The 54,341-nt window shown below is 64.9% G+C and carries 62 protein-coding genes (1 of these 62 running past the window's edge); 16 read left to right on the top strand and 46 right to left on the bottom strand.

Annotated features, from left to right (window positions below; genetic code table 11):
• The 25 genes from RCH11_RS16115 to RCH11_RS15995 form a co-directional block, all read right to left on the bottom strand.
• A protein-coding gene (locus tag RCH11_RS16115; RefSeq protein WP_327058041.1) for a flagellar biosynthetic protein FliR crosses the window boundary here: on the bottom strand, positions 1–147 show its beginning. The gene continues 612 nt to the left of window position 1, outside the view; 147 of the gene's 759 nt are visible here — the first part of the coding sequence; the start codon lies at positions 145–147; its stop codon lies beyond the left edge, outside the window.
• 1 nt (position 148) lies between these two features.
• Positions 149–424: a flagellar biosynthesis protein FliQ gene (fliQ, locus tag RCH11_RS16110; protein ID WP_327058040.1), complete on the bottom strand. Its 276-nt coding sequence runs from the start codon at positions 422–424 to the stop codon at positions 149–151.
• Positions 421–1,209: a flagellar type III secretion system pore protein FliP gene (gene fliP, locus RCH11_RS16105; protein WP_327058066.1), complete on the bottom strand. Its 789-nt coding sequence runs from the start codon at positions 1,207–1,209 to the stop codon at positions 421–423. The genes fliQ and fliP overlap by 4 nt, the downstream gene beginning before the upstream one ends.
• Before the next feature lie 77 nt (positions 1,210–1,286).
• Positions 1,287–1,745 carry a flagellar biosynthetic protein FliO gene (gene fliO / locus RCH11_RS16100; protein WP_327058039.1) on the bottom strand — a complete coding sequence of 153 codons (459 nt, stop codon included), beginning with the start codon at positions 1,743–1,745 and terminating at the stop codon, positions 1,287–1,289.
• A gap of 2 nt (positions 1,746–1,747) precedes the next feature.
• Entirely contained in the window at positions 1,748–2,449 is a 702-nt protein-coding gene (gene fliN, locus RCH11_RS16095) for a flagellar motor switch protein FliN (RefSeq protein WP_327058038.1), read from the bottom strand.
• Positions 2,446–3,378 carry a flagellar motor switch protein FliM gene (locus RCH11_RS16090; protein WP_327058037.1) on the bottom strand — a complete coding sequence of 311 codons (933 nt, stop codon included), beginning with the start codon at positions 3,376–3,378 and terminating at the stop codon, positions 2,446–2,448. The genes fliN and RCH11_RS16090 overlap by 4 nt, the downstream gene beginning before the upstream one ends.
• Positions 3,379–3,386: 8 nt before the next feature.
• Positions 3,387–4,355, bottom strand: coding sequence for an OmpA/MotB family protein (locus tag RCH11_RS16085; RefSeq protein ID WP_327058065.1), 969 nt, complete (start codon positions 4,353–4,355; stop codon positions 3,387–3,389).
• A gap of 5 nt (positions 4,356–4,360) precedes the next feature.
• A complete protein-coding gene (locus RCH11_RS16080) occupies positions 4,361–5,143 on the bottom strand; it encodes a motility protein A (protein WP_327058036.1) in 783 nt (260 codons plus the stop codon).
• Complete coding sequence (locus RCH11_RS16075; RefSeq protein ID WP_327058035.1) at positions 5,143–5,436, bottom strand: flagellar FlbD family protein; 294 nt, start codon at positions 5,434–5,436, stop codon at positions 5,143–5,145. The genes RCH11_RS16080 and RCH11_RS16075 overlap by 1 nt, the downstream gene beginning before the upstream one ends.
• 1,061 nt (positions 5,437–6,497) lie before the next feature.
• Positions 6,498–7,670 carry a flagellar hook protein FlgE gene (locus RCH11_RS16070; RefSeq protein WP_327058034.1) on the bottom strand — a complete coding sequence of 391 codons (1,173 nt, stop codon included), beginning with the start codon at positions 7,668–7,670 and terminating at the stop codon, positions 6,498–6,500.
• A 48-nt stretch (positions 7,671–7,718) separates the two neighbouring features.
• Positions 7,719–8,159 (bottom strand): flagellar hook assembly protein FlgD, encoded by a 441-nt coding sequence (locus tag RCH11_RS16065; protein WP_327058033.1) that lies wholly within the window; start codon positions 8,157–8,159, stop codon positions 7,719–7,721.
• 12 nt (positions 8,160–8,171) lie between these two features.
• The gene (locus tag RCH11_RS16060; RefSeq protein WP_327058032.1) at positions 8,172–9,566 is read right to left on the bottom strand and encodes a flagellar hook-length control protein FliK; all 1,395 of its coding nucleotides are present in this window, start codon (positions 9,564–9,566) and stop codon (positions 8,172–8,174) included.
• Positions 9,563–9,997, bottom strand: coding sequence for a hypothetical protein (locus RCH11_RS16055; protein WP_327058031.1), 435 nt, complete (start codon positions 9,995–9,997; stop codon positions 9,563–9,565). The genes RCH11_RS16060 and RCH11_RS16055 overlap by 4 nt, the downstream gene beginning before the upstream one ends.
• Entirely contained in the window at positions 9,997–11,340 is a 1,344-nt protein-coding gene (locus tag RCH11_RS16050) for a FliI/YscN family ATPase (RefSeq protein ID WP_327058030.1), read from the bottom strand. Before RCH11_RS16050 ends, RCH11_RS16055 begins: the two co-directional genes overlap by 1 nt.
• Complete coding sequence (locus tag RCH11_RS16045) at positions 11,337–11,942, bottom strand: FliH/SctL family protein (protein ID WP_327058029.1); 606 nt, start codon at positions 11,940–11,942, stop codon at positions 11,337–11,339. Before RCH11_RS16045 ends, RCH11_RS16050 begins: the two co-directional genes overlap by 4 nt.
• A complete protein-coding gene (gene fliG / locus RCH11_RS16040) occupies positions 11,932–12,951 on the bottom strand; it encodes a flagellar motor switch protein FliG (RefSeq protein WP_327058028.1) in 1,020 nt (339 codons plus the stop codon). The genes RCH11_RS16045 and fliG overlap by 11 nt, the downstream gene beginning before the upstream one ends.
• Positions 12,948–14,579 carry a flagellar basal-body MS-ring/collar protein FliF gene (gene fliF, locus RCH11_RS16035; protein WP_327058027.1) on the bottom strand — a complete coding sequence of 544 codons (1,632 nt, stop codon included), beginning with the start codon at positions 14,577–14,579 and terminating at the stop codon, positions 12,948–12,950. The genes fliG and fliF overlap by 4 nt, the downstream gene beginning before the upstream one ends.
• The gene (gene fliE, locus RCH11_RS16030) at positions 14,579–14,893 is read right to left on the bottom strand and encodes a flagellar hook-basal body complex protein FliE (protein WP_327058026.1); all 315 of its coding nucleotides are present in this window, start codon (positions 14,891–14,893) and stop codon (positions 14,579–14,581) included. The genes fliF and fliE overlap by 1 nt, the downstream gene beginning before the upstream one ends.
• Positions 14,893–15,285, bottom strand: coding sequence for a flagellar basal body rod protein FlgC (locus RCH11_RS16025; protein WP_327058025.1), 393 nt, complete (start codon positions 15,283–15,285; stop codon positions 14,893–14,895). Before RCH11_RS16025 ends, fliE begins: the two co-directional genes overlap by 1 nt.
• Positions 15,285–15,626: a flagellar basal body rod protein FlgB gene (locus RCH11_RS16020; protein ID WP_327058024.1), complete on the bottom strand. Its 342-nt coding sequence runs from the start codon at positions 15,624–15,626 to the stop codon at positions 15,285–15,287. Before RCH11_RS16020 ends, RCH11_RS16025 begins: the two co-directional genes overlap by 1 nt.
• A 142-nt stretch (positions 15,627–15,768) precedes the next feature.
• The gene (locus RCH11_RS16015; RefSeq protein ID WP_327058023.1) at positions 15,769–16,083 is read right to left on the bottom strand and encodes a hypothetical protein; all 315 of its coding nucleotides are present in this window, start codon (positions 16,081–16,083) and stop codon (positions 15,769–15,771) included.
• Between the two features lie 13 nt (positions 16,084–16,096).
• The gene (gene fliS, locus RCH11_RS16010; RefSeq protein WP_327058022.1) at positions 16,097–16,525 is read right to left on the bottom strand and encodes a flagellar export chaperone FliS; all 429 of its coding nucleotides are present in this window, start codon (positions 16,523–16,525) and stop codon (positions 16,097–16,099) included.
• A gap of 5 nt (positions 16,526–16,530) precedes the next feature.
• Entirely contained in the window at positions 16,531–17,922 is a 1,392-nt protein-coding gene (gene fliD, locus RCH11_RS16005) for a flagellar filament capping protein FliD (RefSeq protein WP_327058021.1), read from the bottom strand.
• Between the two features lie 140 nt (positions 17,923–18,062).
• Positions 18,063–18,962 carry a flagellin N-terminal helical domain-containing protein gene (locus RCH11_RS16000; protein ID WP_327058020.1) on the bottom strand — a complete coding sequence of 300 codons (900 nt, stop codon included), beginning with the start codon at positions 18,960–18,962 and terminating at the stop codon, positions 18,063–18,065.
• A 121-nt stretch (positions 18,963–19,083) separates the two neighbouring features.
• A complete protein-coding gene (locus RCH11_RS15995; protein WP_327058019.1) occupies positions 19,084–19,926 on the bottom strand; it encodes a sigma-70 family RNA polymerase sigma factor in 843 nt (280 codons plus the stop codon).
• Positions 19,927–20,409: 483 nt separating this feature from the next.
• Here RCH11_RS15995 and RCH11_RS15990 point away from each other — a divergent pair, with 483 nt between their 5' ends.
• The 5 genes from RCH11_RS15990 to RCH11_RS15970 all read left to right on the top strand — a co-directional run bounded on the left by RCH11_RS15990 (position 20,410) and on the right by RCH11_RS15970 (position 24,325).
• Complete coding sequence (locus RCH11_RS15990) at positions 20,410–20,895, top strand: flagellar protein FlgN (RefSeq protein WP_327058018.1); 486 nt, start codon at positions 20,410–20,412, stop codon at positions 20,893–20,895.
• Positions 20,896–20,899: 4 nt separating this feature from the next.
• On the top strand, positions 20,900–22,327 hold the full coding sequence (gene flgK, locus RCH11_RS15985; RefSeq protein ID WP_327058017.1) for a flagellar hook-associated protein FlgK: 1,428 nt from the start codon (positions 20,900–20,902) through the stop codon (positions 22,325–22,327).
• A gap of 3 nt (positions 22,328–22,330) precedes the next feature.
• Positions 22,331–23,212, top strand: a complete 882-nt coding sequence (flgL, locus tag RCH11_RS15980) for a flagellar hook-associated protein FlgL (protein ID WP_327058016.1) — start codon at positions 22,331–22,333, stop codon at positions 23,210–23,212.
• Positions 23,209–23,592 carry a flagellar assembly protein FliW gene (fliW, locus tag RCH11_RS15975; RefSeq protein WP_327058015.1) on the top strand — a complete coding sequence of 128 codons (384 nt, stop codon included), beginning with the start codon at positions 23,209–23,211 and terminating at the stop codon, positions 23,590–23,592. Before flgL ends, fliW begins: the two co-directional genes overlap by 4 nt.
• 85 nt (positions 23,593–23,677) lie before the next feature.
• Entirely contained in the window at positions 23,678–24,325 is a 648-nt protein-coding gene (locus RCH11_RS15970) for a dienelactone hydrolase family protein (RefSeq protein ID WP_327058014.1), read from the top strand.
• A 26-nt stretch (positions 24,326–24,351) separates the two neighbouring features.
• Here the strand turns inward: RCH11_RS15970 and RCH11_RS15965 are convergent, their stop codons facing one another.
• Together RCH11_RS15965 and RCH11_RS15960 are read right to left on the bottom strand one after the other, a co-directional pair.
• On the bottom strand, positions 24,352–25,341 hold the full coding sequence (locus RCH11_RS15965) for a Gfo/Idh/MocA family protein (protein ID WP_327058013.1): 990 nt from the start codon (positions 25,339–25,341) through the stop codon (positions 24,352–24,354).
• Entirely contained in the window at positions 25,338–26,384 is a 1,047-nt protein-coding gene (locus RCH11_RS15960; RefSeq protein ID WP_327058012.1) for an N-acetylglucosamine kinase, read from the bottom strand. The genes RCH11_RS15965 and RCH11_RS15960 overlap by 4 nt, the downstream gene beginning before the upstream one ends.
• Positions 26,385–26,449: 65 nt before the next feature.
• Between RCH11_RS15960 and RCH11_RS15955 the strand changes: the two genes are divergently transcribed.
• Genes RCH11_RS15955 through RCH11_RS15935 form a run of 5 tightly spaced genes read left to right on the top strand, consistent with a single transcriptional unit; the run spans position 26,450 to position 31,548 of the window.
• The gene (locus RCH11_RS15955; RefSeq protein WP_327058011.1) at positions 26,450–27,430 is read left to right on the top strand and encodes a MurR/RpiR family transcriptional regulator; all 981 of its coding nucleotides are present in this window, start codon (positions 26,450–26,452) and stop codon (positions 27,428–27,430) included.
• 13 nt (positions 27,431–27,443) lie between these two features.
• The gene (locus RCH11_RS15950; RefSeq protein WP_327058010.1) at positions 27,444–28,211 is read left to right on the top strand and encodes an SIS domain-containing protein; all 768 of its coding nucleotides are present in this window, start codon (positions 27,444–27,446) and stop codon (positions 28,209–28,211) included.
• Between the two features lie 51 nt (positions 28,212–28,262).
• Positions 28,263–29,669 carry an N-acetylglucosamine/diacetylchitobiose ABC transporter substrate-binding protein gene (gene ngcE, locus RCH11_RS15945; protein ID WP_327058009.1) on the top strand — a complete coding sequence of 469 codons (1,407 nt, stop codon included), beginning with the start codon at positions 28,263–28,265 and terminating at the stop codon, positions 29,667–29,669.
• Entirely contained in the window at positions 29,666–30,664 is a 999-nt protein-coding gene (locus RCH11_RS15940) for a carbohydrate ABC transporter permease (RefSeq protein ID WP_442789061.1), read from the top strand. The genes ngcE and RCH11_RS15940 overlap by 4 nt, the downstream gene beginning before the upstream one ends.
• Entirely contained in the window at positions 30,661–31,548 is an 888-nt protein-coding gene (locus tag RCH11_RS15935) for a carbohydrate ABC transporter permease (protein WP_327058007.1), read from the top strand. The genes RCH11_RS15940 and RCH11_RS15935 overlap by 4 nt, the downstream gene beginning before the upstream one ends.
• Positions 31,549–31,623: 75 nt before the next feature.
• On the opposite strand, the gene RCH11_RS15930 is transcribed toward RCH11_RS15935, so the two are convergent.
• The gene (locus tag RCH11_RS15930; RefSeq protein ID WP_327058006.1) at positions 31,624–32,148 is read right to left on the bottom strand and encodes a DinB family protein; all 525 of its coding nucleotides are present in this window, start codon (positions 32,146–32,148) and stop codon (positions 31,624–31,626) included.
• 179 nt (positions 32,149–32,327) lie between these two features.
• On the opposite strand from RCH11_RS15930, the gene RCH11_RS15925 reads away from it, so the two are divergent.
• Both RCH11_RS15925 and RCH11_RS15920 read left to right on the top strand, forming a co-directional pair.
• A complete protein-coding gene (locus RCH11_RS15925; RefSeq protein ID WP_327058005.1) occupies positions 32,328–32,738 on the top strand; it encodes a DUF4383 domain-containing protein in 411 nt (136 codons plus the stop codon).
• Between the two features lie 34 nt (positions 32,739–32,772).
• Positions 32,773–33,330, top strand: coding sequence for a hypothetical protein (locus RCH11_RS15920; protein WP_327058004.1), 558 nt, complete (start codon positions 32,773–32,775; stop codon positions 33,328–33,330).
• Positions 33,331–33,809: 479 nt separating this feature from the next.
• Here the strand turns inward: RCH11_RS15920 and RCH11_RS15915 are convergent, their stop codons facing one another.
• Complete coding sequence (locus RCH11_RS15915; RefSeq protein ID WP_442789060.1) at positions 33,810–35,129, bottom strand: ATP-dependent DNA helicase; 1,320 nt, start codon at positions 35,127–35,129, stop codon at positions 33,810–33,812.
• 101 nt (positions 35,130–35,230) lie between these two features.
• Here RCH11_RS15915 and RCH11_RS15910 point away from each other — a divergent pair, with 101 nt between their 5' ends.
• Complete coding sequence (locus RCH11_RS15910) at positions 35,231–36,196, top strand: hypothetical protein (RefSeq protein WP_327058002.1); 966 nt, start codon at positions 35,231–35,233, stop codon at positions 36,194–36,196.
• 180 nt (positions 36,197–36,376) lie between these two features.
• On the opposite strand, the gene RCH11_RS15905 is transcribed toward RCH11_RS15910, so the two are convergent.
• From RCH11_RS15905 to RCH11_RS15845, 13 genes are all read right to left on the bottom strand, one after another.
• A complete protein-coding gene (locus RCH11_RS15905) occupies positions 36,377–38,338 on the bottom strand; it encodes a cytochrome c oxidase assembly protein (protein ID WP_327058001.1) in 1,962 nt (653 codons plus the stop codon).
• 128 nt (positions 38,339–38,466) lie between these two features.
• The gene (locus tag RCH11_RS15900) at positions 38,467–38,754 is read right to left on the bottom strand and encodes an HU family DNA-binding protein (protein WP_327058000.1); all 288 of its coding nucleotides are present in this window, start codon (positions 38,752–38,754) and stop codon (positions 38,467–38,469) included.
• Positions 38,755–38,886: 132 nt separating this feature from the next.
• A complete protein-coding gene (gene rpsN / locus RCH11_RS15895; RefSeq protein WP_327057999.1) occupies positions 38,887–39,192 on the bottom strand; it encodes a 30S ribosomal protein S14 in 306 nt (101 codons plus the stop codon).
• A 2-nt stretch (positions 39,193–39,194) separates the two neighbouring features.
• Entirely contained in the window at positions 39,195–39,362 is a 168-nt protein-coding gene (gene rpmG / locus RCH11_RS15890) for a 50S ribosomal protein L33 (RefSeq protein WP_327057998.1), read from the bottom strand.
• Entirely contained in the window at positions 39,362–39,598 is a 237-nt protein-coding gene (rpmB, locus tag RCH11_RS15885) for a 50S ribosomal protein L28 (RefSeq protein WP_327058064.1), read from the bottom strand. The genes rpmG and rpmB overlap by 1 nt, the downstream gene beginning before the upstream one ends.
• A gap of 208 nt (positions 39,599–39,806) precedes the next feature.
• Positions 39,807–40,232 (bottom strand): Fur family transcriptional regulator, encoded by a 426-nt coding sequence (locus RCH11_RS15880; protein ID WP_327057997.1) that lies wholly within the window; start codon positions 40,230–40,232, stop codon positions 39,807–39,809.
• Positions 40,229–41,119 (bottom strand): metal ABC transporter permease, encoded by an 891-nt coding sequence (locus RCH11_RS15875; protein ID WP_327057996.1) that lies wholly within the window; start codon positions 41,117–41,119, stop codon positions 40,229–40,231. The genes RCH11_RS15880 and RCH11_RS15875 overlap by 4 nt, the downstream gene beginning before the upstream one ends.
• A complete protein-coding gene (locus RCH11_RS15870; RefSeq protein WP_327057995.1) occupies positions 41,116–41,976 on the bottom strand; it encodes a metal ABC transporter ATP-binding protein in 861 nt (286 codons plus the stop codon). Before RCH11_RS15870 ends, RCH11_RS15875 begins: the two co-directional genes overlap by 4 nt.
• Positions 41,931–42,830, bottom strand: a complete 900-nt coding sequence (locus RCH11_RS15865) for a metal ABC transporter solute-binding protein, Zn/Mn family (RefSeq protein ID WP_327057994.1) — start codon at positions 42,828–42,830, stop codon at positions 41,931–41,933. The genes RCH11_RS15870 and RCH11_RS15865 overlap by 46 nt, the downstream gene beginning before the upstream one ends.
• A gap of 310 nt (positions 42,831–43,140) precedes the next feature.
• Complete coding sequence (locus RCH11_RS15860) at positions 43,141–44,502, bottom strand: dihydrolipoamide acetyltransferase family protein (protein ID WP_327057993.1); 1,362 nt, start codon at positions 44,500–44,502, stop codon at positions 43,141–43,143.
• A gap of 33 nt (positions 44,503–44,535) precedes the next feature.
• Positions 44,536–45,513, bottom strand: coding sequence for an alpha-ketoacid dehydrogenase subunit beta (locus RCH11_RS15855; protein WP_327057992.1), 978 nt, complete (start codon positions 45,511–45,513; stop codon positions 44,536–44,538).
• Entirely contained in the window at positions 45,513–46,610 is a 1,098-nt protein-coding gene (locus RCH11_RS15850; protein ID WP_327057991.1) for a thiamine pyrophosphate-dependent dehydrogenase E1 component subunit alpha, read from the bottom strand. The genes RCH11_RS15855 and RCH11_RS15850 overlap by 1 nt, the downstream gene beginning before the upstream one ends.
• Before the next feature lie 133 nt (positions 46,611–46,743).
• Positions 46,744–47,850: a histidinol-phosphate transaminase gene (locus tag RCH11_RS15845; RefSeq protein ID WP_327057990.1), complete on the bottom strand. Its 1,107-nt coding sequence runs from the start codon at positions 47,848–47,850 to the stop codon at positions 46,744–46,746.
• An 86-nt stretch (positions 47,851–47,936) separates the two neighbouring features.
• On the opposite strand from RCH11_RS15845, the gene RCH11_RS15840 reads away from it, so the two are divergent.
• Positions 47,937–48,335 carry a phage holin family protein gene (locus tag RCH11_RS15840; protein ID WP_327057989.1) on the top strand — a complete coding sequence of 133 codons (399 nt, stop codon included), beginning with the start codon at positions 47,937–47,939 and terminating at the stop codon, positions 48,333–48,335.
• Here RCH11_RS15840 and RCH11_RS15835 read toward each other — a convergent pair.
• Together RCH11_RS15835 and RCH11_RS15830 are read right to left on the bottom strand one after the other, a co-directional pair.
• Positions 48,301–49,761, bottom strand: coding sequence for a hypothetical protein (locus RCH11_RS15835; protein WP_327057988.1), 1,461 nt, complete (start codon positions 49,759–49,761; stop codon positions 48,301–48,303). The genes RCH11_RS15840 and RCH11_RS15835 overlap by 35 nt on opposite strands.
• Positions 49,751–50,029: a hypothetical protein gene (locus RCH11_RS15830; RefSeq protein WP_327057987.1), complete on the bottom strand. Its 279-nt coding sequence runs from the start codon at positions 50,027–50,029 to the stop codon at positions 49,751–49,753. Before RCH11_RS15830 ends, RCH11_RS15835 begins: the two co-directional genes overlap by 11 nt.
• 164 nt (positions 50,030–50,193) lie before the next feature.
• Between RCH11_RS15830 and RCH11_RS15825 the strand changes: the two genes are divergently transcribed.
• Both RCH11_RS15825 and purB read left to right on the top strand, forming a co-directional pair.
• Positions 50,194–50,718, top strand: a complete 525-nt coding sequence (locus tag RCH11_RS15825) for a low molecular weight protein-tyrosine-phosphatase (protein ID WP_327057986.1) — start codon at positions 50,194–50,196, stop codon at positions 50,716–50,718.
• Entirely contained in the window at positions 50,715–52,103 is a 1,389-nt protein-coding gene (purB, locus tag RCH11_RS15820) for an adenylosuccinate lyase (protein ID WP_327057985.1), read from the top strand. The genes RCH11_RS15825 and purB overlap by 4 nt, the downstream gene beginning before the upstream one ends.
• Before the next feature lie 37 nt (positions 52,104–52,140).
• Here purB and RCH11_RS15815 read toward each other — a convergent pair whose 3' ends face one another.
• Complete coding sequence (locus RCH11_RS15815; protein WP_327057984.1) at positions 52,141–52,407, bottom strand: hypothetical protein; 267 nt, start codon at positions 52,405–52,407, stop codon at positions 52,141–52,143.
• Positions 52,404–53,108: a hypothetical protein gene (locus tag RCH11_RS15810; RefSeq protein ID WP_327057983.1), complete on the bottom strand. Its 705-nt coding sequence runs from the start codon at positions 53,106–53,108 to the stop codon at positions 52,404–52,406. Before RCH11_RS15810 ends, RCH11_RS15815 begins: the two co-directional genes overlap by 4 nt.
• Between the last annotated feature and the right edge of the window lie 1,233 nt (positions 53,109–54,341).

The following is a 54,341-nucleotide window of genomic DNA, read 5'->3' as shown; positions in this document are numbered from 1 at the left end:
GAGCGCGAGCCCGATGCCGAGCATTGCCTTGATGCGCAGCGGGAAAGCGTTGGTGGAGAACGGCGGGGCGATCACCAGAAAAGTGGTCATGCGCACGGACGCGAGCATCACCGCCTCGATCCACGGGAAGTTGAGGGTGAATGCCACGTCACCCCCCGCTCAGAAGGGTCGGGATCTTCTCGAACAGGCCGTGCGTGAAAGCGACCAGCTCGGAGATCATCCACTGGCCCGACACGATGAGGGCAAAACAGACGGCGATCGCCTTCGGCACGAAGGAGAGCGTCACCTCCTGGATCTGGGTGATCGACTGCAGCAGGGAGATGGCGAAACCGACGACGAGGGCGGTGACCAGGATGGGCGCGGAGAGCTTCGCGGCGATCAGCAGGCCCTGCAGCGCGATATCCATGACGGCGTTCTGGTTCATGAACTTCCCCGATAACTGCTGATCAGCGTTGTGATGATGAGCCCCCAACCGTCGACGAGCACGAACAGGAGGATCTTGAACGGCAGCGAGATCATGACCGGCGGCAGCATCATCATCCCCATCGACATGAGCGCGGCCGAGACGACGAGGTCGATCACGAGAAAAGGTACGAAGATGACAAATCCGATGATGAACGCGGCACGAAGCTCGGAGATCATGAAGGCCGGAATGAGGGTCGGCAGGGTGACCGACGACGGATTCTTCGGGTTGGGAAGGCCGGCTGCCCTGGTCATCAGGGCGAGGTCCTCTTCTCGGGTATGCGCGAGCATGAAGGTACGTAGCGGCTTGGTGGCGAGGTCGATCGCCTGCGTGAAGTCGATGTGGCCGTTCAGGTATGGCTGCAACGCGTGCGTGTTGATGTCGGTGATCACCGGCGCCATAATGAAGAGGCTGAGGAAGAGTGCGAGTCCCGCAAGCACCTGGTTCGGCGGGATGGACGGCAGCGCAAGGGCGTTACGGGCCATCGCGAGCACGACGAAGATCTTGGTGAATGACGTCATCATGAGCAGCAGCGCCGGGGCCACCGAGAGCAGCGTGATGCCGACCAGCGTGACGATGGCAGAGGACGGGGTGCCGTCGGGGCCGTTGATGTTGACGGAAAGACCGCCGGGGGTGGTTGGGGCGACGGGCGGCGTCGGGGCATCCACGGTCGGCACCGAAGCGTGGCTGGCGGTGCCGGTCATGAGGATGAGCGCTACAGCGACGACGAGCACGAGAAGCGCCATCACGACGATGCGGGCGGCCGGCCCGTTCCAGAACCGGACGCTGAGCGGTGCACGCACGCCCATCGCGACCTGCCCTCTCACCGGGAGGACCGCAGGGCGACGGCCGCACGCTTCCAGGTGGAGAGCGACAGGATCGAGCCGTCGAGCGCGCCGAGCTTGCGCGGTAGGCCGGTGCGAGGGTCGAACTGCTGCGGGAAGGGGATGGGGGTCGCGACCGACTTGCGCGGGGTCGGGGTGGCCTCCACCTCGGCGAGGGCAGATTCGAAGGCCGCCGCGGTATCGATCACCGGCAGTTCGGTGGCGTCCAAAACGGTCACCGAGTGCTCGGTTACGCCGAGCAAAAATCGCTTGCCCTCCATGTCGATCACGACGACGGATGCTTTCTGCGCCAGTGACTGGCGGGTCACGACGTTCACGAGCTTGGTCGCTCGCGTTGACTGGGTCCCCTTCGAAATGCGTCGCTGCAGAAACCACAGCAGCCCCACCACAGCAGCGAGGGAGAGCAGTACGCGCAACGCAACGAAGAGGGTGTCCATTGTTAGCTGAGGCCCTCGGCAACGTCGAGGATCTGGGTGATGCGCACCGCGTACTCCTGGTCGACGACCACGATCTCGCCGTGGGCGATCAGCCGCCCATTGAGCAGCACGTCGGCGGGAGCGCCGGCTGAGCGATCGAGCTCGATCACCGCGCCGGGCTCGAGACCGAGTACATCGCGCACCGCCATGCGGGTGCGACCGATCTCCACGGTGAGCGCCATCTCGACGTTATTGATGCGGCTGAGGTTGTTCACGAGCGACTCCTGGGAGATCGGGGTGGCGCCTGTCTGGCTCTCCCGCAAGCGGATGGCGAACCAGCCGGCCGCGCTGCCCCCGCTGGAGAGGGCGAAGACCTCGGTGGCCGCGTCGGAGAACAGCGCCGTGGCGTCGTCCACGCGGGCGTCCCCGAGCACACCAGATCCGAGCACGCCCGCGGCGGCATCGAGAGCGGGCCGCAGCAGGTCGACGATCGAAACCCGCTGGGAATCCGCGACTGCGGCATCCGCCGTCTCGATCGGATCGAGGAAGACGATCGCCAGGTCGGCCGAGATCTCCCCGACGAACGAGGCGACCACCGCGCTGTCGAAGGGGGCGGTCGGCACACCCTCGAATGCGACGGCCTCGAGGAGGGAGGTGCTCGGCAACAGCCGCGCGAGCGCCTCGGCTGCGGCAGAGCGTGGGTCGATGATGGTGGACTTCTTCACTGGTTCAGCCTTCTCTTCGGGTGGGTCTCGTTCTCTGGGGCGGCGGTCACGACGCAGGCAAGACGGGAGCCATTGGCGCCGACGGCAGCGCGCGCGAGGGTCTCTCCCTCGACGTTGAGGTTGAGCGGGCGGTGCTGCGGGTGCGGAATGATGAGCAGGTCACCCACCGCCAGGCTCAGCACACGGCTCGGGTTCACGAGCACCGGGCTGAGGCTCAGCGCAACTTCGACCGGGACCCAACCGAGCTGCAAAGCGACCTTCTCCCGGGCGTCCCCGGTCGCCACGGCAACGCTCGGCTGGCCAAGCTGCGGCAGAAGAGCCTCGGCCGGGATAGCGAGGGTCGCCGTGGTCGAGCTATCGCCGACCCGGATGCCGAAGCTCGCCACGATCATCAGATCGGAGGTTGCTGCGGCCTGGGCGAACTGCGAGTTGTAATGGATGGTGTCGATGGAAATCGCAGCCTCGAGCAAAGACCCGAGGGAGTAACGGAGATCCTCGAGCGCATCATCGAAGAGGCGGCGTATCAGCGCCTGCTCCACCTGGGTGAACTTGCGTTCATCGACCACCTGAGCGGTATTGCTTCCGAGCATGTACGACACCCAGGTGAGCGCTGCCGACGCCGGAAACTGGATGACCGCCCTGGCATCAATCCCGTGCAGGTTGCACAGGATCATCGCGGTGGTCGCGGGAAGCGCGGAGGCGTACTCGTCATAGGTCTCCATGATGATCTGTTCGCAAGTGACCTGCGAGATCACCCGTACCTTGGCGGTGAGCTGCGTTGCCCACTGGCGTGCGAAGGTCTCGAGCGCAAGCTCCAGCACCCGGGAGTGCTCACGGGCGAGAGTGGTCGGCCGACGGAAGTCATAGGGCTCCACCGCCGGGCCCGATCGTGCGGGCGCGCCGAGTGAAGAATGTTCCTGGACCGTCACACAGGGCACTATCGGCCGGGGTTGACCGCCGGTAAGAGGATCAGTGGAACGGAACTGGAGACGACAGGGATCCAGGTGGTTGCTGTCGCTGCGGTGACGGCGGCGGGTGCGGCGGGTGTTTCACTTCCGGGGATCTTCCCGGAGACCACATCCGGGATGAGTGCCCTCACCGACTCGGACGCGTTGGACAGGGCGATAATATCGACCCTTCGATTCTGAGCGAAGTCGGCGGCGGCGGTTCCGAGCGACAGCGGACGCGAGGAGCCGTAGCCGACCGCTCCGATCTTGGATTCGGTGACCCCACCGCTTTCCACCATCCGCCGGAGTACGGCAACTGCGCGGCCGGATGACAGCTCCCAGTTGGTGGGGAAGGGGGGAAGCGTCGCGCGACTGTCGGCGTGGCCCTCGACGGCGATATCCTCTCCGGTCGCCGAGAGGATCGGAGCAATAGTGTCGAGCACTCGCGGCGCGGTACCGGTGAGCACCGTACTGTTCGGTGCGAAGAACGCCTGCTGGTCGACGAGCCGGATGGTGAGGCCGCGCTGGTCGATCGTGTACTGCACCGTGCCCTGAAGGCCCTGAATCGCGAGGCTCGCGCTCACTTTGGCCTCGAGGTTCTTGATCGAGTCGACTTCCTTGACCGCGGCCGCGGCCGCGGCCTTTGCGGCGGCGGCAGCGGCGGTGGCCTGGGCCGTCTGCGGCCCAGCCCCGAAGCTCTCGCCACTCTTGGTGGCCTTCGTCGGATCCAGAACAGTGCCCTTCGCCGTGTCGAGCCTGCCGATGTCGGTCTGGCCGAACCCGGTCGCGAGGGAGTTGCGGAGCAGGTCGAACTTCTTTGCATCGACGGTCGACATCGCGAACAGGACGATGAACATGCACATCAACACCGTGACCATGTCCATATACGAGGCCATCCAGCGTTCATCTGGACCGTGTTCCTCGTGCTCTTCCGTGTGCTTCTTGCGGCCCCTGCTCACGCCGGTCACGCCGCTTTCGCTGCGGTGGCCGGCTTGCCCAGTTGCTCAGCGGGCACCATCGATCGCAGTCGCTCGGCGAGCAGTCGAGGCTGGCTGCCCTCCTGCACGGCGAGCGCGCCCTCCATGATCAGGGTCATCCGCTCACCCTCGAGATCGGCGAGACGACGCAGTCGCGTGCCGATCGGCAGCCAGAGGAAATTCGCCGACAGCAGCCCCCACAGGGTGGCGACGAAAGCGGCCGCGATGAGAGGACCGAGCTTTCCCGGCGTCGATAGGTTCTCGAGCACGTGGGTGAGCGAAACGACAGTGCCGATAATGCCGACAGTCGGCGCGTAGCCACCGAGGCTGAGGAAGAATTTGGATGCCGTGCGGTCGGAGCGGGTCTTCGTGGCGATCTCGTCTTCGAGCTGCACGCGCAGGTCCTCGCCATCCGCTCCGTCGGCGATGCTCTGCAGGGCACCGCGCAGGAAAGGATCGTTCACTGTTTCGGCCTCCTGCTCGAGCGACAGCAAGCCCTCTTTCCGCGCCTTCTCGGCGATCTCGACCAGGCGATCGATAACCACCTGCGGCTTCTCGGTCTTTCCGGCGAATGCCCGCGGCAGGGCCTTCACCGAGAGCAAGAGGTCCTTGATCGTGCCGCCGGCTATTCCGACCGCGATCGTTGCCCCGAATACCAGCACCATCGGGGCCGGCAGCAGGATAGAGCTCACGTTCGAGCCTTCGAGGGTGAGCATCGCGAAGAGGGCACCGAACGCCGTGAGGATTCCGATGATTGTTGCGAGGTCCATCAGATCTTCCTCGGACGAAGCGGCATGGGGTGCTCGGCGTCAGGATGAGTGACGTTCTCGACCAGCTCGAGCGCCCTCTGTTGGTGCCCGTTCGACGACAGCTCGTGGGTGAGCGCGATGACTGTCGCGCGATATCGCGAGATACGGTCGATCACCTCGCACATGGACTCGGTGACGATGTACTTGGCACCGTCGACCATGATCAGGGTCGTGTCGGGATTGGCGGTGATGCGCTCGATGAGATCGGGGTTTATCGCAAAATGGCTGTCGTTGAGCCGCGTAACTACGATCATGAGCGCATCCCTGCTGGTGGTGAAGCCGGTCCATCCTGGTCCGTTATTTCCCACTATCGGCACGATGGGGCATCCGGTTAGTGGATGCAGCGGTGTCGGCGAGTCGCGCGCCAGAGTCGTCCGCTGGAGTCGTCCCGGCGAAGGTGGGGTTGGCTTCGCCGGTCTCGGCCGGGCACCGCCGGGCTGGGTTCGTGGCACCGCCGGGCTGGGTTTGTGGCGCCGCCGCCGCCGGGCTGGATTCATGGCGCCGCCGCCGCGTCTCAGTGTTCGCCACAACTCCCGCACCGCAGAAAAGGAGGGGAAACTGCGGAACGGGCAAAAAAGTCCCTCCCTACGACGCTGATCGCGCGAAAATCCCTCCATCGCCGATCCGGCACCACCGGAAAAACGTCGATCCGGCCGCACCGGAGGACGCCCGGATGCGGCGGCGCAGGCGTTCAGCACGGCTCTCGAGCCACCGAATCCGCCGCCGCCGCGTCTCAGGGTTCGCCACAACTCCCGCACCGCAGAAAAGGAGGGGAAACTGCGGAACGGGCAAAAAAGTCCCTCCCTACGACGCAGATCGCGCGAAAATCCCTCCATCGCCGATCCGGCACCACCGGAAAAACGTCGATCCGGCAGCACCGGAGGACGCCCGGATGCGGCGGCGCAGGCGTTCAACACGGCGCTCGAGCCACCGAATCGGCCGCCGCCACGTCTCAGGGTTCGCCACAACTCCCGCACCGCAAAAAAGGAGGGGAAACTGCGGAACGGGCAAAAAAGTCCCTCCCTGCGACGCAGATCGCGCGAAAATCCCTCCTTCGCGGGGGGTGGCGGGGGCGTCCTCGATCGGGAGCGAGTACAACGCGGAACGCATGGCGGACGGCGCATGGCGCATGGCGGACGGCGCATGGCGCATGGCGCATGGCGGACGGCGCGGATGGCGCGGATGGCGGACGGCGCGGACGGCGCGGAACACACAGCGCACGACACACAGCGCGCAACCCGATGCTCACAACGCACAACCCACACCGCGGATGGCCCCCGACCGACCGGGCCGGGGACCTTCCGCGGAGGAGCGATTAGCGCTTGAGGTTGGTGAGCTCCTGCAGCACTTCGTCGGAGGTGGTGATGATGCGGGCGTTGGCCTGGAAACCACGCTGGGCGACGATCAGGTTGGTGAACTCCTGCGAGAGATCGACGTTCGACATCTCGAGAGCGCCGGACTGCAGTGAGCCGAGGCTGCCCGATCCGGGAGTGCCGATCGTGGCGTTGCCGGAGTTGAAGGTGCTCTTGTAGCCGGAAGATCCGGCCTTCTCCAGGCCACCGGGATTGGAGAAGGTCGCGAGTACGACACGGCCGATCGCCTGCGATGCTCCGTTGCTGAACGATCCGACAAGCGTGCCGTCTTTCGAGAGCGTGTAGGACTTGAGCGTGCCGGCGGCGCGGCCATTCTGGTTCGACACCGCAACCGTCGTGAGGCCGGCGAATCCGGTGAGCTTCGACATGTCGACGGTGATGCCGCCGATCGTCATAGTGCCCGCGGAGGTCTGCACACCGCCGGAAAAGGTGAGGGAGGCGGCGCCGGAGGATCCGTTGGGGTCAGTGCCTACGACATCCCAGCCCGCCGCCGTCTTGGTGTAGCTGAGCGAGATGGTGCGAGCGGCACCGGTGTTGTCATAAACCTGCACGTCGCGCACGAGAGGCGGGCCGGCTGCGGCGTCGGACGGGAGGTTGCCCGAGACGGTGGCCGACGTGGTCGTGGCGGCTGGCGCGACGACTCCGAGGGGAAGCGTGAGATCGCTGGTGGGACCGCCGTCGGAGACGACCCCGTTGACGGCGGTGTAGCCCTGAACGATGGCGCCGTCCGGACTCACCAGGCGACCGGCGCCGTCGAAGTCGAATGATCCGGCGCGGGTATAGAGCGTCTGGGTGCCGGTCTTGGTGACGAAGAATCCGTCACCCGAGATCATGATGTCGGTCGCGCGCCCGGTCGACTGGGCGGATCCCTGCGAAAAGTTGGTGGAGATGCCGGCGACTCGCACGCCGAGGCCGACCTGCGCGGGGTTGGTGCCACCGATCTGCTCCTGCGGTCCGCCCGCGCCCAGCGTGAGCTGGGAGAGGGTGTCCTGAAACTGGGTGGCCGACGATTTGAACGCCGTGGTGTTCACGTTAGCGATGTTGTTACCGGTGACATCGAGCATGGTCTGGTGCGAGCGGAGTCCGGAGATCCCGGAATACAGTGAACGAAGCATGAGGTGCTGCCTTTCGGTTGGATGTGGTGGATCAGGCGACTGCGTTGATCAAGACGTGCTGGTGATTCCGGAAATACTGTCGAGGACCACGTCGACGCCACCGACCTTGACCTGGGGAACGCTGCCGACAAAGGAGACACTGGCCGCCGTACCGGTGTGACTCACGCCCGCAGCATCCGAGTAGCTGACCTGCTTGCCGACGATCGCGGCAGCCGCGATACGCATCTGAAGCGAGAAGTCCTCCGTGCTGGTGGTGCTGAGCTCGGTCATCTTTTCCATCATCGACAGCTGGGTGGTCTGGGAGATCATCTGGTTGGTGTCCATGGGCGCGCTCGGATCCTGGGTGCGCAGCTGCGTGACGAGCAGTTTCATGAACACTTCTGAGTCCATGGTCTGCTTGGGTACGCGGGTGGTCGACCCGCTGTAGATTCCGGATGCCGGGTCGGCTGCGGCTTTCTGGACCGTTCCGGTGATTCCGTCGATTGCCATGAAGGTGCCTTTCTATGCCAGTACGTCGATGGATGAAGCGGTGAGGATACGGCTCGGCGCGGGAGTGACGTCATCGTCCGCGACGATCCCGGCAGGAACGACGTAGTCGCGCTCGGGGCGGGTTGCCGCGTCGCCGCGTCGGTCGCCAGCATCGCTCGGCTGGTTTTGGGACGACAGGTCGAGGTTGGCCCCGACTCCGGCCCCGGCAAGATCCTTACGCAGGTCGGGCAGGATGGCGCGGATCGCGTCGCGGCCCAGATCCGTCGGTGCGAAGAGCTCGACGCGGATGCCCTCCGGGCCCACATGCGCGCGCACCGTCACGGGTCCAAGGGTGTCGGGCGTCACACTGATGGTCATCGTGTGCGATCCGGGTCCGGCTGCAGCGAGAGTGAAGATCGGACGGGCGAGCTGGCCGGCGAAGGGCGTGTTCTGGTTTTGCGGCGGCGCGGAAGTGGCAATCGGTGCGGCAACCGCCTCGAGCCGGGCAGGAGGTGTAGCGATCGGTAGCGGTGCCACCGCATCCGTCGTCACCGCGATCGGCTTGGTCCGGGCGGCGGGGAGGGTGGATGCGGCGGGGAGGGTGGATGCGGCGGGGGATACGACCACGGGCGATACGGCAGTCAGGAGAGGAAACACGGTGGGAGTTGGCGTGGCCGCGAGCGGAACCACAGAGCCGGAGATCGACGCGGCGGCCGGCGCCGCCGCTGACAGGGTGTCTGTCGACACAGCCGCTGCGGGGCTGGTGGTCCGGGCGGGAAGCGCACTCGACGCAGCGGCAGCGGCTGCGCCAGACACAGCGGCTGACACAGCGGCAGCAGCAGCGCCAGACACAGCAGCAGCGCCAGACACAGCGGCAGCGGCCGCGAGGGCACCCGAGATGACAACAGTCGGGGCGGCGGTGGGTGCCGACGGCATATTGCTCGACGCATCCGTCACGGAACCCACGGTGGGTGGCGCGGCGGCGGAAAGTGCGACAGTCGACACCAGCGCCGACACCAGAGTCGGCAAGGGCAGAGGCAACGCGATCGGCAGCGCCACCCCGGGAAGGGGGACCTGCACCGGCTGTTCTGTCGCGAGGGGCGCCATCGGGTCGGTCGCCGAATCGGCGGTTTCCTGCGCGGCGCCCGTTACGGGGGACGCAGATGTACCGGCGGTGGCGACGGATGCCACGAGACCTGCGAGCACGGCGGTAGCAGTGAGCGCGCCAGGCACAACGGGAATGGCAGGCGCGGCTGTTCCGGCGGTTGCGGCAGAGGAGGCTGCGGCGACCAGTGCGGCATTCGCGTCGGTCATCACCGCACCGAAGCCGGTTGCCGCGGCCGAGCTGTTCGCCTGGCCGGCGACCGAGGCCGGGCTGTTCGCCTGGCCGGCGGGCGAGTGAGCCGGGGGGAGCGCGACGAGAGTCATCCCGCGTCCACCTCTCGCGCGCGGTGCCAGCTCGTCGACGAGATCTCGTCGAGCGTGGCCTGCTCGGCCACGAGAACGCCGTTCGCCACAGCGTCGTCGAATCGTATCTCGAGCTTTTCGAGCCCGATCGATCGGGCGCGAGCCGCCGTGAAAGCGGTGTTCGCTGCATCGAGGGAGACGCGGTGATCGCAGTCAAGCGCCTGCAGTTCGGCGAGCATGCTGCGCGTGGCGGCGCGGGATGCCGCGACCGCATAGAGCACGGACGCGCTGGTGGCTTCACTCGAGGTGGCGCCGAGGGCGGATCGGGCTCGACGCTGGCGCGCCGTGCCTTCGACGACGCGGGCGTTGGCGGCGGAGAGGTCGATCGCCGCCTGGTCCTGTTGCACCTGTCGGAGCCGCAGGAGTCCGGCGAGCGGGAATGAGCGGGCCATCAGTTGCCTTCCAGTATCCGGACGAGGGAGGTGAGCTGCGCCCACGCGTCAGCGGACGTCGACTGCTGGCTGATCCTCTGCTGCAGGAACGCGTTGATCGACGACTCGTGATCGACCGCGGCGTCGACGAGCGGGTTCGCGCCACGCTGGTACGCGCCGACATCGAGAAGATCCTGGGCTGCTCGGCGAGCGGCAAGAGTCTTGCGGAACACCTGGGCTGTGTGTACCTGCTCGGGCGAAATCACCCGGGAGGCGACGCGGGAGATCGAGCCGAGTACGTCGATGGAGGGGAAGTGCCCGGAGACCGCGAGCTTGCGATCGAGCACGACGTGTCCATCAAGAAATGAGCGTGCCGCATCAGCGATCGGCTCGTTGTGATCGTCACCATCAACGAGCACCGTGTAGATGCCGGTGACCGATCCGATTTCGCCTGTTCCGGCCCGCTCGAGCAACTGGGCGAGAAGCGAGAACGTCGACGGCGGGTAACCGCGGGTAGCCGGAGGTTCACCGACCGAGAGTCCGATCTCGCGCTGGGCCATCGCCACCCGGGTGAGGGAGTCCATCATCAGCATGACATCCGATCCCTGGTCACGGAAGGATTCGGCGATGCGGGTAGCCATGAAGGCGGCGCGAAGGCGCATCATCGCTGGCTCGTCGGAGGTCGAGACGACCACAATCGAGCGGGCGAGTCCCTCCGCGCCGAGGTCGTCTTCGAGAAACTCCCGCACTTCCCGTCCGCGCTCGCCGACCAGCGCGATCACCGAGACCTGGGCATCCGTCCCCCGCGCGATCATGGAGAGCAGCGACGACTTGCCGACCCCGGATCCGGCGAAGAGCCCAAGGCGTTGGCCCGTGCCAATGGTCGTGAGGGTGTCGAGCACGCGCACGCCGGTCTGCAGCGGCGTATCGATGCGCGCACGGTGCATCGCCGACGGGCTGTCGTTGTCGATCGAGACCAAGCGTGTGATGTCGAGCGGCCCCTTACCGTCGATCGGGCGACCGAGGCCGTCAATCACCCGGCCGAATAGGCCATCGCCGGTGGGTACCAGCACCGGAAGACCACGCGAACGTGCCGGAGCGCCGGCGTTCACCCCGGTAAGACGGCTGAGCGGCATACAGCGGATTCCCGACGGCGTAGTTGCGATCACCTCGGCATCGAGAAAACCGGTACCGCCGTCGGCGACGCTGTCACCGACGCGCACGAGGTCCCCGATGGCGCAGTCCAGTCCGCTGATCTCGAGTCCGAGACCGACGATGGAGGAGACGACACCTACCCGTTCCGGCCGGCCGGCCGCCAGGGCGGTACGGAAGCGCTCGGCATGCGGTCGCCAGGTCGTGGTCACGAGGCATCCCCCAGAATCGCCGCGCGGGCACGCGCAACGGCGGTCCCGATTCGAGCGTCGAGGTAGCCGAGCGGGAGCTCGGCGATCGCGTCGCCCCGGGCGATCGAAGCATCCGCGGTGAAAGAGACACCGGCAGCAGCGCGTATGGTCTCGTCGAGTACGCCGAGATCGAGCGGATTGAGGCGGACGGTCGTGATCGTCGCCGGGTCGACCGCGGCAAGCGCGCGGGTGAGCGCCGCCTTCGCGGACCGTTCACCGTCGGCTAGCGTCTCTCCGATAATCGCTTCCGCGAGATCGAGGGCGGATGCCGCGATCGCATCCTGCGCATCGGTCACTACCGGAAGCAGGCGACTGTCGAGCGCCGCGGCGGCCGACGTGAGCACGGCGATCGCGCGATCCGTCCGCGCAGCGTCATGCAGGAGTGCGGCGCGGTGTTCCGCGTCGAGAGCAGCTTTCTGGCCGGCGAGCTCGGCGCCCGCTGCTCGCAGGCCGCTCGCGTAGCCCGCAGCGTGTCCGACGGCGCGGTTGTCGGCGTCGGCCTGATCCTGCTTGGCACTGCTCGGAAGCGAGGGGAAGGTCAGGGGGAAGAAGTCACGCGACATATTCTTCCTCTTCTCCGCGCTGAAGGGTGATGATGCCTTCCGCCTCGAGGGTGCGGATCGCGCGCACAACCTCGGCGCGGGCTTCTTCGACCTGGGTCATCCTCACCGGGCCGAGCGAGGCGATCTCGTCTTCGAGGATCTCGCGGTTGCGTTCGGAGATGTTGGCCCTGACCACTTCGACCAGTGCCTCGTCCGAGCCTTTCATCGCCACTGCGAGAATGCTCGAGTCGATACCACGGAGCACCTGCTGCACGTCCTTGCGGTCGAACTTCACCAGGTCGGCGAAGGTGAGCATGCGCGAGCGCACCTCTTCGGCGAGAATCGGGTCGAGCCCGTCGAGTCCGTCAAGCACGGCGCGTTCGGTGGAGACATCCGCGCGGTTGATGATGTCGACGACGGCCTGCACGCCGCCGACGATCTCCACGGTGTCGCGAGCCGTGACAACACTGCTCACGCGACCCTTCAGGGTGTCGGCGACGACGCGCACTGCTTCGGGGGTTGCGGTGCCCATCGTCGCAATTGCCTTTGCCACCTCGGTACGGAGGTTTTCCTCGAGGGCGGTGAACACCGGGGAGGCGTGGTCGGGCCGGAGATGCGCGAGCACAAGGGCGATGGTCTGCGGCAGTTCGCCGTCGAGCAGGGTGAGAAGCTGGCCGGTCTCGGCGGTGTCGAGAAACTCGAAGGCCTTGCCGGCCATCGACGACGCCACCCGGCTCATCACGCCGGCGGCCCTCTCGGCCCCAAAGGAAGCCTCAAGCAGTCCGGCCGCGAACTCGCGCCCGCCGTGGGACTTACGTCCGCCCTTCGTGGCCAGCTCGTGAAATTCGAGGATGGTGCGATCGGACACGATCGTGTCGACTCGGCGCAACCGGATGATCTCGGCGGCGATCTCCTCGGCTTCGGCCTCGGTGAATTGCTTCATGACCGCGGCCGCGCGCACCTGGTCCATGCCCATGAGCACCACGGCCACTTTCTGGGTGCCCGAGAGCGTCAGGGCAACGTCGCTCATGCCGGCTGCCGATCGTCCATGAGACCGCGCAGGATCTCGGCGGTGCGCTCGGGGTCGGTGCCAGCGAGCGCGTCGATCTCCGCGCGCTTGCGATCGGTGTCGCCCGGCTCAATGAGTGGCACCTGCGTGTAGGTGAGCGCGGCCGGCGGCTCGGTGCCGGTCAGTGCGATCGGCCTGGTCTGGTCGCTCATCATGGCGCGCAACTCGGCGAGTTCGGTCATCTCCTGCAACTCGCGGTCTTCCTGGCTTCGGCTGCGGAAGCGGCGGAAGACGAGGAACATCGCGATGATGATCGGGAGGGCGACGGCGAGCGCGGTGAGGGCGGTGCGGATAAGGCCGGCCGTGCGGTCGGCGTTGGCCGCCGCTTCCGAGGCTGCTATCGCTTTCGCGGCATCCGCGGCTCCGGCCCGGTTGAAGGAGACTATCTCGATGGCCACAGAGTCACCGCGGGTCGTGTCGATACCGGCGGCCGCATTCACGAGCGAAATGAGGTTGGCCTTGTTTACCCCGGACACCGCCTTGTTTACCGCGACGGAGACGGTCTGGCGCGTGATGGAACCGGCGGGGATGGTGGTCTGCTCGGTAACCTTATTGATCGCGTTGTTCTTGGTGACTGAGGTGGCCCCGGTGGCGCCGGTGCTCGTTCCCGCGGTCGGGTTCGCGGCGGACGTGCCACTCGGCACCGCGATGTTGTCGGGCCCCAGGATGCCTGCGGAGCCGTTCGAGCCGCTGGTCCGCCCCGTACCGTCGTTCTGCGCAGACTCACTGAGAGCCGGGGAACCATCGGGAGTCGTGAAGGTCTCGGCGGTGCGCTGGCCCGAGTTCTGGCTCACGTCAGCGGCCACCACCACGGTGGCGTTGCCCGGTCCCACCACCTTGTCGAGCATGGACTGCACCGAGCTGCGTACGCGCTCCTCGTAGTCGGAAGCCCGTTTTGACCCGCTACCTGCGACGTCCACTCCCGCGGCGGAAAGCACGAGGCCCTGGGCATCGACGACCGAGACATCGCTGGTCTTCATGCCGTCAATGGACGAGGAGGTGAGATGAACGATCGCCTGCACCTGCTCGTCGTTGAGGGTCACGCCATTATTAGTCGCGATGAAGACGGAGGCCGTTGGATCGGTCTTCTCCGAGACGAACACGGTGTCCTTGGGGATGGCGAGCTGTACGGATGCCGTCTTGACGCCCTTCATCGCCTTGATCGTGTTTGCGAGCTCGCCCTCGATCGCTCGCTTGTAGGTCACATTCTGTTGGAATTCGGATGCCGTGACGCCCATCTTGTCGAGCAGGGAGTAGCCGCCCGTCGATGAGGAGGGAAGGCCGGCCGCTGCGGCCTTGAGACGTTCGGCGTAGACGCTCTCTTCCGGAACCATAATCGTGCCGCCACCGCCGGTGATCTGGTACTGCACGCCGTCGGCGCGCAGCTGCTCGACCAGGGTGTTCGCGTCGGTGCCGCTGAGGCCCGAGAAGAGCGGACTCAGCTGGGGGCGAGTGACCCAGAACGACAGCGCAGCGATGCCGAGCGCGAGCACGGCAAACCCGATGATCGCCATGGTGCGCTGTGCGATGGTGAACTCGCGGATGGTGTGGGTGAGTCGGCGGAGCACCGAACTGATCGGAGCGGGCATCAGGCTTGCATCCGCATGATCTCGTTGAACGCGTCCACGCCCTTGTTGCGTACGGCGGCCACGAGTTCGAGGGTCACCTGGGCGCGGGTCGACGCGATCGTGGCGTTGTGGATGTCGGAGAGGTTGCCCGTGACAGCCTGGATGGCGAGAGTGTGGGAGGTCGACTGCAGCTGCTGCAGGGTGTCAACGGCACCGCCGAGTTCGCTGGCGAAGCTCGTGGCACTCGCAGCGTTGGTGCCGCTCGTGGAGGAGAGGGCGCTCGTGCCGGAGACGCCGGAGACGCCGGAGACGGAACCGATCGAAGAGATATCCATCAGGCACGACCGATCTGCAGGGCGGCCTGGTAGGTCTCCTTGGCACGGTCGACGACGGCGGCATTGGCCTGGTATCCGCGCTGCGCCATGATGAGCTGGCCCATCTGTGAGGCGAGGTCGATGTCGGGGTATTTCACGTAGCCGTCCTTGTCAGCGAGAGGGTTGGCCGGTTCGTAGACGAGGCGCCCATCGGCATTGCCGTACGCGATGCCCTGCACAAAGGCGCCGGAATTGCCGGCACCCTCCTGTGCGACGACATACCTGGCTTGGAAGGCCGGTCCACTCGTCGGCCTGACGGTGTTGATGTTGGCGAGGTTGTCGGAGATGGCATCGAGCCACTTTCGGTGCAGGGTGAGGCCGGTGCCGGCGATGCCGATCGCGTCGAAGGTCATCAGTTACTCCGGAGGGCAGCGCGCATGGCCGAGAACTCATTGCCGGCGGCCTGGGTGGCGAACTGATACCGAAGCACGGTGTCGACGTTCGAGAGCGTCTCGGTGTCGAGATTGACGTTGTTACCATCGATCAGGGTGGGCTCGAGTGAGCGTTTGATCTCCGCGACTACGTGGCCGTTGCCATTCGCCACAGACCTGGCGAGTGCCGCCTCGAAGACGACGCGCTTGGCGTGGTAGCGAGGCGTGTTGACGTTTGCAATGTTGTCCGCGATAGTGCGTTGGCGCAACGCCAAGCCATCCAGCGCACTGCCGAGCGCCGCAGAGGTTACGGATTCGAGCACAGCGTTCCGTTTCGTCGTCAATGTCCTGACGGCCGATCCGTGGCCTTGTGTCGAGCAATCCATGCCCTCATCCCCAGCTATCGGACGAGGAGGTCGTTGCGTTAGGCCCTGGTCCCGAAAGGGGGGTCTCCGACCTACCCGCTCAGCCCGTGACGTCGAGATACGCGGCGGATCCCGAGGAGGCGACCCGGGCGGGGATACTGTCGAGGGCGGCGAGGTGGCGGCCGGTCAGCAGCATCCGCTGTTCGAGCGCGGTGATCGCGTGCTGTTGCGTGCCGAGCAGGCGCTCGGCACGGGAGCGGAGCTCGCCAGGCAGGTCGCCGAGGTCCCGGGGAAGGGTCCAGTCCGCATGGGCAGCGTGGGCGAGCGTGCCGCCGGATGCAGTGAGGTCGTGCTCCATCGTGGCGAGGACGTCGATCCAGCCATCGTGCCGCGCGCGATGCGCGGGATCGGTCACGCGCGAGCTGAAGTCAGGCAACGCCGAGTTCCCGGGACTCGCCGCGCGAAGGCTTCTCCGGAACAGCGAGCTGGCTCGCGGCTTCATGCCAGGCGTCACGCAGCGGGGAGAGCAGTTCGATACTTTCCCGGATCGAAGCCCCGTCCCGGCGCACATTCGCAAGCACCAGCAGGTTTCTGCAGTAGTTGTAGAGAGCGAGGAGCCCCTCGCCGCCGTCCCACAGCTCCACCTTCAACGACGAGGTGAGCTCGGCCACGATCGCCTGGGCGTGCAGCAGGTGGGAAGAAGCGAGCGCCCAGTTCTGCTCGCCATGCGCGAGTGATGCGCGGTCAAGATCGAGCAGCAGTCGGTCATAAAGCATGGTGAGCAGCCGTACCGGCGAAGCCGACAGGATCGCATCGTTCGTGTATTGCGAGCGCTGGGCGCTGAGTGTCATCGTCATGATGCCTATCTCGTCGTGGTTGAGGTCGAGAGCGAGGAGAGCTGCGAGGTGAGAGCCGCCGACTGGGCCTTCATGTTGCTGAGCAACACTTCCATCGCCGAATAGGTGCGTTGGAGTGTGCTCTTGCGGCTGGCAAGTCGCACGTCCCAGGCCGAAATCTGGTCACCGAGGTTCTTCACCTGGCTTTGGTCGCCCCGTATCTGATTTGTGAGGGCTCCGTCGTACTTGTCGGAGGCGGCAGTCGCGACCGTGGCGATCCGGGTGGCAATCGTTTGGACGGCTGCCATGACCGTGGTCGGGTCCGCGACGAGCGCTGCGGCGAACTTGTCGGGGTCGAAGGTGATCGTGCCGGTGCGGGTCAACACGATGCCGTACTCGGACGGAGAGTGGCCGTTGATCGGCGCGCTGGCGGCATCGAGCGTCTTCTGGCGGATGTCGCGGATGTTGCTGTCGCCCGCGAAGATGCCAGCCGAGGTCGTGGACTTGCCGCTGGCATCCGTGGTCGTGGAGACCGCGGTCTGAGCCGCGATGAGCACGAAGGCGCTGCTGATCGAGTCGACGAGTCCTTTTGCGACGGCGGCGATCTTGGTGTCGTCGCGGGTGACGGCTATGTTCACCGGACCGGCGACGACGGCGGAGGCCGTGATGGAGATCCCGGGCAGCAGGTCAGTGAAGGTGTTGCTCGAAGAGGTGATCACCTGCTCCGCCGAGGTGCCCTTCCACAGGGTGACACTCGCGTCCTGCGCGATTTTGATCGTTGCGCTGCCGGGGGCGGTGAGCACGTTCGTCGCCGTGCCGCCCGCGACATCCGCGGCGGAGCCCTGGTAGATGGTGAAAGAGGAGGCCGCGCCGCTGGTTTTACTGGAGAACTGCAGGCGGTAGAGCTTGGTGCCACTGCCGTCCACGCCCGAGGCCACCTTTGTGGCGGTGACGCCGGCGGTCGAGGAGTTGATGGCCGAGGCGACATCATCGAGGGAGTTCGAGGCCGGCGTGATCTCGAGCGGCGTGCCCGAGTGGCCGACGATCGTTATGGTGGAGGGTGAGGGCCACGCGGCCATGGCAGCGGAGACGCCCACCTGGGACTGGGCGAGAGCACTGACGACGACCTGGAGTTCCCCCGCGCTAGCTCCTGTCGCGACGGCGACGGTGAGGGCGGGGGACGAGCTGGTCGCGGAGTAGAGATCGAGGTTTCCCACCTTCGCGGCGGCGGTCGCGGAATCTGCGAGCGTCGCCATGCGCGTATTGAGGCCCTGAAGGGCGGAAATCATCGTGTTGCTGGTCGTGACCTGGGTCTTGAGCAGATTCTGGGGAGCGGCTTCCGCCGTCATGAGCTGGGTGATGAGGGAGGTGGTGTCGAGCCCGCTGGAGAGCCCGTCGAGGGAGATTCCCATGTCCATCCGTCCCTTCATCTGGCGTTGGTCGAAGACTGTGCAAATGGTGCGGTAAACGCCCGGCGGCTATCACGGTGAGAGGTCCAGTTCCCCTCGCGACAAGCCGCCGGGCGTTGGTTGTTACACGCCGGTCGAGCTATCCGTTTCTAGCGGAGGAGCTGAAGAACGCCCTGGTTGCCCTGGTTGGCCTGCGCGAGCATCGCGGTGCCGGCCTGGGACAGGATGTTGGAGCGCGTGTACTTGACCATCTCGGCCGCCATGTCGGTGTCGGTGATACGCGACTTCGCCGCCGTCAGGTTCTCGGTGGAGACGGCGAGGTTGCGGATGACGCTCTCGAACCGGTTCTGGCTCGCACCCAGGTCGGCGCGAGCCGTCGATACCGAGGTGATCTGCGTGTCAAGGGTCGCGATTGTTCCCGAAGCGCCTGTCACTTTCGCTGCGCTTGAGAAGCCGTCGTCTCCTTTACCCGTGGTCGCCTCGACCGTGAGTGCAGTGACCGCAGCCCCTATAGCGAGAACATTGGTTGTCGAGACATTGATCTGGTCGGAGGTGGTGCCTCCAGCGCCAATCTGAAACGTCAACGACAGTGCGGGGTCTGCCGCGGCGCCACCGGCTGTAGCTCCATTGCCCTGAAGAAGCTTGGTTCCATTGAAGTTGGCGTTCTGACCAATGCGAGTGAGTTCCGCTCCGAGCGCCTTGACCTCCGTGGAGATCGCACTGCGCGAAGCGCCGTTGTTCGAGTCGTTACCGGCCTGAACAGCGAGGTCACGAACGCGCTGCAGGATGGTCTGAACCTCGGAGAGCGAACCTTCAGCGGTCTGGATAACGCTGATGCCGTCCTGGGCGTTGCGGCTGGCGACCGTGAGGCCACCGACCTGCGACTGCAGACCCTGGGAGATTGCGAGGCCAGCTGCGTCATCCGCGGCGTGGTTGATGCGAAGACCGCTGGAGAGCTTCTCCAGCGACTTTGCGAGATCGTTCTGCGTGTTGCTGAGGTTCCGGTACGAGTTGAGTGCCGAAATGTTGGTGTTGACCTGCATACCCATGATGTATTCCTCCGTGATGTTGGGTTATTCGAATCGGCCCATCCATGGTCCGACATCTTCAGCTATCGGCCGTTCGCATAATCGCGTTAGAAGCCGGGCTGAATTCCTTTTTTTTATTTCGTTACGACGCCGCCGCGCTGGAGGCCTCTGACCGAGAGAGGTGGGAGAGTTCGGCCATCGCGTAGCTGGCGACGCGCGCAAGATAGGCGCTGCGGGCGGCGGGTGCAATGCGGGACACGGGCTGGTATCCGGTTCCGCCGCCGACGGGCGATTCGTCCGAATAGTACGCGTCAGAATAGTGCGTCTCGAGTCCGTCGCGCAGAAGGCGGATGGCCTCGGCGCGCTGCTGCGAGACGGCAGAGTGGGTGATGCCCATCTCGTCGGCGATCTCCTTGACAGAGCGATCTTCGAAGTAGACCTGGCGCACGATGATGCGCATCTTCTCGGGAAGCGCCTCGACAGCAGCAGCCAGGTAGTCGAGACGCTCTGACGAAAGAAGTGATTCCTCGGGAAGGGCGGTGTCCGCGATGAGGAACTCTACGGTGGTGTCGTCAAGCGTGGTGACGGTGCGGGCCGCGTCGGTGAGGCCGGCGGTCACCTCGCTGCGGTCGACTCCAAGCGAGGATGCGATTTCGTCGACGGAAGGGGTGCGACCAAGGGCAGCGGTGAGGGTCTCCTTTACCGCAAGAGTCTCCTTGATTCGATGACGTGCGCCGCGGCTCGCCCAGTCGCTCGAACGCATCTCGTCGGCGAAAGAGCCGACGATACGGCGACGGGCGAATGCCCCGAACGGGATGCCGAGGGTCGGGTCGAAGGCATCCGCCGAAGTGATGAGCGCCACCGCGCCGGCCGACGCCAGGTCGTCACGGGAGAGGTGGGTAGCCTTCGCCCAGACCTCGGAGACGAGGTAGCCCACCAGTGGAAGATTTTGCACAACGAGCGCGTTGCGTTCTGTCTTGTTCACGTACCTTGCCCCCGGATGCGATCCCAGTGATCGCGTTGCGGTCGACGCCTTCGTGTATCGGATGAAGAGTGCGCCTGCTAAAAAACGGACTGTTTTCGGGTAAGGGTCGTGCAGGTGGAGCGAGTACATCGGGTGGTGTTTCGGGTGGCTACTGAAGTGGGTGTGAAACGAATTCAAGGATCCGAGCACCCGTCGATCTGAGGCGACTCTATCGGCGGAAAGTACCCCGCCCTGCCCCCCGTTTTAGTGGTATTTGCTCGACTTTTGGCCCCATTATGGGGGCGAACGTACCCCGATCGGCTTCACTGGTCCCCCATGTTGAGGACACGTCGAATACCCAACTCCGCGTTTTGCCCGCGTCGCCTCTTACCTCAGGGCTAGCCTTGCCGATAGTCCATCTCGTCAAGCGAGGTGGAGAAAATGCAGTCGGTAGAACGAGCACGAGAGCCGTCCGCACTGGTGGATGACCGGATGGGGGCCCGCATGAGCGCGAACGAACTCTCCGCCTGCCTGTGGCGAGAGCGAGAGCTCCTCGACCTGCTGGCATTCAAACTCGAGGAGGAGCAGTTTCTGCTCACCACCGGTAAGTCTCGCTGGCTGCAATACGCCACTCGAGAGGTCGAACAGGTGATGGAGCGCCTGCGCGCCGCGGGACTTGCGCGATCGGTCGAAGCAGCCGTCGTCGCCGAAGAGTGGGGCGCGCCCCAGAACGCGACCCTGCGCGAACTCGTCGACACCGCGCCGGATGGCCCCTGGGCCGATATCTTCAGCGCACACCTGAATGCCCTCACCGAGTACACGGAGCAGATCCGCGACCTCCGCGACCTCAACGAGCACTACCTGCGAACGGCCCTGCGTTTCATCCAGGAGGCACAGGCCGACGGAGGCACCGAGAGCGGCACCTACGACGCTAACGGTGAATCCGGCAATGCCACTCCCTCGGCCCAGATCTTCGATCTGAAGCTGTGACCCGATGAGCACATTTAGCGGTTTGAATACGGCTCTGACCGGCCTCAACGCCGCTCGTCAAGGACTCGACGTCGTCGGGCAGAACATCGCCAATTCCGGGACAAAGGGGTATACCCGCCAGCGGGTGAGCACAGCCGCGGCTGGATCCCTCCCCCAGATCGGTCCGCTTGTACTCATCCGGGCACAGGTCGGCCAGGGGGTTACCGTCGACGGAATCGCCCGACTCGGTGACGTGATTCTCGACGGGCGCGTTCGCAGCTCGGCCGCGACATCCGGCAACCTCGCCGTGCGCTCCAATGCCCTGAACACCGTCGAGGCTTCTCTCAACGAGCCGGGCAAGAACGGCATCTCCGACCAGCTACAGAAGTTCTGGTCCGCCTGGGGTGATGTCTCGAATCGAGCAGGTGAAGAGGCTCCGGCTGGCGTGCTCCTGCAGAAGGCCAGCCAGCTCGCGGGCCAGATAGCCACCGGCTATTCGGCTGTCGACTCCGCCTGGAGCGATGTGCGCACCAAGCTCGACGGCATGGCGGCTGAGCTCAATGATGCCGGCACCCGGGTCGCTGCTCTCAACGGTCAGATCCGCGAGACCCTCGCCACGGGCGGATCCGTGAACGAGATGCTCGACCAGCGCTCGGCACTCACCTCGTCTATTGCCGCTCTCACGGGCGGCACCGTTCGCACTCTTCCCGACGGCACCGCCGAGGTGCTCGTGGGCGGAAATGCGCTGGTCTCCGGCGACGTTTTTCGCTCGGTCACCGTCACCGGCACCAACTCTCTCGCCGGGGTGAGCGGCTCGCCCGTCGCCCTGGAGTGGACCAATCGCCCCGGGCAGTCCGTCGCGGTCGAATCCGGTGAGATCGCCGGCTCGATCTCGATGCTCGCGGCGGCCAACGGTACCGGCACCGGTGGCGCGATCGCGGAGGCCGCGGCGGGCTACAACAGCTTCGCCACCTCCCTCGCCAACACGGTCAACACCGCCCACCAAGCCGGCGCAACCCCCTCCGGCACCACCGGCCTCGACTTCTTCGCGATCTCGACCAGTGGCCCAGCCGCCCTCGGCCTGTCTGTCGTGCCCACCAGCGCGTCCCAGATCGCAAGCGGTACCCCGGGCGCGGGAGGCAGAAACGGCGGCAATGCCGATGCGATCTCGGAGCTCGGCTCGGCCGCAAACTCTCCCGACTCCGTCTGGTCGGCTTTCGTCACGAAGATCGGCACGGCGTCGAAGACCGCACTACAGCAGGCCACCCTCGCCGACTCGGTGACCGCCGCCGCGACCGCTTCACAGCTCGCCAACTCCTCGGTCGACCTCGACGAGGAAAACGTCAATATGCTGACGTTCCAGAAGGCCTACCAGGGCGCCGCCCGGGTGATGACCGCGGTCGACGAGATGCTCGACACTCTCATTAATCGCACCGGAATAGTGGGGAGGTAGACCATGGTCGATCGAGTGACTAGCCAGACCAGGATGGCGAACTCGCAGTTCAACCTACAGTCCGCAGCCGCGCTGCTGGCCAAGCTGCAGGACAGCGCGACGAGCCTGAAAAGGATCACCAAGCCCTCGGACGACCCGACCGGCACCGCGGACTCGATGCGCGTCCGCGCCGCCCAGAGCCAGACCGCCCAGTTCGGGCGCAATATCGAAGATGGCATCGGGTGGCTCTCCACCGTTGACGCAACTCTCAGCGCCTCCACCGACATCATGCACCAGGTGCGCGATCTCACCGTGCAGGGTGCCAACGACGGTGCGCTCTCGCCCACCGCCAAAGAGGCGATCGCCACGGCTCTCGAAGGCTTGCGTTCCGATCTGCTCGGCACAGCGAACACCACCTACCTCGGCCGCACCGTCTTCGCCGGCAGTTCCGATGCCGGTGTCGCGTTCCGCCCAGACCTCAGCTACACCGGCACCGGGGCATCCGTCTCGCGTCGTATCGATACCAACGCCACAGTTCAGGTGGATGCCGATGGCGCAGCCGCCTACGGCACCGGGTCGAGCTCGGCGTTCGCCCTCATCGACACCATCGTCGCCGACCTGCGCTCTGGCGTGAATGTAGGCCCGAGCCTCGCCGCGATCGACAGCCGGATGACCGCGCTGCTCAACACCCAGACCGCCGCCGGCGCCCGTCAAAACCAGATCAGTGCAGCAAAGGATGCCATCGTGTCGAAGACCGGGAACCTCGAGGCCCAGCGCGCGGGAATCGAAGACATGGACGTGGGAGAGATCGTGATCAAGCTCAAGCAGCAGGAAGTCACCTACCAGGCAGCTCTCGCCGTAACCGCGCGCACGTTGCAGCCCACCCTGATGGACTTCCTCCGATGACCGCTTCCCTTGCCTTCGTGTCGCCCCCCGCCGGGCTCGCGCCGCTCACCCAATTCACCCTGAACGAGGTGTCGGGGGCCGACGGCCTGTACTCGCTCCGCGCGGTCGACAACAGCGCGATCCGGCTCTTCGTGCTCGACGCCGCAATCTATCTGCCTGACTACTCCCCCGAGATCTCCGACGACCACTGCCTGGCTATCGATCTGCACTCCGCGGAGGACGCGATGGTACTCGTGGTCGCGAACCCGGCCGAGACCGGCACGCGCCTGAACCTCCGAGCACCGATCGTGGTCAACGTTCACACCGGCGTCTGCGCCCAGGTGATACTGGACGACCAAGACTGGCCGCTGCAGGCGGAGCTGGCGGCGCGCTCGGCCTGATCCGGCCTGCGAAGCGCCTCGGGGCATCCGCCTCGGCTAGAGTGACCTGCATCGAGACCACCCGTCATTCTCTCTAAGGGCCGGTATGTCACAGCTCGTCCCCATCCCGTCGCCGGGAATCCCCCTCTCCTTCGGCGACCCGGGCGGGCCGCTCGTGATAGTGGTGCACGACTGGTACGGCCGCCTTCCCTGGCTCGCGAGTTACGGGGAGGCGCTGGCAAGCCAGGGATACCGTGTGATCGTGCCTGATTTCTACGCGGGTGTCGCAACCATCGAGATGGCCACCGCAGAAGTTCTCATGGCCCAACTTGAGGTCGCTGGAGCGCTGGCAGAACTCGACGACATCATCCGGGTCGCCCGCGCGGAAGGCTCGACACGAGTAGGAGTCGTCGGCTTCTCGCTCGGCGGCTGGCTCGCCCTTCTGCACGCGCAGAGTGGATCAGCGGATGCAGTCGTCGCCTACTACGCGACTCTCGGACCTGCCCAGCACGGCATCATCCCGGCCCCGGTGCTGCTGCACCTGGCCGAAATCGACGAGTGGGACGAGGGCGAAGATCCCGAGTCGTTCATCGACCGGCTGAAGGACCACGGCACTCCGATCACCGACTGGACCTACCTCGCCACTGTGCACTCCTTCGCCAACGCGAGCATCACTGACCGAGTGGATGTCAACGCTGCCGCCCTCGCCTTCGCCCGGACGTCATCGTTTCTCGAGGACCACCTGCTCAGCTGACCGGCTTCGACAGGCCGTACTCGGCGTCACACAGCCAGGTCGACCCGCGATCCGGTCTGCAACGATTCCCGTGCCGCGAGCGCCACCGCGAGTGCCAGCACCGCCGCGTCCACTGAGCAGAATTGTGGAACGGATGCGGCTCTCACGCACTCGAGGAAATATTCGGCCTGGTTACGGTACGGATTGTGGGCGGCGATCATCCGCGCGGTCACGCCCTTGGCGGTCTGCAGCCGCACGGTATCCGGCGCCACCGATCGCACCCCCGAGTCGAGAGCCCCCGAATAGCCATAGGTCGCAAGCCCCGCCGAGCCGACCAGGTCAAGGGTGGAGGCGAAAGTGAATCCGGGCGGCATCCCCATAAAGCCGATGACGTGTCCCACCCCGCCTCCCTCATAGTCCACGATTGCCTCGACCGGGCCATCCGACCGCGTGCGGCGCGCGGTCACCGCGAGGGGTCTGCCGAGGAAGAGGTTGAGCTGGTCGAAGTCGTGGATGCTGAAATCGACGACGATTCCGCCGGACTTTGACTCGTCATGCCACCAGGGCGACGGGCGCGGTGCCGTGCTGAACCGGCCAGCCCGGATGGAGAGCACCGCTCCGAGCATCCCGCCCTCTACCAATTCGCGGATAACGCGGTAACCGTCGAAGAACCGCACCACGTGAGCCACCATAAGCACCCCGGCACTGCGCGCCGCCTCATCGCGAAGGGCGACCGCTGCGGCAATGGTGAGGGCGATTGGCTTTTCGAGTAACACGCTCTTACCCGCCCGCAGTGCGCGGATCGCGATGTCGACATGGGTCGGCGTCGGAGTGCAGACCGAGACGATGTGCACCTGCGGGTCGGCCAGAATCACACCGAGGTCCGGCTCGAATCGCGCGCGCGGAGCGTGCGGCAGCGGTGGGCCATCCGTCAGTGCGCTGACATAACGGATGCTATCGCCGAGCCCGAGCTCGCTCCACGCCCGCGCGTGGGCGTGTGCCATCGCCCCGCGGCCGATGATCGCAATGCCGGTCATACCTGTGTCGCCGGGGTGCGCACCCGGTCAACCTCACGAACGAGCCGCCGATGGAATTCGACATCCACTTCTCGCCCCAGGTGTCGAAGAGCGAGCACGGCCGCTCCCACAACGCCGTCTTCCACCGTGACCAGCTCAAACCCGCCCGCGGCAGCCCGCAACCGGTGGGTGAAGATATCGGGGGCTCGTGCGAGGCCCGCTGCTAGCACGCTGCCTCCGAGGACGACGCAACCGTCGACTTCCGGCTTGACATCCGATTCGACAGCGGCGGCGAGCAATCGGGCGATTGCTGACGCGGCGACCTCGAGAATGTCGCGAGCCACCACATCCGGCCTCGTCTCGCTCGCGATATCTCCGTGCTCGACCGCCTCGAAGGCCAGGGGGGCGAATCGCGCAAGTTCGACCGGGCGGAGCGCGTAGAGCTCCCGCATCAGTTGCGAAAGTTCCTCCGACCGCCCTCGACTTCGGACGCCAGTGCCCTCGATGCCGGTCGCCGTGAGCAGGAGCGGAGTGAGTGCGGTCGACGGGCCGAGCCCGTCGAGTGATGCGACAACGGCGCGTGCGATCTGCTGCCCGATCCAAAATCCCGAGCCGGTGTCGCCGAGCAGCCACCCTGACCCGCCCTTCACCGTGTGGATGTGCCCGTCAACCACTCGGGCAGCGATCGCGCCCGTACCGGCAATGACTGCGTAGCCGTGGTGATCCGAGGTACCGGAGCAGAAAGTTCCGAGCAGGTCCGGTTCGATCACGCTGCGCCCGTGGAGGCCGAGATGTGCCAAGCGCGCGTCCAGCAGTGCGAGAAATGGCGCCGTCGCAGTGCCAGCCAGGGCAACGACGACGAACGAATCTGCCGCACTTCCCGAGGCTGTGCCACCCAGAGCCCGCTCGACCGCGAGCCCGAGGGCATCGACGGCGGCGGCGATTCCGACAGCCGTCGGGTTTCCTCCCCCGGCGCGCCCGAATCCCCGGCATTCTCCGTTGACGTCGAACAGCACCGCCCGTGAGGAGGTGCCGCCGGCGTCAATTGCCAAAATTCTTCGCATTGTTACTTCTTCGAAATGTTTGGGATCTGAGCACACTGTACTGTAAGAATAATTTTCGTCACAGTGTGCAAAAGGAGATTGAAATTACCATCGCTTCTCTTCCGCCCGTCGCCGTCACCGGCGAGCACGCCACTGGCGTGGCCAACCGCATCCTCTCGCGGCGGCCGGAGATGTCGGGGGCCATGGCGAAGATTGCCGACTATCTCCTCGAATATCCGCAGGCGCCGCTCAAGCTCTCCATCGGCCAGCTTGCAGCCAAAGCAGGCGCTTCCGCGGCCACTGTCACCCGCTTTTGCCGTCTGATCGGCTACCAGGGGTACGTACCGTTCCGAGTGAGCATCGCCACCGACTTCGGCCGCAGCACTGCCCGAGAATCGTGGAAGACCGATATCGGCCGCGCCTTCGGACCGCACGATCCCGCCGCCGATGTGCTCAGTACTCTCATCAACGCCCACGCGCGAACCCTGCGTGAGACCGCCGCGGCAATCGACCTCCCACTGATGCAAAAGATCGCTAAGCGCCTGGCGACGAGCAGCCACGTCGACATCTATGGCGTCGGTGGCAGCGCCTTTCTCGCCGAAGAGATGCAGGCGAGGCTCTATCGCATCGGGATCAACGCGCATGTGTGGTCAGAAGTGCATGCCGGGCTGACGAGCGCCGCCATCCAAAATGTCGAGTCGGTCGCCATCGGAATCTCGAATTCCGGACGAACCGAAGAGACCATCCAGATGCTGCGGGAGGCAGGGCGCGCGGGAGCGCTCACCGTCGCCATCAGCAATAATCCGACCTCACCACTCGCCGAGAATGCCGACCTCACGATCGTAACCTCGGTCTACGAGCAGTTCCTCCAGCCCGATGACCTCTCGGCCAAGCACGGCCAACTTCTCGTGCTCGACCTGCTCTACCTGCTCACCGCTCAGGAGAACTTCTCGCGGTCGACCAACAACCTCGCCGCCTCCGCGCTCGCCGTCGCTACGCACCGAAGACCACGGCGCACCCCGCTCTCGCCGCGCCCCGCGCGTGACACCGAGCCAACGAAGGAATGAAACAGGAGCAATCGTGTCAGACACTGTCACCCAGGCCAACCTGGACAGCCGCTTCACAAGCGAAGTCCAGTCCAGAATCGACGCGCTCGCCGCGAGCGCGGAAGCCGGAGGTTTCGACGACGCCATAGCGCTCTTCGTCTCGGCCATCGAGCGCGGAGGGGTGATCCAGGCCTTTGGTACCGGACACTCCGAGGCCTTTGCGATGGAGATCGCCGGACGCGCTGGTGGACTCATCCCCACGAAGAAAATCGCCCTTCGGGATGTGGTGCTGCGCGGCAGCCTCGACATCAGCGCCCTCGGCGGTTCGTCGCTCGAACGCAATCCCGATATCGCCGACGAGCTCTATGCAATCGCGGAGGCCGGCCCCGACGACGTTTTCGTCATCGCCTCCAACTCGGGGGTCAACGGGTCCATCGTGGGGCTGGCTCTCGTGGCAAAGCAGCACGGACACGCCGTGGTCGCGGTCACGAGCCTCGACCACACCATGCGAGTCGACCCCAAGCACTCCAGCGGCAAGCGCCTGCGCGACGTGGCGGATGTGGTGATCGACAACCTCGCGCCGTTCGGCGACGCCACGATCGAACTGCCCGGTGGAATCCCGGTCGGTGCGGTGTCATCCATCACCGCCGCGTACATCGCGCAGTTGCTGACCATCGGTACCGCCCGGCGGATCGCGGCGACGGGCGAGACGCCTCCCCTGTACATCTCTGCGAATATTCCCGGCGGCGATGAGCACAACAGGGCCCTCGAACTGCGCTACAACATCACTCGCAACGTCTGATTCCGGAGCCTCAAGAATCCCCGTCCCACGAAAAATGAAAGGCAGTACAGAATGACACTCACAGAGAAGCCCTTCCAGCGTCGCCAGTTCCTGCGCGGCGCCGTTGCCGCGGCCGTCTTCATTCCCGCCACAGGAATGCTCGCCTCCTGCGCCGCCGGAGGAGGAGGCACGACGACGCCGGGCGGCACCGTCTCGGCGAAGAACCCGTTCGGCATGGTTGACAAGTCAACGGTCGACGCGGTCATCTTCAAGGGCGGCTACGGAATCGACTACGCCGACTTCGCCGGAAAGATCGTTGAGAAGCAGCAGGCGGGATCCACCGTCAAGGTCACGGCAGCCACCAACATTGCGCAGACCCTCCAACCTCGATTCGTCGGGGGTAACCCGCCGGACGTCATCGATAACAGTGGCGCGAATCTCATCGGCATCAACACCATTCGCGCCCAGCTCGAAGATCTCACCTCGGTGATCGAGGCGAAGAACCTCGAGGGCAAGGTCATCAAGGACACGCTGTACGCCGGCGTGATCAAGCCGGGCACCTTCGACGGCAAATTCGTGCAGCTCAACTACGTGCTCACCGTCTACGCCATGTGGTATTCCGCCGCGCTGTTCGAGAGCAACAGCTGGAGTGTTCCCACCACCTACGAGGAGGCACTCGCCCTCGGCGCCAAGGCCAAGGCCAAGGGCAAGTACCTGTTCGGCTGGGGCAAGGAAGCGGCCACCTACTACCAGACGATGGCTATCGCCTCGGCGATCAAGGAGGGGGGCGACGATGTGCGCCTCGCGCTCGAGAACCTGAAGGACGGATGCTGGTCGCTGAAGCCCCTCCAGGATGTCTTCGCCGGCCTCAAGAAGATCATCGATGCCGGCTACATGCAGCCGGGTGGTGCGGGAACCCAGTTCACCGCAGCCCAGGCGCAGTGGAGCAACGAGGAGAAGTTTCTGCTGTACCCCTCCGGCGGTTGGATCGAGAACGAGATGAAGACGCAGACCAAGTCAGGATTCAAGATGACCGGTGCTCCCGAACTGACGGTGACGACGTCATCCAAGTTCCCGCAAAAATCGTTGCACTCCACCGCGGGCGAAGGCTACATCGTGCCATCCCAGGGTAAGAACGTCGCCGGTGGCAAAGAGTTCCTGCGCACGATGCTCTCCAACGACGCGGCGGTGAACTTTGCGAAGACGACGTTCTCGTCCACCATTGTGAAGGGAACCATTCCGGCGGATGGCTTCGGCTCGACGGCCCTCGTCTCGCAGGTGAAGCTTCTGGAAGGCGCAGGCAGCGACGTGTTCTCGTGGAACTTTGTGGACCTCTACGGACTCAACACCGACCAGCTTGTGGTGTGGAACACGTTCCTACAGGGCGACTCCTCGGTCGCGACACTGACCTCGAGCCTGCAGTCCATCACCGACAAGGTGCGCAACGACAGCTCGGTGAAAAAGGTCACGGTCACATGACCGCTGTCGTTCCCCCCACTCCAGCGCCGGCCGGCAGAGTCCCTGCCGGCCGGCGCTGGAGCCGGCGTGACCTGACTTTCGACAAGATCAGCTTCATGGTCGTGTTTCTGGTCGTGCCCGTACTCGGTTACGTGCTGTTCGTGGTGTGGCCGTTCATCCAGGCCTTCTACTACTCGCTCACCGACTGGTCTGGTTTCACGCCAGGAATGAACTTCATCGGCCTCGTGAACTACGCCAAGCTCTTCTCCGACGACATCTTCCTGAAGGCGATGGGTAACAGCCTCATCCTGGTGATCGTGCTTCCGATCATCACGGTGGTACTGAGCCTGATCCTCGCCTCGCTCGTGACCGTGGGTGGCCCGAGTCACGGCCCGGTTCGCGGTCTCCGCAACTCGAGCGTCTATCGGGTCGTGTCGTTCTTTCCCTATGTGATCCCCGCCATCGTGATCGGCATCATCTGGGGACGGGTCTACGACCCGAGCGCCGGCCTGCTGAACGGGATCCTGACCGGTCTCGGGTTCGACCAGTACCAGTCCTTCGCCTGGCTGGGCGAGCAGCGCACCGCCATGATTGCGACGATCTTCGTGATCGTCTGGGGGCTCGTCGGGTTTTATATGGTGCTGTTCGTCGCCGCGATCAAGGGGATCCCGGCCGAGATCTTCGAGGCGGCGCGTATCGATGGGGCTGGCCGGTTCCGCACCGCGGTGACGATCACGATCCCACTCATCCGAGACAACATCCAGACCGCCTACATCTACATGGGCATCCTCGCGCTGGACGCCTTTGTCTACATGTCGGTGCTCAACGCGGGCGGCGGGCCCAACAACTCGACCCTTGTCATGGCGCAGCAGCTCTTCACTACGGCGTTCACCAAGGGCCAGTTTGGACTCGCCTGCGCCATGGGTGTCGTGCTGGCACTCGTCACGCTGGCTTTTGCCGGTCTCGTATTTGTGGTGAACCGGCTTACCGGCGGAACGAACGAGGTGGCAGAATGACCACGATCAAGGCGGATGTCCCGGCCCGCGTCATCACTCGCAAGTCGACGCCAACGACGAGTGACCGAGTCGTCGGCGGAATCTCGCACACCATCCTCACCATCTGGTCCCTCATCGTGGTGCTTCCGCTGCTCTGGACGGTCATGTCCTCGTTCAAGACGAGCTCCGAAATCTTCTCGTCGCCTTTTTCGCTACCGTCGAAATGGAACTTCGACAACTACGTCGGCGCCTGGACCACCGCCGGCATCGGCAGCTTCCTGCTGAACTCGATCATTGTGGTGTTCGGTGCCCTGGCCGTCACGATGCTGTTCGGGGCGATGTGCGCCTATGTGCTCGCCCGGTTCCAGTTTCCAGGAAACCGAGCCATCTACTACCTGATGCTCGCCGGGCTCACCTTCCCGATCTTCCTCGCGATAGTGCCGCTGTTCTTCGTGCTGCGCAACATCGGACTGCTCAACACGCTGCCCGGCCTCATCCTTACCTATGCGGCGTTCGCGTTGCCGTTCACCGTGTTCTTTCTTTTCTCGTTCTTCAAAGCGCTTCCCCTCTCGATCGCCGAGGCGGCGGCCCTGGATGGCGCGGGCGAATGGCGTACGTTCTTTCAGGTGATGCTGCCGATGTCCCGCCCCGGGCTTGCGACCGTGGCCATCCTCAACTTTGTCGGCCTGTGGAACCAGTTCCTGCTGCCGGTGGCACTGAATACCGACCCGAAGAACTACGTGCTCACCCAGGGCATGGCGTCGTTCGCCTCCCAGGCCGGATACTCGGTCAACTTCGGGCAGCTCTTCGCCGGAGCCGTCATGACGATCGTGCCGGTGTTCATCGTCTACCTGGTCTTCCAGCGCCAACTGCAGGGTTCGGTGTCGCAGGGCACGAGCAAGTAGTCTCCTGCTGCGCCCGGCGCGCCCTCTGCGCCCGTGAGTGACACTCGTGCCCGCATATTCAGGCGCGAGTGTCGCTCAGGGGCGCGCGCGCACGTCCCAGAGGTGATGCGTGGGATCGTGCGCGAGATACACCGCGAAGCTCGCGACAGTGAATCTGGCGCCGTCGCTGCGGCGGCCGGGGCGGTGCCACGAATCTGCCGGCACTGCGTCGAAGGCATCGGCGAGCGCGGAGCCAGCCTCGACGATCTCGGTCGCAACCGTGGCGGGATCCTGTTCGTTGTAGCGCTCCACCACCGCGGTCTCGTCCTGGTCCCAGTTGGGATACATCGGGTCGTCTTTGGCGAGCATCAGGAGCAGGCGTGAGCGGTAGAGGCGGAATACATCGCGCACGTGCGCGGCGTATTCGAGCCCGGACCAAGTGCTGCCATCGGGGCGTACCGCCACATCCGCACGCTCCAGCACCGCCGGCCAGGCCGCGGCGTTCGCACGCACAATGCCAGCGACCTCGTGTTCGGTTATGGTCGCGGCGTCGAAGCCGCATTCGGCACAGGGTCGCTCCAGCACCCAGGTCCAGTTTTTGCTGTCGGGGATGATCGGCATGCTCCCATAGTGACGCACGAACGGGAGCGGCGACACATCCCATCCCTACTGAGTAGTCGGTGCACGCCTTCTGCAGGCGCGCTGAACGCACGATGAGCATCCGCTACCAAACCGTGAGGTCGATGGTGTCGAACACCTAGTCAAGCGAGACACCCGTCGCGCTGTAGAGGAGAAATATCATGTCCAAGTCGCCCAACCGCCTGCTGGCAACTGTCTTCGGTGCGGTCTACCTTCTCGTCGGCCTGCTCGGCTTCACGGCTACCTCCGGTGTTGGATTCTTCGACACCAAGGGCGGCCTGCTGCTCGGCATCTTCGAGGTCAACGTGTTCCATAATGTGGCCCACCTTCTCATCGGTGCAGCCCTGCTCATCGCCGGACTGTCCAACGTGCGCGCCTCAAAGACGGTCAACTCCGTCGTCGGCGCGGCCTACTTGCTGCTCGGCATCGTCGGCCTGTTCATCCTGAACTCGGCCGCCAACATCCTGGCGATCAACAGCGCGGATAACGTGCTCCACTTCGGCAGCGCCGTGATCCTGCTCGGCGTCGGTCTCGGCGCCGATAAGGTCGTCCGCGCCCACGCCACCGCGTAACGATCTGCCGACAGAATCGCACGGGAGAGCTCACATGACTGTTATTGTCCGCGCCTGGCTCTCGTTCGCAGCCATTGGTGCTGGAATCATCCACTTGGCACTCGTGATCAGCTCTCCCCTGGCGATCGGCATCCCCCTGGCGCTGTTCGGTATCGCCGAACTCACCTGGGGCGTGCTCATCCTCGTGAAAGACCGTCTAGTCTCGCCTCGGCTGGCTCACGCCGGTGCCGTCACACCGCTCCTGCTTTGGAGCCTTCTCACGGTCACGGTCACCCTTCTCGCCGCACCGCAGGTCGCCTCCTCGCTGCGCTTTGTGCCAATGGGGATTGCGGCCATTTTCGAACTCTTCATCGCGGGCGTACTGAGCGTCATCCTGCGTCGGCAGACCGAGACCGAAACCGAGCCGTCGACTCCGGCTGCCAAGCCGGCCACCGCCGTGAAATATCTATCCGCTGTGATCGTTGCCGGCGTACTCGTTGGCGCTCTCACAACTCCGGCGCTCGCCGCCACTCAGGCCGGTGCGGTCGCCATCGAACACGGCGGCACCATGGGCGGAATGATGACCATGAATTTGCCCGGGATGGGCCATTAGACGCAGCATCAGTCCATCTGAATACACTTCGAGTCACCTCACCCGAGCTCAGGAGTCGTCATGTCCTTTGTCATGCCCTTCAGGCGAGAGTTGCCCGCACGCTCCTGGTCCGCCCCCGCTGACAGCGAGGGCACAGGCTTCCGGTCCGACCCCATTACGGACGCGGGCACCCGCGAGACCGACGTCGCGCTTGTTACCCACGGCCCTTCACCTACTCGCCTGTCGAAGCCGCGGGGGAGCGGATGGTGGAGGATCCGGTAGCTGCGCCGTTCGTCAGCCCGCAACTCGCGCGGCCGTCCGCCATCCGCCTCGATCTGGCCTCTCTCCCGACGAGTGCACGCGTCGACCAATCGCTCATGCAGCGGCAGTTCGGCTGTGAGACCGAAGGGTCAATTCTCCCTGACCTTTTCAGTGCCAAGGCCGCCGCGTTGCGAGGCTCAGTCGCAGCCAAGCTACGGCGCAGCCACGCTAGGGCCCGTTCACGCCTCGATGCCGGGCACCGCCGTTGCCCCGCTCATGAACCGTTGCACGTCCGGGTCAACACGGATGTCGCTCGGCCGCAGTGGCCGTGAGAGGTAGAGCCCCTCGAGCTCGGTGAGCCGGCTGAGCGCCACGTAGGTCTGTCCTGCGCTGAAGGTGCCAGATCCGAGGTCCACAATCGCGCGATCGTATGTCTTGCCCTGGGACTTGTGGATGGTGACCGCCCACGCCAGCCGGAGGGGGAACTGGGTGAATTCGGCCACAATATCTTTCTTCAGCGTCTTAGTGGACGACGAGTAGGTGTATTTGAACTTCTCCCAGATGGCCGGCTGCACCTCATGCACTTCGCCATCGACGTCCACGAATACGGTTGAGGCGATCTTCGTCACCGTGCCCACCGTGCCGTTCACCCAGCGCTGGCCGCCCTCACCAACGGAGTCGTTGCGTAAAAACATCACTCTCGCGCCGACTTTGAGTTGCAACGACTCGTCGGCCGGATAGGAGCGGCCGCCGAACTCTCCCGTGACGTCTGCTTTGGCCGTCTTCACGGCACCGGGCAAGCGGGCGAGGGCGGCGGCGTTGATGCGGTTGACAGTGTCGTTGCGCGTCGCGAGCGTGATCGTGCCATCCGTCGGGGCCGAGCGTGCCCCGGTCTCGTTGAGGCGACCCGCAATTTCGGCGGTGACCATGCCATGGCGTACGGCATTGAGCATGAACTTGAATTCGGCCTCATGCTGGCGGTGGATGGTAGTCAGCTCGAAGATGCGTAGCTCGGTCTCCTGCCACACCTTGGCGTCGAAGAACCACATCGACCTGTACTGGTCAGCGAAGTATGCCCGTTCGTCGGCATCACCCGGTACCGGGGCGAGCTGGTAGGGGTCGCCGAACAAGACCACCTGCACGCCCCCGAAGGCGGTGAATGGCTTCTGGCGCGCCTGGCGCAGGCTGCGGTCGATGGCATCCACCAAGTCGGCGTTGACCATCGAGACCTCGTCGATAACCAGGGTGTCGATGGTGTTCAGCAGCTTGCGTAGCTCGGGGACCTGATCGATCGCCTGGTCGGCGATCACCCCGATCGGCAGCCGGAAGAGTGAGTGGATGGTCTGCCCGCCCACGTTGAGTGCTGCGACGCCCGTTGGCGCGGCGATCACCACCTGCTTGGAGGTGTTCCACGACAGGTGGTTCAGCAGTGTGGATTTTCCCGTGCCAGCGCGACCGGTGACGAAGATGTTCTCGCGGGTGTTCTCGATGAGTTCGAAGACGGCGGCCTGCTCGGCGGAGAGTGCGAATTCGGCCACGAAACCCCTTCCTCCCGGCATCCGGACAGCACTCCAATCTACCGCCAGCGAAGCGGATCACGCCGCGCACGGTGGCCTCCTGTAGAGAACCCTGGCCCGCGGGTGCCGCTTAGGATGTGGAGATGCCGCCCCGAATAGTAGCCCGCTGGCTCGTACTGCTGGGGATGCTGCTGCTGGCTTTCCTCGGCACGGTGACGACACTCAATGTCACCGTCTACAGCGCTTCAGGATTCGTCTCCTCCTACCTCCACGCCGTCGCCAGGCAGGACGTGGCGGATGCCCGGCGGATGCCCGGCGTCACGGTCAGCGCGGACGGAACGGACGAGCTCCTGGCGCCAGCCGCACTCGCCTCCCTCACGGACATCCACCTCATTCGCGATGCTGACGACCGCGGCGGGCGTCACACCGTCTTATATGGTTACACCATTGGCGGCAGCGCGGGCACCTCCTCTTTCGTCGTGGAACACACCGGTGCGCGCCTCGGGGTCTTCTCCGCGTGGCGATTCGTCGACTCGCCTCAGAGCCTCCTCGGTGTCACCGTTCAGAACGGAACCGGGGTGGTTGCCAATGGCGTCACGCTGCCCACCATCGCTTCGGGGCGGATGCACACCTATCGTGTGCTCACCCCGGGCCGGGTGGTGCTGAGCCACTCTTCCGCCTACCTCGCAGCCGCGAAGGTGACGGCGTTGATCGACGAGCCGGCCACCGTCGCGCAGGCCACCGTCGATATCCAGGCCAACCCGGCATTCGTTCGTGAGGTGCAGAAGGAACTCGACAAGTTCCTGGCCGCCTGCACAATCCAAAAGGTGCTGTTGCCTACCGGCTGTCCGATGGGGGAGCAGATCACGGACCGCCTACAGAGTGTTCCGACCTGGTCGATCGTGAGCTATCCGATCGTCACCATCGTGCCGGGCAGCACGGCGGGACGCTGGCAGGTTCCCGAGACGGGAGCCGTCGCCCATCTCACGGTGAAGGTGAAATCGATCTTTGACGGAAGCCTCTCCACCTTCGACGCCGACGTGCCTTTCAGCGTGCGATACCTCATCACCTTCGCCGACAACGGCAGTCCGGTGATCACGGCAGAGTAGTGTCCGCTGGTCGCGTGTCACTCTCTCCTCTCTCGCCTGTGCGGTCCGAGAGGGCGCGGGCCGTAGCCGGCGCGGCCGTGAGTGACACGCGCGCCCGGATTTTCGGGCGCGCGTGTCACTCATGGGAGCAGAGACGCGGGTGCAACGCTCGACGCCCCTCGCCGAGGCGACGCAGTGCGGCTAGCGCCGGGCAGCCCGGTCTGCCAGCATCCGGTTATATTCCACCAGTTCGGCGTCACCGTCGCGTTCGGCCTTACGATCGAGCCGCTTGGCATCCCTCGCATCGCTCTTCGACCACATGATCGCCACCGTGATGGCGAGGATGATCGTAGGGATCTCTCCGACACTCCAGGCGATGCCGCCGCCGATCTGCTGGTCGGCGATCGCGCTGACGCCCCAGGCCCGCCCCATCGCCCCGTACCAGTTGGCAAGCAGCAGCCCGGTGCCGGTGATCAGCGAGAGCCCGAAGAAGGCGTGGAAGGCCATCGTCCCCAGCAGCACGAGCAATCGCATGGGGTATGGCGCGCGGTAGGGCAGCGGATCGACGCCAATCAGTGCCTGCACGAACAGGTAGCCGGTGATGAGGAAATGCACGATCATCACGGTGTGGCCGATGTGGTCCGTGGTCGCCCAGCTGAACAGGGGCGTGTAGTAAAACACCCACAGCGACACCACGAAGAGCATGGCCGCCACGATCGGATTGGAGAGGATGGCGGAGGCCCGTGAATGCACGAAGAGCATGATCCACTCGCGCGGGCCGCGACTGCCGTCCGATCGCTTCGCGATGGTGCGCAGCGCAAGGGTGATCGGAGCCGCGGGTGCGAGCAGCACCGGGATCATCATGCCGAGCAGCATATGCCCGAGCATGTGGGCGCTAAAGAGGTACTTCTCGTAGAGGTTGATCCCGCCATTGGTTACCCAGAACAGCAGGGCGAGGCCGGCGAGCCAGAGCACGAGTCGATGTACCGGCCACGTGTCGCCACGGCGGTGCAACCGCACCACGCCGGCGATATAGAAGAAAGCGAGGAACGCGATGAGCAACACCCAGAGGATGTCGAAGTTCCACGCGGTGAAGTAACGCGAGAAAGTGAGCTCGGGTGGCAGGGGGGCCTGCGTGAGAATCCAGGCCGGCGAGGTGAGGGTCGCATCCTGTGACACCGGAGTGGCGGTCCTCGCCAGAGCCGCGGCCACACCAGAGGCGAGGCCCATGAAGCCGAGTTCCGCCGCGATGAGCCACCAGAAGAAGCGATTGCCGCTGTGGGCCGACGACTGCATCTTTGCGATGAGGAAGCGTCGCTCGCCGAGACCGAACAGTCCGAGTGTGAGCAGGGCGAAGATCTTGACGAGCACGAGGATGCCGTATGGCGTGAGCAGCTGCGTGATCGTGCCGACGCGCAGGGCCGCGTTCACATAGCCGGAGGCCGCAACCACGACAAAACAGATGAGGGCTAGCGTGGAGTAGCGGGAGATGATCGGCCCGATCCGTCCGCCCTCGAGCGTCTTGCGGATGAACACGATAGTGACGAGCCCCCCGAGCCAGATTGCCGCGAACACCACGTGGAGACCGAGGGAGGTGACCGCTGCGTCGTGCCCGGCGGCATCCGCCGAGTGTCCCTGCAATGCCTGGGGCACCAGCCCGACTGCGGCCAGAAGGGTGACGAACACCAAAATCGTGCGGTTACGCACGGCGAAGCACAGCACCGTCACTACTGCGGCGACGAGGGTGCTCGCGAGCCAGGCTTGCCCGATCTCCTGGTTGGTGAGGAAGTCGCCGAGTACCGACCCGAAGTGTGCGTCGAGTGTGACCGGTTTTGTGTAGAAGTTCATGAAGGTGAGAAAGCCGGTGACCGCCGAGGCGATTGCCCAGAAGCCCGCCGCGCCGGCGGCGATGTCGAGAGTTCGGGCAAATTCCGGCTTGTCGGCGCTCACGGCGAAACACAGAAGCACGAGCGAACCGAGAGTGACGGCCACGCCGAGATTGAACAGCATGGTCGCGATCGGCACACCGTAGCGCACGAGAGCGCCCGGATCGATGAGCCGGGGGGCGTCCGCGGCATGGCCGAACGCCAGCGCGGCAAGCAGGGATGCGAAGGCAATGACCAAGAGCAGCGCTGGACCGGCGATTTTCACGATCCGTGGCACGTTATCCAGCCTAGGTCAGCAATCTGGACCCCCGCCCCGATCGCCGCTTGCGAGCAGCAGAAGGGCAGGATGACCGAAGGGGATGCCGACCGTGAGGCCGACATCCCCTTCAAGACGAGAAGAAAAGACTACTTTGCAGCGGCCTTCAGCTTGCTGCCGGCGCTGACCTTAACGCCGTAGCCTGCCTTGATCTGGATGGCCTCACCCGTGGACGGGTTGCGACCGGCACGAGCGGCACGGTGGGTGCGCTCGATGGCGAGCCAGCCCGGGATCGTGACCTTGGTGCCTTCGCCGACCGAAGTGGCGAGGGTTCCGAACAGGGCGTCGAGGACGCCATTCACTGCAGCCTGGCTCTGGCCAGACTCAGCGGCAACTGCCGCGACGAGCTCGGTACGGTTTAGTGACTTGTCAGCCATTGAAGTCCTCCTCGGACGTTGTGCTTTTCAGAACGAACTTTCCTGCCCCGGCGATTAGTTGCGCCGCCGAGCAGTTCAGTTGATTGGATCAGGATGTGGCCACGGGGCGTAAACCCTGCAACCGCCTGTAATTTACCAGCTTGACTTCGTAATACCGGGCAATTCGCCCCGGTGCGCCATATCGCGGAAACGTACGCGGGAAACACCAAACTGGCTGAGGAATCCACGCGGGCGACCATCGATGGCGTCACGACCGCGAACGCGCACCGGAGATGCGTTGCGCGGAAGCTTCTGCAGGCCGAGTCGAGCGGCTTCACGCTCGGCGTCGGAGGAGGTGGGGTCGACGAGGGCCTTCTTCAGCTCGAGTCGCTTGGTCGCGTAGCGCGCGACCACGATTTTGCGCTGCTCGTTGGCAGCGATCTTGCTTTTCTTCGCCATTGTTAGCGCTCCTCGCGGAATTCGACGTGCTTGCGGACTACCGGGTCGTACTTCTTGAGCACGAGGCGGTCGGGGTCGTTGCGGCGGTTCTTTTTGGTCACGTAGGTGTAACCGGTGCCGGCGGTGGATCGGAGCTTGATGATCGGACGGACGTCGTGCTGCTTCGCCATTAGATCTTCACCCCACGGCCCAGGATGTCCTTGACGACTGATTCAATGCCGCGAGCGTCAATGACCTTGATGCCCTTGGCGCTGAGCGTCAGCGTGACACTGCGCCTGAGCGAGGGAACGTAGTACGTCTTCTTTTGCACATTCGGGTCAAAGCGACGCTTCGTCCGGCGGTGCGAGTGCGAAATATTGTGTCCGAAGCCGGGAATGGCTCCGGTCACCTGGCACACTGCGGCCATGGTTTTCCTCCAATTACCGTAGGGACGAAGTGTCCCCACCCAAGATTTCTTGTCGGCACGCACCACCCGCCAAACGAACACGGAGGGTTTGCGTACAGGCTGCAACGCGTAGATGCGGACAGCAACATCTAACATTACGGATGCCGCGGGCACTTCGCAAGGCGAGGCCGCGCCAGGGAGCAGTCGGTGACGGCCGCTGCGAGCTCGATCAAACAGGCGGACGGGGTTCCGGCCAGTTCGTCACAGAGCATTCTGCGCACAGCCCAAACACGTCTACAACATGGTTCGGCTGGGTGAATCCGTGCTCGATGGCGACCGATTGCGCCCAGCGCTCCACGGCATCCGCTTCGATCTCCACGGTGAGTCCGCAGTTGCGGCAGATGAGGTGATGGTGGTGTTGCCCCGGAGTACAGGCGCGATAGAGGCTCTCGCCATCGAGCGACTGGAGCGAATCGGCCTCCCCCTCGACCGCGAGGTCGGCGAGCGCGCGGTAGACGGTAGCGAGGCCGATCGGCGAACCGGACATCCGCAGCGTGGCGTGTAGCCGCTGGGCGCTGACGAATCCGTCGTCGTCTGCGAGCGCAGTGCGCACTGCCTCACGCTGCCAGGTGTTGCGCTTGCGTGGGGCCGTCATCGGCTGATCCGCCCGGCCGCCACCGCAACCAGGCGACCGTTGTTGCCTTGACGAGTTCGGCGACCACCGACCACTCGGCAGACAATGTAGATGAGGAACGAGATCGTTGTCACGTAGGGGCTAATCGGAAGGCCGCCGCCGAGCGCGAGCAGAATTCCGCCGACCACCGACGTGACGGCGAAGGCAACGCTGAGCAGAGGGGTGAACACCGGCGAGGCCGTGATCCGCATGGCCGCGGCGGCCGGCGTCACCAGCAGCGAGAGAACGAGGAGTGCTCCGACGATCTGGATTGACACGGCCGTCGCGAGCCCGAGCAGGATCATGAAAGCGATCGAGAGTGCGGTGACCGGCAGCCCTCTCGCCCGTGCGACATCCGCGTCGACGCTCGCGAAGCTCAGCGGGCGCCAGATCACGAAAAGTCCGGCGATCACCACAGCCGAAATGATCACGAGCATGAGCAGTTGCGGGTTGTCGACCGATACGATCTGGCCGGTGAGCAGCCCGAACTTGTTGGCGCTTCTTCCTCTGTACAGGGCGAGAAACAGGATGCCGAGCCCGAGTCCGAACGGCATCAACACGGCGATGATCGAGTTGCGTTCGCGCGCCTTCGCCCCGAGGATACCGATGATCAGAGCGGCGAGCAGCGACCCGGCGATCGAGCCGGCGACGACGTTCACCCCGAACAGCAACGCCGCGGATGCCCCGGCAAAACTCAACTCGCTGATTCCGTGCACCCCGAAGGCGAGGTCCCGTGTCATCACGAATGGCCCGATGAGTCCGCCGACCACACCGAGCAGGGCGCCGGCGATGATCGAGTTCTTCACCAGCGCGAGCAGTTCGCCATAGTTGTCGAATCCGAAGATCTGGTGCCAGAGGTCGGTGTTCATGGTGTGGGTGCCTCCACATGATGCTCGAGGTGATCGTGCACGCCATAGCCTTCCGGTGCGCCGAGCACCACGATCCGCCCACGACTGCGGATGACCTCCACCGGGGTGTCGTACATGTACGACAGCACCTCGCTGCGCAGCACCTCATCCGGGGTTCCCACCCGGAAACGGCCGCCCGCGAGATAGAGCACCCGATCCACCATCGGAAGGATGGGATTGACATCATGCGTGACGAAGATCACGGCAGTGTTGATGGCCCGGCGTTGTTCGTCGATGAGCTCGCTCACCTGGCGCTGGTGATGCAGGTCGAGGGAGATGAGCGGCTCGTCGCAGAGCAGGAGGCTTGGGGTGCCCGCGATCGCCTGGCCAACCCGCACCCGTTGCTGCTCTCCACCCGAGAGGGTGGCCACGGGGACATTCGCGTACTCTGACGCACCGACCGACTCGAGGATGCCGTCCACTTGGCGCCGGACCGCGCGCGAGTTGAATGGCAGCCCCCAGCGGTGACCGTTTACGCCGAAGGCCACGAGGTCGCGCGCGCGCAGCGGAGTCCCCTGCTCCAGTAGCTTCTGCTGGGGAATATACCCGATGCGCCGACTGCCGTGGGTCACGGGCTCACCGAGGAATTTGATAGTCCCCGAACTGAGTTTCTGCTGGCCGAGGATGGTTTTGAGCAGGCTCGTCTTGCCCGTGCCGTTGGGTCCGAGCACGGCGAGAAACTCCCCCGGCTGCACGTCGAGATTGAGGTTTTGCCAGAGCCGACGGTCGCCGAACGATAGCGTGGCGCCGCGGAGGCTCAATACCGGATCTGTCACTTCAGTGCTGCGGTGATCGAGGCGAGAGTGTCGGTCATCCATTCAAGGTAGTCCTTGCCTGCCGGCAGGGTTTCGCGCACCGGCACGACGGCCACTCCGGCCTTCTGTGCCGCGGCGAGCACTCGCTTCGTCTCGGGGGAGCTCGTCTGGTCGTTATAGGCGAGAAGCTTCACCGCACGGTCGCTGAACAGGGCGAGAGTCTGCCTCAGAATGACAGGCGACACATCCGTGCCGGCCTCGATCGCCTCGCTGAATTTGCCAGGGGTCTTGTTCACAAGCCCGACGGCGTCGAGCATGTAGAGGGGCACCGGTTCGGTGATCGCGACTCCCTCACCGGCAGAGCTGGACCTCAGGGTCGCTTCGGCGGCCTGCAGCAGGCCGAGGGCCCCGGTGAACCGTGAGGCGTTGGCCGCGAAGGTGCCAGCGCGGGAGGGTTCCTCGGTGGTGAAGGTCGAGACGAGCTTGCTCACCACCTTTTTCACTGTCGGAAAGTCGTACCAGAGGTGTTCGTTAAACTCGCCGGAGGCCGGCTTCTGGTCGTAGCCCGAGATGGTGCTGGCGTTGAGGAGCACGACCTTTGGATTGTTTGCGCCCTTCAGCAGTGAATCCACGAAACTGTCGTAGCCCCCGCCGTTCTGGATCACGACGTCGGCTTTCGACAGTGAGAGCTGCACCTGTGCATCGGCTTCGTAGGAGTGCGGGTCCTGCGAAGGGTCGGAGATGATCGACGTGACCGTGACGCGGTCTCCACCGATCTGCCTGGCGATATCGCCGTACACGTTCGTCGAAGCGACGACGTGGATGAGGCCGTCACCTTTCGGGGGAGAGGCCGAGCAGCCACCGAGGGCGAGGCTCAGCACGAGGCCGCCGGACAGAAGCAGTATTTTTTTGCGCACGATGAAGGGTCTTCTCAAGAAAGTTGGTCGAGGTAATGAGATTCGTTATCAATAGTATATGGCGTGGGCGCCCGCGGGCGTACCCCGTTGCGCGCCCAGCGATTGGTTGCGCTTGGCCTGCGCCCTTGCGCCTGCACCCTTGCGCCTGCACCTTGCGCCTGCGCGCCCTTGGGTGACACGCGCGCCCGCACTTTCGGGCGCGCGTGTCACCCAAGGGCGCGCAGGCGCGGGGGAGCGCGCGGCGCGCAGAGGCGGGGGAGCGCGGGCCGAGTGGCAGTGCGGCGAGTAGCTCGGCCGATACGGATGCTGCCTAGTCGAGCAGCAGCGCCGGCTCTTCGATGATGCTCGCGACGTCGGCAAGGAAGCGGCTGGCGACATCCCCGTCCACAACCCGGTGGTCGAAGCTCGCGCCGAGTGTCGTGACGAAGCGCGGACGCACTTCGCCATCCACGACCCACGGCTTCTGCTTGATCGTGCCCATGGCGAGGATTGCCACCTCGCCGGGGTTGAGGATGGGGGTGCCGGTGTCCATACCGAAGACCCCGATATTAGTGACCGTGATGGTGCCGCCGGCCTGCTCGGAGGGGCTCGTCTTGCCATCACGAGCGGTGATGGTGAGCTGCCCGATCGCACTCGCGAGTTCGCGCAGCGAGAGCTCCTGTGCCTCTTTGATGTTCGGCACGATCAGTCCGCGAGGAGTGGCGGCCGCGATGCCGAAGTTCACATAGTGCTTGACGATGATCTCGCTGTCCGTCCACTGCGCGTTCACCGTCGGGTTGCGGCGCACAGCCCAGATCATCGCCTTCGCCACGATCAGCAGCGGCGACACCTTCACCCCGGCGAAGTCGGTGGAGTCCTTGAGCCGTCTGACGAACTCCATGGTGCGGGTGGCGTCGACGTCAACGAAGAGACTCACGTGCGGGGCGGTGAATGCACTCGACACCATCGCTGTCGCAATAGCCTTTCGCACCCCCTTCACCGGGATGCGCTCCTCGCGATCGCTGCCCCAGGCCGGGGTCTCGATATTGCGGAACAGTGTGCCCTGCGAGGCCTGGCGCACCACATCTTCACGCGTGATCTCGCCGGCGAGGCCGGTGGGGGTCACCTCGGAAAGGTTCACCGCGAGGTCTTTGGCGAGCTTGCGGATTGGGGGCTTAGCGATGATGGTTGAGGCGGATGCCGCCGGCACCGAGCTCGGCCGAGGAGCCGCTTCGGGGGCGGATGCCGCGATACCGGAAGCAATATGGGTGGAACTGGAGTTGCCCGCGGAGGGGTTTCCGGTCGCGGGACGTGCGCGCCGGGAAGCCACGTGGCCCGTGATGCCGTAGCCGACAAGCACCGCGCCGCCGGTGTCGCTCGATTGCGGGGGAGCGCTACCCGCCGTCTCTGCGGCGATATCGGTGCCGGTGGGCGCCGGCACCGCGTCATCCGCGCCCGATGAGACGGAGATGATCGGTGTTCCCACATCCACTGTCTGGCCCTCGGCCACCAGGATCGCAGTGACGGTACCGGCGAACGGTGAGGGGAGCTCCACCAGCGACTTCGCGGTCTCGATCTCGACGAGAACCTGGTTGATCGTGACCTCGTCACCTGGCCTGACCTTCCATGCCACGATCTCGGCCTCGGTGAGGCCCTCGCCGACATCCGGGAGAGTGAATTCTGAGCTGGTCACGATGGTCCTTTTCGAATGCAGGTGATGCAGTACCTAATAGGCGAGGGCGCGGTCGACGGCCTCGAGGATGCGGTCGGCATCCGGAAGGTAGACAGTCTCGAGTTTCGCGGGCGGGAAGGGCGTATCGAAGCTCGACACCCGCAGCACCGGTGCTTCAAGCGAGTAAAACGCGCTCTCGGTGACAGTTGCGGCGATCTCTGCCGAGATGCTTACCGATCCCGGCGCCTCGGATGCCACGACAAGTCGCCCGGTCTTCTGCACCGAGGCGATGATTGGCGCATAGTCGATCGGCGAAAGCGAACGCAGATCAATGACCTCGACGCTCGTGCCCTCGTGCTGGGCCAACTCGGCCGCCTGCATCAGCACAGTGACCATTGCACCGTGCCCGACCAGGGTGACCTCAGTGCCGGTGCGCACGACCCTGCTCGAATGAAGGGGCGACGGGCTGGCGCTGAAATCGACAGGGCCCTTATTCCAGTACCGGCTCTTCGGCTCGAAAAACATCACCGGGTCATTGGAGGCAATGGCCTCCTGGATCATCCAGTAGGCGTCGTTGGGGGTGCTCGGGCTCACGACCCGGAGGCCCGGAGTGTGGGCGAAGTAGGCCTCGGGACTCTCCTGATGGTGCTCGACCGCGCCGATGTGTCCGCCATAGGGAACACGGATGACAACGGGCATTCTCACGCGACCCTCGTGGCGACTGGTCATCTTGGCCAGCTGGGAGGTGATCTGATCGAACCCGGGGAAGATGAATCCGTCGAATTGGATCTCGCAGACGGGGCGGTACCCCCGAAAAGCCAGCCCGATCGCCGTGCCGATGATGCCGGACTCGGCGAGCGGGGTGTCGAAAACACGCCGCTCGCCGAATTCGGCCTGAAGCCCTTCGGTCACCCGGAAGACGCCACCGAGCGGACCGATGTCCTCGCCCATGAGCAGTACTTTGGGGTCGTCGGCAAGTGCTTTGCGGAGCCCGGCGTTGAGTGCCTTCGCGAGGGGAAGCTCGTCAGTCATCAGGCTGTGCCTCCCAGGCTGGCTTCGTAGTCGGCCAACCATTTCTTCTGGGCATCCATCACCGGGTGCTGCTCGGAATAGACATGGTCGAAAATGAGGTCGGTCGACGGTGCCACAAGCTCGAGAGTGCGACGGCGCAGGTCGGCCGAGAAGTCCTCGGCCTCCGTTGCACTGGCCGTGAAAAAATCGTCACCCTCGCCACGGCCGCGGAGGTAGCTCGCATAGCGGGTGATCGGATCCTTCGCCACCCAGGACGCGGTCTCGGCATCCAGGCGGTATTTCGTCGGGTCATCGCTCGTGGTGTGCGCACCGATGCGGTAGGTGAGGGCCTCGATGAGGCGCGGACCCTGGCCCGAACGAGCCTCGTCGAGATTCTTGCGAGTGACCGCATAGCTCGCAAGCACATCGTTGCCATCGATCTGGACACCGGGCATGCCGAACCCGCCCGCGCGCAGGTAAAGCGGGGTTCGGGATTGCACCCGCACCGGCACCGAGATCGCCCACTGGTTGTTCTGCAGGAAGAACACCTCGGGGGCGTTGAAGCTCGCCGCGAAAACGAGCGCCTCGCTCACGTCCCCCTGGCTGGTCGCACCGTCCCCGAAATAGACCATCACCGCGCGATCGGTCTCGGGGTCACCGTTACCCGTCTCGCCGTCGAGAGTGATCCCCATGGCGTAGCCGGTGGCGTGCAGCGCCTGCGAGCCGAGCACAAGCGTGTACAGGTGGAAGTTGCCGCACTCTGCGGGATCCCAGCCACCGTTCGTCACGCCGCGCATCAGCCGCACAATATCGACGACATCGACCCCACGGATCATGCCGATCGAGTGTTCGCGATACGACGGGAAAAGATGGTCCTGCGCGCGCGCAGCGCGAGCGGATCCGACCTGGGCGGCCTCCTGCCCGTGGCTCGGTGGCCACAGGGCGAGCTGCCCCTGGCGTTGAAGATTCGTGGCCTCGAGATCGAACCGGCGAGTGATCACCATATCCCGGTAGAGCTGGCGCAACAGGTCGTCGGAGAGGGCCTCGATGTAGGGAAGATACTCGGCCGCCGTGTCATCCGTCTGGAGGGTGCCCTCGATCGAAAGAAGCTGCACCATCTGTGCGGATCCTGCCACGGTGGCCTCACAGTCCTGTTATCGATCGGGGTGGCTGTCGTGATGGGAATGCGGCGAGATCGCATCGCGCGGTGCGCCTGTCTCCGGGCGACAGCCGGGTTTTCGCAACGACGTTCTAATCTAACGCGGGTGCGAACCGCGGCGTTGGTAGGGTGCGCACAACCTCGGCCGCCGCCTTTAGGAGTTTATCCACAGACTGAGATTCGCCGATCGAAATCCGGATGCCCTCGGCCGTAAACGGTCGCACCACGATTCCCGCCGCCGCGAACAGCTCCGCCGCTGCCGCCGTCGAGGCCCCGGTGGCCAACCAGACAAAGTTTCCCTGCGGCCGCGGCACCGACCAGCCCTGGTCGACAAGCGAGCGCCAGACCTCGTCGCGCAGCATGGCGAGCCGGTGCACACGCTCAAGCACGACCGTTTCGTGATCGAGCGACACGATGGCCGCGCGCTGGGCGGCCTCGGTCACCGAAAGCGGGATGGATGTCGTGCGCGCGGCATCGAGAATGTATTCCGGCCCGACCGCATATCCGATCCGCAGTCCGGCCAGACCGTAGGCCTTGGAGAAGGTGCGCGCGACGACGAGATTCGGATAGCGTCCGCTGAGCTCGCGGCCGTTTACTGCCGAGTCATCGGTGACGAACTCGACGTACGCCTCGTCGAGGATGACAAGGATGTGTGTGGGTACCGCCGCCATGAAGTCGGCAAATTCGGAGGCCGTCACGATAGATCCGGTGGGATTGTTCGGGCTGCAGACGATCACGATCCTGGTGCGCTCGGAGATGGCCGCGAGCATCGCCGACAGGTCGTGGCGATCATCCGCGGTGTTCGGCACCGGCACGCTGGTGGCGCCGGCGACGGCGACAAGACCCGGATAGGCCTCGAACGAGCGCCAGGAATAGACGACCTCATCGCCCGGACCCGTGGCCGCGGAGATGAGTTGGGCAAGAATCGACACCGATCCGGCACCCAGGTGCACCTCTTCCGTCCGCACGCCGAAGCGCCAAGCGAGTCGAGCGCGGAGCTCGACTCCGGCGGCGTCGGGATAGCGGTTCACCCCGGAACTGGCCGCGATCGCTCTGACGACCTCGGGAATCGGGTCGAACGGGTTCTCGTTGGACGAGAGCTTGAAAGCGTCGCTGTCGGCGGGCTTGCCCTGCGCATAGGCGGCGAGCGCCACGATCTCAGGTCGAAGTCGCACGGTGGAGGAAAGCGGCTCTATCACGCTGCAAGCCTACGGGCAGTGAGAATCAGCAACACTAAAACGCGGGCCGATTGCGTGGCTCCCCGCTCTGGCGGCATAGTTGACGCATGAGATTCCTGGTTCGCCTCCTGGTCAACACCGTCGCATTGTGGCTGACTACCCTCATCGTGCCCGGTGTCACGGTTGTGGCATTCCCTCCACAGGACACTCTCGCGGTGGTGCTCACCTACCTGCTGGTGGCACTCATCTTCGGCATCGTCAACGGCGTGATCGGCAACTTTATCCGCATCGTCGCGTTTCCCCTCTACATCCTCACGCTCGGACTCCTCGCCCTTGTGGTCAACGGCCTGCTTCTGCTGCTCGTGAGCTGGATCTCCGGGCTGCTCGGCTTCGGCCTCGTCGTCGACGGATTCTGGTGGGGCGTGCTCGGTGCGCTGGTGCTCGCCCTTCTCAGCTGGCTCATCGGCATCCTCATCCGCCCAATCGTCGGGCGGGATCGGCGCTAGTCGGGCCAGCAGGGGTGCGCGCCCCGTGATAGAGCGTGGAGTCGACGCGCGTTGTGTCGTTACCGAACGAATCGAACGCTGCGAGCGCGGAGACCACCCGAGTCTCGTGTGAAGCGTCGACGAGAGCCGCGGTCTCCCGGTACCCGGCGAGCTGGTGCGCGGGGAACATCACGTCCGTCGAGACCGGTCGGCCGTTGAACAGTTCCCGCCGCACCAACACCGGATCGGCTGAGGCCCAGGTACCACCAACCGCAGGCACGATGTCGTCGGTGTGCTCGAGAGCTACCCAGGGGATACTGGTCGGCACGTCCACCTGTGCGGCCGGAGCACCGAGTGTGAACAGGCCGCGGGTATCGAAGTCGCCCGAAGCGGCAAGCTCGGCCGCGACGAGCCCGCCTTGCGAATACCCCGTGAACAGTACCGGTGAGGATGAAGTGATTCCCGCGCCGGCCATCGCGGCGGTGACCGCTCGGTACGACCCTGCCTCGCGGCCGGCGACAGCATTCAGATTGCTCGTCATGTCCCAGGGCTCGGCTCCGGGTTCCACCGAGAAGTCTCGGGTGCCTCCGATATAGACCTCGAACCGGTCGGGCCCATCCGCTTGGGTGTAGCGGTCGATGCGCACCTGGGCCGTGCCCTGCGGCACACGGGCGGCACGGTCGCTGTAGTTCTCAGCGCGGAGGACCGAAACCGGAGGACCGGATTGCGTCACGGACACCGCCGACTCGGCGAGCGCGCCTCGCACACTGGCGATCCCAACCACTACGCTCGACGAAGTTGCGAGGCCAACGACTCCGAGGCCTTCGTCCCCGAGGCCGTGCACCAGCCCGGGCGGGAGGCGGAGCAGGCCGCCGCCGAAGTCGTCCGCGCTCATCACGGTGAGCCGCACGAGCTGGACTACCTTCGGGTCGGTGAGCATCGCGCTGTTGCTTCGCAGCCAGGCCGGTAGCGCCCGGAACAGGGCAGACCGTTTCTCCGCCGGCAGGAGTGCGATTCCGAGGGCGACGCCCGTTCCAATGCCCAGTGCTGCGGGAAGCATTGCGAGTGCGATCGCCGGCAGAAACATTCCGAGCATCGCGCCGAAGCGGGCCGCCACCTCCTGCGCCAATCGCTCGGCCACGCGCTCGCCGACGCCGTAGGCATCGGCCGAGGCGATGAGTGCGACGTGGAGGCGCTCGGCGGACGGGCCCGCTCGCGCCAGGGCCGCCTCCGCGTCATCCATCGCCCGTTCCGCGGCGAGGGCGGTCGAGGATGAGGCAAGGGAGTCCAGTGGGAATACCCCAACCAGCCGGTCGATCGAAACCAGTTGCCGATGACATTCCGAGAGCAGTGCGCGCAATTCACCGAGCCGTCGCGCGTCGTCGAAGAGCTCGGAGGTGGCGACCGCGATGGATCCTCCGCCACTGATGACGATGTCATCCGCCATGCGAGCCACCGACCAGCGAAGCGAGGGCATGCCGGGTATCGCGACTCGCTTCGTCGACATACGTGCATGCCGCCTGCACCTGCGAGGAGAGTTGCTGCAGTGCGTAAACGTACATGCGCCGCGCATCCCCGCTCCATACGCCGCGTCCGTCAGCGGCTGGCAGCACCGCCCGAGCGTGGGTGAGTCGACCCGCGACCCGGTCGAGTGCCAGGAGCTGTTGCCGCAGCACGAGGTCCACCCCGCTGCCGCTTACCGCGCCGATGTCCATGTGCGCCCCTTCTTCTGCCCCAATGCTCCGGTGCCGAGTTAATGCCCACCGCCGCGAATGCGGATGCTGCGCAGAAGTCACGGCCCGTAGGGCATGGGGAGGAGTACCCGCGCTCAGCCGTCTGTGAGATGTGCGCGACGCGGAATGTGCGGGAGAATGGTCCCATGAGTTTCGACCGCACCCTCGACGAGTCGGCGCTCTTTCGCATCTGTTTCGTCTGCACCGGCAACATCTGCCGCTCGCCCATGGCCGAGACCGTTTTCCGCGAGCTGGTGAAGAAGGCCGGTTACGAGGGTGCGATCACAGTGATCTCCGCCGGTACCGGCGACTGGCACGTGGGCGAATCCTCGGATGCGCGCACGACCTCGGCTCTCAGCGCCCGCGGGTACGACGGGTCACGTCACCGGGCAAAACAGTTCGACCCGGAATTGTTCGACAATCTCGACCTCGTCGTGGTCTTCGACCGCAGCCAAGAGCGAATCCTCCGTGCCTGGGCTAACACCGAGCAGGATCGCGGCAAGGTGCAGATGCTGCTGAGCTTCGACAGTGAGCAGGCCGCCCAGGTGGACGTGCCTGACCCCTATTACTCCGACACCGCCATGTTCGACAGAGTGCTCGGCATGATCGAAAAGGCCAGCGCGGCGTTGTTCCGCCAAATCGAACCAGGAATCCGACGGGTACCCTCATGAATCCCCTGCCAGACCAACCACTCAGCCCGCTCGACGGCCGGTACCGTGGCGCCGTCGTCGGCCTCGGCGAGCACCTTTCCGAGGCCGGCCTCAACCGCGCACGAATCCATGTGGAGGTCGAGTGGTTGCTCTACCTCACGGATCACGAGATGTTCGGCTCGCATCGCCTTGACGCCGAACAGGCGCGGGCCCTCCGCGCTCTCGTCGCCGACTTCGGGCAGGCCGACATCGATGAACTCGCCGCTCTTGAGGCGACAACCCGACACGACGTGAAAGCGGTCGAATACTACGTGCGCACCCGCCTTGTCGCCCTCGGGCTGACGGATGTCGCGGAACTCACCCACTTCGCCTGCACGAGCGAAGACATCAACAACCTTTCCTACGCCCTCACGATCCGCGCGGCCGTTCACGAGGTCTGGCTGCCGAAGATCTCCACCGTGATCGATGCGCTCTACTCCCGTGCGGTGGATCATCGGGCGGATGCGATGCTCGCGCACACCCATGGCCAGCCCGCGACGCCCACCACGGTCGGCAAGGAGTTCGCCGTCTTCGTCGGGCGGCTGCGTCGCATCCTCGCCCAGGTCGAGGCGGTGGAATACCTGGGAAAGTTCAGCGGCGCCACCGGCACCTTTGCCGCCCACGTCGCCGCCGACCCGAGCCGAGACTGGCCGGGCATCTCGCGCGAGTTTGTGAGCTCCCTCGGCCTGGACTGGAATCCGCTCACCACCCAGATTGAGCCGCATGACTGGCAGGCGGAGCTGTACCAGCGCATCAGTCACGCCAACCGGGTATTGCACAACCTGTGCACCGACATCTGGACCTACATCTCGATGGGCTACTTCACCCAGATCCAGCAGGCCGGCACCACCGGGTCATCCACGATGCCGCACAAGATCAACCCGATTCGGTTCGAGAACGCCGAGGCGAACCTTGAGCTCTCCAGTGCGCTTCTCGATTCACTCGCCGCGACTCTCGTCACCTCCCGCCTACAGCGCGATCTCACCGACTCCACCACGCAGCGCAATGTCGGTGTCGCACTCGGCCACTCCGTGCTCGCCCTCGATAACATCCAGCGCGGGCTCGGGGAGATCGCGGTGAACAGCGCTCGGCTCGCCGAAGACCTCGACGCAAACTGGGAGATCCTCGGCGAGGCGATCCAGACCGTGATCCGCGCTGAGGTGACCGCCGGCCGCAGCTCGATTACCGACCCTTACGCCATGCTCAAAGAACTCACCCGAGGCAGGCGGGTCGGCCAGGCGGAGCTGGTCGCCTTCGTGCGGGCGCTGGATATCGGGGACGACGCGAAAGCCCGGCTTGTGGCGCTCACCCCGGACGAGTATGCCGGGCTCGCCAGCGACCTTGTGGACTACGCCGCGCCGCGGTAAGCCGGGTATTCGGCGGCAGGGTTTTTCGGCGACAGACTTAGTGTCCGCTGTCCGATTGATGATCCTGCTCGGTCAGGTCGATCTTTTCGGCGGCATCCGGCTTCACGGCCAGCGCGAGCATCGCGATCACGACCAACGAGACGATAAACGTGATGCCCGCGAAGACCAGTGCGAGAGTTACCTGGCGAGTGCTCAGCACAACGACGAATCCGATGAACACCGCGATCACAGCCGAAATGACGACGTACTCAAAGGGTCGGAGGCGATCGCGACGGCTCGGACGGTTGCTGTTCGGAGCGTTCACGCTCGGTTCTCGCTCTCTGCCGGGTGGGAAGTCGTTCCTGGTTCTGGTGGGGAGGATGCCGCGATCGCCTGGGTTCCCCACTTGGCCGACAGCCCCGCGATAACGAGAAAGACGGTGGTGATCGCCGCCCACGCGCCGAGCACGCCGACCGCGACGACGGAGGCGTCCAGGACCCGCTTCACGTGATCGGGGCCGCTGAAATTTTGGCGATAGTCCGGCGGTATGAGCACGAACGCGAGAGCCGCGACGACCGTGAGAGCGCCCACTCCGATCCAGTCGCTGGATGCCACGAACCGACGCCTGCTGCGCATTCCGCTATACAGCTCGAGGAACCCGGTGACGGCCGCAAAGGTCGTGAGGATAAGAAACAGGAACTCCACTTCGCTGCTGCTCGTGTGGCCGCTACTCACCAGAAGTGCGCCAAGTCCCGCGACCAGGGTGACCGCGGCCTGCGTCAGGAAGTAGGGACGCACACGCGCACCGGCCAGTCTGAACTGCGTGACCGCCCCGAGAGCGAGGCCCGCAACGATGCCGAAGACACCGAAGGAGAGGAGTCCGAAGCGGGCGGAGTGATCAGCGGAGAAGGTTATGACAAGGGCGAGGCCGGCGGCGGGCACGGCCCGGGCGATCGGCATCGGCCAGTAGGCTGCCCGCTGCACGGCATCGATGTTCGCATCTGCAGCGCGGGTGGGGAATGACACGGTTAACCCACTCCCGCCTGCCCTGTCACCCCGGTGGGCAACGCCGCCAGTTTACGCTGCCCTACCCGTGAGCCTCCCCGACAGCGGGGGGCGGGGCTCGCGCGGAAAAAACCCGTGCGCTCCTGCGTCGACAGAGGCGCATCGACCCGGATCCTCTTTTACCGCTTCTCGCCCGGTCAGATCGACGCTCCAACGTGCCGTTGTCCTAAACTCCGATCAGGACTTCGGAGAAATCGAGATTGCGACGCTTGCGAGCGTCTAACGGCGAATGGTCTGCTCTGGTAGGTCGTGTCGCCAGCATGACTCATGCCCAGGACTCTTCGCTTGGCTGATGCTGAGTTGTGCCTTGCGCCGACCTGCCGAACTGGAGGGTCGGCGTATGCAGAACGTGGCCAGGCAGGCGGTGCGTGGAGGCGCTTGAACGTCTGGGAAGGTGATCCTGCTCGCCTACGCTGACGGCCTCTACGTGGGGCAGCGCCCGTGATCTGAAAATGTCATCAACGGCACAGGCTGGCTGATGAAGATGTCAGTCCGCTTCTACCTCGAGTTGCCCTGGAAGCACGAGGCTTACGATCCTTGTGAATGGCCCACCTTTTTGACGATGCGAATGTGGTTGGCTCGGCCTCGAGACGCAGTGCGGTGCAGCGATCTACCAAAGGGTGCCGGATCGGGCGCGAGCTTCAGGCAGGCGAGGATGAGATGCCCTGCGCCCCGAAGGTGGTGGGCCGGTCGGCGGGGTCACGCTTGTGGGGTCCCTGAAATACACATTCGCGCGGGACGAGTGTCGCTCTAGCCAACTCAGAAATTGTCGGAGTTAGATCCCTGAACCCGACCCTGTTGCCTCACGTCATTACCTCCGGCAGGGTTCTTCGTTGTCTCGTATGAGAACCCCCACCTGGGCTAGGCGTCCCAAGCACGGTTGATGGTTGGTTTCAGGCCCGCCAGTTTCTTCGCCAGGGCGAGGATCTGTCGGGACTGGGCGGTGGGGTGGACCTGTGCGAACTCGGCATTCATCTGAATGTGTCGCTGTTGCACCTGCCCGCGACTTCACCATTTTCAATGTCAACGCCGCCCGCAACGCCGTGCGGGCGTAGTCACGATGCCACCCGGTCAGCTCCACTAACTCGGTCAGGATCCGGCCCTTACCCGCCCGATCAGTGGCCCGATGCGCGAGTGCTTTCTTCTTCGTCACAGCTTGCCGCTGCGTCATTGTCAGATCGATACAAACGGGCG

Origin of the sequence: Glaciihabitans sp. GrIS 2.15 (assembly GCF_035984695.1) — a bacterium.
Lineage (GTDB): Bacteria > Actinomycetota > Actinomycetes > Actinomycetales > Microbacteriaceae > Lacisediminihabitans.
Note: the sequence above shows the minus strand (reverse complement) of the source record. Positions and strands in the feature narration are given on the sequence as shown.

What these genes read in the sequence shown, in the direction of transcription:
- fliQ (WP_327058040.1), bottom strand. Translation starts at nt 424, where the DNA reads ATGAACCAGAACGCCGTCATGGATATCGCGCTGCAGGGCCTGCTGATC.
- fliP (WP_327058066.1), bottom strand. Translation starts at nt 1,209, where the DNA reads ATGGCGCTTCTCGTGCTCGTCGTCGCTGTAGCGCTCATCCTCATGACC.
- fliO (WP_327058039.1), bottom strand. Translation starts at nt 1,745, where the DNA reads ATGGACACCCTCTTCGTTGCGTTGCGCGTACTGCTCTCCCTCGCTGCT.
- RCH11_RS16080 (WP_327058036.1), bottom strand. Translation starts at nt 5,143, where the DNA reads ATGGACCTCGCAACAATCATCGGAATCCTCACGGCGTTCGGTGCCCTC.
- RCH11_RS16075 (WP_327058035.1), bottom strand. Translation starts at nt 5,436, where the DNA reads ATGATCGTAGTTACGCGGCTCAACGACAGCCATTTTGCGATAAACCCC.
- RCH11_RS16070 (WP_327058034.1), bottom strand. Translation starts at nt 7,670, where the DNA reads ATGCTTCGTTCACTGTATTCCGGGATCTCCGGACTCCGCTCGCACCAG.
- RCH11_RS16065 (WP_327058033.1), bottom strand. Translation starts at nt 8,159, where the DNA reads ATGGCAATCGACGGAATCACCGGAACGGTCCAGAAAGCCGCAGCCGAC.
- RCH11_RS16060 (WP_327058032.1), bottom strand. Translation starts at nt 9,566, where the DNA reads ATGACTCTCGTCGCGCTCCCCCCGGCTCACTCGCCCGCCGGCCAGGCG.
- RCH11_RS16055 (WP_327058031.1), bottom strand. Translation starts at nt 9,997, where the DNA reads ATGGCCCGCTCATTCCCGCTCGCCGGACTCCTGCGGCTCCGACAGGTG.
- RCH11_RS16045 (WP_327058029.1), bottom strand. Translation starts at nt 11,942, where the DNA reads ATGTCGCGTGACTTCTTCCCCCTGACCTTCCCCTCGCTTCCGAGCAGT.
- fliG (WP_327058028.1), bottom strand. Translation starts at nt 12,951, where the DNA reads ATGAGCGACGTTGCCCTGACGCTCTCGGGCACCCAGAAAGTGGCCGTG.
- fliF (WP_327058027.1), bottom strand. Translation starts at nt 14,579, where the DNA reads ATGCCCGCTCCGATCAGTTCGGTGCTCCGCCGACTCACCCACACCATC.
- fliE (WP_327058026.1), bottom strand. Translation starts at nt 14,893, where the DNA reads ATGGATATCTCTTCGATCGGTTCCGTCTCCGGCGTCTCCGGCGTCTCC.
- RCH11_RS16025 (WP_327058025.1), bottom strand. Translation starts at nt 15,285, where the DNA reads ATGACCTTCGACGCGATCGGCATCGCCGGCACCGGCCTCACCCTGCAC.
- fliS (WP_327058022.1), bottom strand. Translation starts at nt 16,525, where the DNA reads ATGACGATGACACTCAGCGCCCAGCGCTCGCAATACACGAACGATGCG.
- fliD (WP_327058021.1), bottom strand. Translation starts at nt 17,922, where the DNA reads ATGGACATGGGAATCTCCCTCGACGGGCTCTCCAGCGGGCTCGACACC.
- RCH11_RS16000 (WP_327058020.1), bottom strand. Translation starts at nt 18,962, where the DNA reads ATGGGTATGCAGGTCAACACCAACATTTCGGCACTCAACTCGTACCGG.
- RCH11_RS15990 (WP_327058018.1), top strand. Translation starts at nt 20,410, where the DNA reads ATGAGCGCGAACGAACTCTCCGCCTGCCTGTGGCGAGAGCGAGAGCTC.
- flgK (WP_327058017.1), top strand. Translation starts at nt 20,900, where the DNA reads ATGAGCACATTTAGCGGTTTGAATACGGCTCTGACCGGCCTCAACGCC.
- flgL (WP_327058016.1), top strand. Translation starts at nt 22,331, where the DNA reads ATGGTCGATCGAGTGACTAGCCAGACCAGGATGGCGAACTCGCAGTTC.
- fliW (WP_327058015.1), top strand. Translation starts at nt 23,209, where the DNA reads ATGACCGCTTCCCTTGCCTTCGTGTCGCCCCCCGCCGGGCTCGCGCCG.
- RCH11_RS15970 (WP_327058014.1), top strand. Translation starts at nt 23,678, where the DNA reads ATGTCACAGCTCGTCCCCATCCCGTCGCCGGGAATCCCCCTCTCCTTC.
- RCH11_RS15965 (WP_327058013.1), bottom strand. Translation starts at nt 25,341, where the DNA reads ATGACCGGCATTGCGATCATCGGCCGCGGGGCGATGGCACACGCCCAC.
- RCH11_RS15960 (WP_327058012.1), bottom strand. Translation starts at nt 26,384, where the DNA reads ATGCGAAGAATTTTGGCAATTGACGCCGGCGGCACCTCCTCACGGGCG.
- ngcE (WP_327058009.1), top strand. Translation starts at nt 28,263, where the DNA reads ATGACACTCACAGAGAAGCCCTTCCAGCGTCGCCAGTTCCTGCGCGGC.
- RCH11_RS15940 (WP_442789061.1), top strand. Translation starts at nt 29,666, where the DNA reads ATGACCGCTGTCGTTCCCCCCACTCCAGCGCCGGCCGGCAGAGTCCCT.
- RCH11_RS15935 (WP_327058007.1), top strand. Translation starts at nt 30,661, where the DNA reads ATGACCACGATCAAGGCGGATGTCCCGGCCCGCGTCATCACTCGCAAG.
- RCH11_RS15930 (WP_327058006.1), bottom strand. Translation starts at nt 32,148, where the DNA reads ATGCCGATCATCCCCGACAGCAAAAACTGGACCTGGGTGCTGGAGCGA.
- RCH11_RS15925 (WP_327058005.1), top strand. Translation starts at nt 32,328, where the DNA reads ATGTCCAAGTCGCCCAACCGCCTGCTGGCAACTGTCTTCGGTGCGGTC.
- RCH11_RS15920 (WP_327058004.1), top strand. Translation starts at nt 32,773, where the DNA reads ATGACTGTTATTGTCCGCGCCTGGCTCTCGTTCGCAGCCATTGGTGCT.
- RCH11_RS15915 (WP_442789060.1), bottom strand. Translation starts at nt 35,129, where the DNA reads ATGCCGGGAGGAAGGGGTTTCGTGGCCGAATTCGCACTCTCCGCCGAG.
- RCH11_RS15910 (WP_327058002.1), top strand. Translation starts at nt 35,231, where the DNA reads ATGCCGCCCCGAATAGTAGCCCGCTGGCTCGTACTGCTGGGGATGCTG.
- RCH11_RS15900 (WP_327058000.1), bottom strand. Translation starts at nt 38,754, where the DNA reads ATGGCTGACAAGTCACTAAACCGTACCGAGCTCGTCGCGGCAGTTGCC.
- rpsN (WP_327057999.1), bottom strand. Translation starts at nt 39,192, where the DNA reads ATGGCGAAGAAAAGCAAGATCGCTGCCAACGAGCAGCGCAAAATCGTG.
- rpmG (WP_327057998.1), bottom strand. Translation starts at nt 39,362, where the DNA reads ATGGCGAAGCAGCACGACGTCCGTCCGATCATCAAGCTCCGATCCACC.
- rpmB (WP_327058064.1), bottom strand. Translation starts at nt 39,598, where the DNA reads ATGGCCGCAGTGTGCCAGGTGACCGGAGCCATTCCCGGCTTCGGACAC.
- RCH11_RS15880 (WP_327057997.1), bottom strand. Translation starts at nt 40,232, where the DNA reads ATGACGGCCCCACGCAAGCGCAACACCTGGCAGCGTGAGGCAGTGCGC.
- RCH11_RS15875 (WP_327057996.1), bottom strand. Translation starts at nt 41,119, where the DNA reads ATGAACACCGACCTCTGGCACCAGATCTTCGGATTCGACAACTATGGC.
- RCH11_RS15870 (WP_327057995.1), bottom strand. Translation starts at nt 41,976, where the DNA reads ATGGATGACCGACACTCTCGCCTCGATCACCGCAGCACTGAAGTGACA.
- RCH11_RS15855 (WP_327057992.1), bottom strand. Translation starts at nt 45,513, where the DNA reads ATGACTGACGAGCTTCCCCTCGCGAAGGCACTCAACGCCGGGCTCCGC.
- RCH11_RS15850 (WP_327057991.1), bottom strand. Translation starts at nt 46,610, where the DNA reads ATGGTGCAGCTTCTTTCGATCGAGGGCACCCTCCAGACGGATGACACG.
- RCH11_RS15840 (WP_327057989.1), top strand. Translation starts at nt 47,937, where the DNA reads ATGAGATTCCTGGTTCGCCTCCTGGTCAACACCGTCGCATTGTGGCTG.
- RCH11_RS15835 (WP_327057988.1), bottom strand. Translation starts at nt 49,761, where the DNA reads ATGGCGGATGACATCGTCATCAGTGGCGGAGGATCCATCGCGGTCGCC.
- RCH11_RS15830 (WP_327057987.1), bottom strand. Translation starts at nt 50,029, where the DNA reads ATGGACATCGGCGCGGTAAGCGGCAGCGGGGTGGACCTCGTGCTGCGG.
- RCH11_RS15825 (WP_327057986.1), top strand. Translation starts at nt 50,194, where the DNA reads ATGAGTTTCGACCGCACCCTCGACGAGTCGGCGCTCTTTCGCATCTGT.
- purB (WP_327057985.1), top strand. Translation starts at nt 50,715, where the DNA reads ATGAATCCCCTGCCAGACCAACCACTCAGCCCGCTCGACGGCCGGTAC.